At 70.7% G+C, this 56,030-nt stretch carries 49 protein-coding genes (2 of these 49 cut by a window edge); 22 read left to right on the top strand and 27 right to left on the bottom strand.

The genetic code is table 11. The annotated features are described in order from the left end of the window. Positions 1-288, bottom strand: the 5' portion of a protein-coding gene (locus DKG75_RS18185; RefSeq protein WP_109922588.1) for a RidA family protein. It extends 63 nt beyond the left edge of the window; only the first 288 of its 351 coding nucleotides appear in the window; the start codon lies at positions 286-288; its stop codon lies beyond the left edge, outside the window. A gap of 117 nt (positions 289-405) precedes the next feature. On the opposite strand from DKG75_RS18185, the gene DKG75_RS18180 reads away from it, so the two are divergent. Further along, entirely contained in the window at positions 406-3,843 is a 3,438-nt protein-coding gene (locus tag DKG75_RS18180; protein ID WP_109922587.1) for an indolepyruvate ferredoxin oxidoreductase family protein, read from the top strand. Positions 3,844-3,846: 3 nt separating this feature from the next. Here the strand turns inward: DKG75_RS18180 and DKG75_RS18175 are convergent, their stop codons facing one another. The 4 genes from DKG75_RS18175 to DKG75_RS18160 all read right to left on the bottom strand — a co-directional run bounded on the left by DKG75_RS18175 (position 3,847) and on the right by DKG75_RS18160 (position 8,467). Further along, complete coding sequence (locus tag DKG75_RS18175) at positions 3,847-5,763, bottom strand: PAS domain S-box protein (protein WP_166646264.1); 1,917 nt, start codon at positions 5,761-5,763, stop codon at positions 3,847-3,849. A 114-nt stretch (positions 5,764-5,877) separates the two neighbouring features. After that, a complete protein-coding gene (locus DKG75_RS18170) occupies positions 5,878-6,558 on the bottom strand; it encodes a GcrA family cell cycle regulator (protein WP_109922585.1) in 681 nt (226 codons plus the stop codon). Between the two features lie 83 nt (positions 6,559-6,641). Then, the gene (bioD, locus tag DKG75_RS18165; RefSeq protein WP_109922584.1) at positions 6,642-7,322 is read right to left on the bottom strand and encodes a dethiobiotin synthase; all 681 of its coding nucleotides are present in this window, start codon (positions 7,320-7,322) and stop codon (positions 6,642-6,644) included. After that, positions 7,319-8,467 (bottom strand): aminotransferase class I/II-fold pyridoxal phosphate-dependent enzyme, encoded by a 1,149-nt coding sequence (locus DKG75_RS18160; RefSeq protein ID WP_109922583.1) that lies wholly within the window; start codon positions 8,465-8,467, stop codon positions 7,319-7,321. Before DKG75_RS18160 ends, bioD begins: the two co-directional genes overlap by 4 nt. Positions 8,468-8,632: 165 nt before the next feature. On the opposite strand from DKG75_RS18160, the gene bioB reads away from it, so the two are divergent. The 3 genes from bioB to DKG75_RS18145 all read left to right on the top strand — a co-directional run bounded on the left by bioB (position 8,633) and on the right by DKG75_RS18145 (position 12,117). After that, positions 8,633-9,673, top strand: coding sequence for a biotin synthase BioB (bioB, locus tag DKG75_RS18155; RefSeq protein WP_109922582.1), 1,041 nt, complete (start codon positions 8,633-8,635; stop codon positions 9,671-9,673). A 3-nt stretch (positions 9,674-9,676) separates the two neighbouring features. Next, positions 9,677-10,957: an adenosylmethionine--8-amino-7-oxononanoate transaminase gene (locus tag DKG75_RS18150; RefSeq protein WP_425086462.1), complete on the top strand. Its 1,281-nt coding sequence runs from the start codon at positions 9,677-9,679 to the stop codon at positions 10,955-10,957. A 182-nt stretch (positions 10,958-11,139) separates the two neighbouring features. Further along, positions 11,140-12,117, top strand: coding sequence for an oxygenase MpaB family protein (locus DKG75_RS18145; protein WP_109922581.1), 978 nt, complete (start codon positions 11,140-11,142; stop codon positions 12,115-12,117). Here the strand turns inward: DKG75_RS18145 and DKG75_RS18140 are convergent. Then, a complete protein-coding gene (locus DKG75_RS18140) occupies positions 12,104-12,913 on the bottom strand; it encodes an SDR family oxidoreductase (protein WP_109922580.1) in 810 nt (269 codons plus the stop codon). The genes DKG75_RS18145 and DKG75_RS18140 overlap by 14 nt on opposite strands. 23 nt (positions 12,914-12,936) lie before the next feature. Next, positions 12,937-13,509: a TetR/AcrR family transcriptional regulator gene (locus tag DKG75_RS18135; RefSeq protein ID WP_109922579.1), complete on the bottom strand. Its 573-nt coding sequence runs from the start codon at positions 13,507-13,509 to the stop codon at positions 12,937-12,939. A gap of 103 nt (positions 13,510-13,612) precedes the next feature. On the opposite strand from DKG75_RS18135, the gene DKG75_RS18130 reads away from it, so the two are divergent. Genes DKG75_RS18130 through DKG75_RS18120 form a run of 3 tightly spaced genes read left to right on the top strand, consistent with a single transcriptional unit; the run spans position 13,613 to position 15,652 of the window. Next, a complete protein-coding gene (locus tag DKG75_RS18130) occupies positions 13,613-14,338 on the top strand; it encodes an SDR family oxidoreductase (protein ID WP_109922578.1) in 726 nt (241 codons plus the stop codon). A gap of 7 nt (positions 14,339-14,345) precedes the next feature. Further along, the gene (locus DKG75_RS18125; protein ID WP_109922577.1) at positions 14,346-14,930 is read left to right on the top strand and encodes a 2-hydroxychromene-2-carboxylate isomerase; all 585 of its coding nucleotides are present in this window, start codon (positions 14,346-14,348) and stop codon (positions 14,928-14,930) included. Further along, positions 14,927-15,652, top strand: coding sequence for an SDR family NAD(P)-dependent oxidoreductase (locus DKG75_RS18120; protein WP_109922576.1), 726 nt, complete (start codon positions 14,927-14,929; stop codon positions 15,650-15,652). The genes DKG75_RS18125 and DKG75_RS18120 overlap by 4 nt, the downstream gene beginning before the upstream one ends. 1 nt (position 15,653) lies before the next feature. Here the strand turns inward: DKG75_RS18120 and gcvA are convergent, their stop codons facing one another. Continuing rightward, positions 15,654-16,568 carry a transcriptional regulator GcvA gene (gene gcvA / locus DKG75_RS18115; RefSeq protein ID WP_109922575.1) on the bottom strand — a complete coding sequence of 305 codons (915 nt, stop codon included), beginning with the start codon at positions 16,566-16,568 and terminating at the stop codon, positions 15,654-15,656. Between the two features lie 111 nt (positions 16,569-16,679). On the opposite strand from gcvA, the gene DKG75_RS18110 reads away from it, so the two are divergent. Next, a complete protein-coding gene (locus tag DKG75_RS18110; RefSeq protein WP_109922574.1) occupies positions 16,680-16,922 on the top strand; it encodes a hypothetical protein in 243 nt (80 codons plus the stop codon). Here DKG75_RS18110 and DKG75_RS18105 read toward each other — a convergent pair. Continuing rightward, positions 16,891-18,285, bottom strand: coding sequence for an ATP-binding protein (locus DKG75_RS18105; RefSeq protein WP_109922573.1), 1,395 nt, complete (start codon positions 18,283-18,285; stop codon positions 16,891-16,893). The two genes, DKG75_RS18110 and DKG75_RS18105, sit on opposite strands and share 32 nt — an antisense overlap. Next, a complete protein-coding gene (locus DKG75_RS18100) occupies positions 18,282-18,947 on the bottom strand; it encodes a response regulator transcription factor (RefSeq protein WP_109922572.1) in 666 nt (221 codons plus the stop codon). The genes DKG75_RS18105 and DKG75_RS18100 overlap by 4 nt, the downstream gene beginning before the upstream one ends. Before the next feature lie 135 nt (positions 18,948-19,082). Between DKG75_RS18100 and DKG75_RS18095 the strand changes: the two genes are divergently transcribed. Then, positions 19,083-19,355: a PepSY domain-containing protein gene (locus DKG75_RS18095; RefSeq protein WP_109922571.1), complete on the top strand. Its 273-nt coding sequence runs from the start codon at positions 19,083-19,085 to the stop codon at positions 19,353-19,355. Positions 19,356-19,483: 128 nt separating this feature from the next. Further along, a complete protein-coding gene (locus DKG75_RS18090) occupies positions 19,484-20,026 on the top strand; it encodes a cytochrome b/b6 domain-containing protein (protein WP_109922570.1) in 543 nt (180 codons plus the stop codon). On the opposite strand, the gene DKG75_RS18085 is transcribed toward DKG75_RS18090, so the two are convergent. The 4 genes from DKG75_RS18085 to thyA form a co-directional block, all read right to left on the bottom strand. Beyond that, positions 20,011-20,631, bottom strand: coding sequence for an EF-hand domain-containing protein (locus tag DKG75_RS18085; protein WP_109922569.1), 621 nt, complete (start codon positions 20,629-20,631; stop codon positions 20,011-20,013). The two genes, DKG75_RS18090 and DKG75_RS18085, sit on opposite strands and share 16 nt — an antisense overlap. Positions 20,632-20,788: 157 nt before the next feature. Continuing rightward, positions 20,789-22,231: a porin family protein gene (locus DKG75_RS18080; protein WP_109922568.1), complete on the bottom strand. Its 1,443-nt coding sequence runs from the start codon at positions 22,229-22,231 to the stop codon at positions 20,789-20,791. 216 nt (positions 22,232-22,447) lie between these two features. Next, positions 22,448-22,957: a dihydrofolate reductase gene (locus DKG75_RS18075; protein ID WP_243746399.1), complete on the bottom strand. Its 510-nt coding sequence runs from the start codon at positions 22,955-22,957 to the stop codon at positions 22,448-22,450. Positions 22,958-22,962: 5 nt separating this feature from the next. Next, a complete protein-coding gene (gene thyA, locus DKG75_RS18070; protein ID WP_109922566.1) occupies positions 22,963-23,895 on the bottom strand; it encodes a thymidylate synthase in 933 nt (310 codons plus the stop codon). Positions 23,896-23,994: 99 nt separating this feature from the next. Here thyA and pepN point away from each other — a divergent pair, with 99 nt between their 5' ends. Continuing rightward, positions 23,995-26,613, top strand: coding sequence for an aminopeptidase N (gene pepN, locus DKG75_RS18065; protein ID WP_109922565.1), 2,619 nt, complete (start codon positions 23,995-23,997; stop codon positions 26,611-26,613). A 27-nt stretch (positions 26,614-26,640) separates the two neighbouring features. Here pepN and DKG75_RS18060 read toward each other — a convergent pair whose 3' ends face one another. From DKG75_RS18060 to DKG75_RS18040, 5 genes are all read right to left on the bottom strand, one after another. Continuing rightward, positions 26,641-27,045, bottom strand: a complete 405-nt coding sequence (locus tag DKG75_RS18060) for a DUF3597 domain-containing protein (RefSeq protein ID WP_109922564.1) — start codon at positions 27,043-27,045, stop codon at positions 26,641-26,643. A 78-nt stretch (positions 27,046-27,123) separates the two neighbouring features. Then, positions 27,124-27,888 (bottom strand): tyrosine-protein phosphatase, encoded by a 765-nt coding sequence (locus DKG75_RS18055; RefSeq protein ID WP_109922563.1) that lies wholly within the window; start codon positions 27,886-27,888, stop codon positions 27,124-27,126. After that, the gene (locus tag DKG75_RS18050) at positions 27,885-29,123 is read right to left on the bottom strand and encodes an acyl-CoA dehydrogenase family protein (RefSeq protein WP_109922562.1); all 1,239 of its coding nucleotides are present in this window, start codon (positions 29,121-29,123) and stop codon (positions 27,885-27,887) included. The genes DKG75_RS18055 and DKG75_RS18050 overlap by 4 nt, the downstream gene beginning before the upstream one ends. An 11-nt stretch (positions 29,124-29,134) precedes the next feature. Beyond that, entirely contained in the window at positions 29,135-29,872 is a 738-nt protein-coding gene (locus DKG75_RS18045) for an SDR family NAD(P)-dependent oxidoreductase (RefSeq protein ID WP_109922561.1), read from the bottom strand. 21 nt (positions 29,873-29,893) lie between these two features. After that, complete coding sequence (locus DKG75_RS18040) at positions 29,894-30,931, bottom strand: phosphotransferase family protein (RefSeq protein WP_109922560.1); 1,038 nt, start codon at positions 30,929-30,931, stop codon at positions 29,894-29,896. A gap of 93 nt (positions 30,932-31,024) precedes the next feature. Between DKG75_RS18040 and DKG75_RS18035 the strand changes: the two genes are divergently transcribed. After that, positions 31,025-31,717, top strand: coding sequence for a TetR/AcrR family transcriptional regulator (locus tag DKG75_RS18035; RefSeq protein WP_109922559.1), 693 nt, complete (start codon positions 31,025-31,027; stop codon positions 31,715-31,717). Between the two features lie 6 nt (positions 31,718-31,723). Here DKG75_RS18035 and tsaD read toward each other — a convergent pair whose 3' ends face one another. After that, complete coding sequence (gene tsaD, locus DKG75_RS18030) at positions 31,724-32,773, bottom strand: tRNA (adenosine(37)-N6)-threonylcarbamoyltransferase complex transferase subunit TsaD (RefSeq protein WP_109922558.1); 1,050 nt, start codon at positions 32,771-32,773, stop codon at positions 31,724-31,726. A gap of 78 nt (positions 32,774-32,851) precedes the next feature. Here tsaD and hemC point away from each other — a divergent pair, with 78 nt between their 5' ends. From hemC to DKG75_RS18005, 5 genes are read left to right on the top strand one after another with little or no spacing between them, the layout of a single operon-like run. Beyond that, complete coding sequence (hemC, locus tag DKG75_RS18025) at positions 32,852-33,757, top strand: hydroxymethylbilane synthase (RefSeq protein WP_341809828.1); 906 nt, start codon at positions 32,852-32,854, stop codon at positions 33,755-33,757. A gap of 6 nt (positions 33,758-33,763) precedes the next feature. Then, the gene (locus DKG75_RS18020; protein ID WP_109922556.1) at positions 33,764-35,809 is read left to right on the top strand and encodes a uroporphyrinogen-III synthase; all 2,046 of its coding nucleotides are present in this window, start codon (positions 33,764-33,766) and stop codon (positions 35,807-35,809) included. A gap of 3 nt (positions 35,810-35,812) precedes the next feature. After that, positions 35,813-37,189: a heme biosynthesis protein HemY gene (locus DKG75_RS18015; protein ID WP_109922555.1), complete on the top strand. Its 1,377-nt coding sequence runs from the start codon at positions 35,813-35,815 to the stop codon at positions 37,187-37,189. 31 nt (positions 37,190-37,220) lie between these two features. Beyond that, on the top strand, positions 37,221-39,794 hold the full coding sequence (locus DKG75_RS18010) for an ABC transporter ATP-binding protein (protein WP_166646263.1): 2,574 nt from the start codon (positions 37,221-37,223) through the stop codon (positions 39,792-39,794). A 1-nt stretch (position 39,795) separates the two neighbouring features. After that, positions 39,796-40,239: a Crp/Fnr family transcriptional regulator gene (locus tag DKG75_RS18005; protein ID WP_109922553.1), complete on the top strand. Its 444-nt coding sequence runs from the start codon at positions 39,796-39,798 to the stop codon at positions 40,237-40,239. Here the strand turns inward: DKG75_RS18005 and DKG75_RS18000 are convergent, their stop codons facing one another. The 3 genes from DKG75_RS18000 to DKG75_RS17990 all read right to left on the bottom strand — a co-directional run bounded on the left by DKG75_RS18000 (position 40,240) and on the right by DKG75_RS17990 (position 43,819). Continuing rightward, positions 40,240-42,636 carry a S8 family serine peptidase gene (locus DKG75_RS18000; protein WP_109922552.1) on the bottom strand — a complete coding sequence of 799 codons (2,397 nt, stop codon included), beginning with the start codon at positions 42,634-42,636 and terminating at the stop codon, positions 40,240-40,242. A gap of 81 nt (positions 42,637-42,717) precedes the next feature. Beyond that, positions 42,718-43,515 carry an exodeoxyribonuclease III gene (locus tag DKG75_RS17995; RefSeq protein ID WP_109922551.1) on the bottom strand — a complete coding sequence of 266 codons (798 nt, stop codon included), beginning with the start codon at positions 43,513-43,515 and terminating at the stop codon, positions 42,718-42,720. Positions 43,516-43,525: 10 nt separating this feature from the next. After that, positions 43,526-43,819, bottom strand: coding sequence for a 2Fe-2S iron-sulfur cluster-binding protein (locus tag DKG75_RS17990; protein ID WP_109922550.1), 294 nt, complete (start codon positions 43,817-43,819; stop codon positions 43,526-43,528). 140 nt (positions 43,820-43,959) lie between these two features. Here DKG75_RS17990 and DKG75_RS17985 point away from each other — a divergent pair, with 140 nt between their 5' ends. The 4 genes from DKG75_RS17985 to DKG75_RS17970 are packed head-to-tail and all read left to right on the top strand — an operon-like array spanning position 43,960 to position 47,535. Beyond that, positions 43,960-44,424 carry a MarR family winged helix-turn-helix transcriptional regulator gene (locus DKG75_RS17985; RefSeq protein ID WP_109922549.1) on the top strand — a complete coding sequence of 155 codons (465 nt, stop codon included), beginning with the start codon at positions 43,960-43,962 and terminating at the stop codon, positions 44,422-44,424. Continuing rightward, positions 44,421-46,445, top strand: coding sequence for an FUSC family protein (locus DKG75_RS17980; protein ID WP_133636676.1), 2,025 nt, complete (start codon positions 44,421-44,423; stop codon positions 46,443-46,445). The genes DKG75_RS17985 and DKG75_RS17980 overlap by 4 nt, the downstream gene beginning before the upstream one ends. Further along, complete coding sequence (locus DKG75_RS17975) at positions 46,442-46,648, top strand: DUF1656 domain-containing protein (protein ID WP_109922547.1); 207 nt, start codon at positions 46,442-46,444, stop codon at positions 46,646-46,648. The genes DKG75_RS17980 and DKG75_RS17975 overlap by 4 nt, the downstream gene beginning before the upstream one ends. A 14-nt stretch (positions 46,649-46,662) precedes the next feature. Then, positions 46,663-47,535, top strand: a complete 873-nt coding sequence (locus DKG75_RS17970; RefSeq protein ID WP_166646262.1) for an efflux RND transporter periplasmic adaptor subunit — start codon at positions 46,663-46,665, stop codon at positions 47,533-47,535. Between the two features lie 15 nt (positions 47,536-47,550). Here the strand turns inward: DKG75_RS17970 and DKG75_RS17965 are convergent, their stop codons facing one another. Together DKG75_RS17965 and putA are read right to left on the bottom strand one after the other, a co-directional pair. Then, positions 47,551-47,970, bottom strand: a complete 420-nt coding sequence (locus DKG75_RS17965; protein ID WP_208111881.1) for an SRPBCC family protein — start codon at positions 47,968-47,970, stop codon at positions 47,551-47,553. Between the two features lie 94 nt (positions 47,971-48,064). Beyond that, positions 48,065-51,889, bottom strand: coding sequence for a trifunctional transcriptional regulator/proline dehydrogenase/L-glutamate gamma-semialdehyde dehydrogenase (putA, locus tag DKG75_RS17960; RefSeq protein WP_109922546.1), 3,825 nt, complete (start codon positions 51,887-51,889; stop codon positions 48,065-48,067). Between the two features lie 170 nt (positions 51,890-52,059). Between putA and DKG75_RS17955 the strand changes: the two genes are divergently transcribed. Further along, entirely contained in the window at positions 52,060-53,445 is a 1,386-nt protein-coding gene (locus DKG75_RS17955; RefSeq protein ID WP_109922545.1) for a GGDEF domain-containing protein, read from the top strand. Positions 53,446-53,447: 2 nt separating this feature from the next. Here DKG75_RS17955 and DKG75_RS17950 read toward each other — a convergent pair whose 3' ends face one another. After that, positions 53,448-54,629: an NAD(P)/FAD-dependent oxidoreductase gene (locus DKG75_RS17950; protein WP_109922544.1), complete on the bottom strand. Its 1,182-nt coding sequence runs from the start codon at positions 54,627-54,629 to the stop codon at positions 53,448-53,450. Continuing rightward, on the bottom strand, positions 54,626-56,030 hold the 3' portion of the coding sequence (amaB, locus tag DKG75_RS17945) for an L-piperidine-6-carboxylate dehydrogenase (RefSeq protein WP_425086461.1). It continues 119 nt past the right edge of the window; the window shows 1,405 of its 1,524 coding nt (coding positions 120-1,524); the start codon falls outside the window, past its right edge — the gene reads right to left on this strand; its stop codon occupies positions 54,626-54,628. Before amaB ends, DKG75_RS17950 begins: the two co-directional genes overlap by 4 nt.

Raw genomic sequence — 56,030 nt, 5'->3', positions numbered from 1 at the left:
GGTGGCGCGGGCCGGGGTCTGGCCGGGCACGACCCAGCCTTCCCAGACCGCGTTCAGCTCGCCGAAGGTGGCGATATCGGCGAGATAGATGTTGGCGGACAGGATCTTCGTCTTGTCCGTGCCGGCGCGGGCCAGCAGGGCATCGATCTGGGCCAGGATCTCGCGGGTCTGCTCGGTCACCGACTGGCCGTGCCGGGTCTCGGCCACCTGGCCGGCAAGATAGACGAGGTTGCCATAGGCAACCGCCTGGGACATGCGCGGGCCGGCGTCGAAGCGTTCGATGGACATTTAAGCACCTCTTGTCTGGAAAGCGCCTTGTGCCCGAGGCGGGGCCTCCTTGTCCAGGGGGGCGCTTTGTGCCAATATGAAGGAGACGACAAGAATAAACGATCGGGAGGGACGACCATGCCCGACGGTGCCCAGGGCCCGCTTCCCGTCACGCTGGACGACAAATATCTCAGCCATGACGGCCATATCCTGCTGAACGGCATGCAGGCGCTGGTCCGCCTCGCCTTCGAGCAGCAGCGCCGCGACCGCGAGGCCGGCCTGAAGACCGGCGGCTTCATTTCCGGCTACCGGGGCTCGCCGCTCGGCGGCTTCGATCTCGAACTGAACCGGGTGAAGCCCCTGCTCGAGGCGGTGAACATCCGTTTCCAGCCGGGCGTGAACGAGGATCTGGCGGCGACCGCCCTCTGGGGCACGCAGCAGATCGCCCTGGGGCGCAAGGAAGCGACGGTCGACGGCGTCTTCGGCTTCTGGTACGGCAAGGGCCCGGGGGTCGACCGCACCGGCGACGTGTTCAAGCACGCCAATCTCGCCGGCACCCATCCCCGCGGCGGCGTGCTGGCCATCGCCGGCGACGACCATACCTGCAAATCCTCGACCACCGCGCATCAGACCGAATATGCCTTCGTCGATGCCATGATCCCGGTGCTGGCCCCGGCCAGCCTGGCCGAGATCATCGATTACGGCCTGGCCGGGATCGCGCTGTCGCGCCATGCCGGGGTCTGGGTGGCGCTGAAGCTGGTGGCGGAAATCGCCGATACCACCGGCACCATCCCGGCGAAATCGGGCTTTCCCGGCCCGGTTTCGCCGGTGCCGGCGGCGGATGTGCACATCCGCTGGCCCGACACCGCCCAGGCGCAGGAGGCGCGCCTGCACCTGCACAAGCTGCCCGCGGTCGCCGCCTTCGCCAGGGCCAACGGGCTGGACCGGGTGGTCGAGCGGCCGGCCGGCGCCCGCCTCGGCATCGTCACCGCGGGCAAGGCTTACGGCGACCTGCTGGAAGCCTTCGCCCTGCTCGGCCTCGATCCGGCGCGGCGGGCGGCGCTCGGCATCGCCGTCTACAAGGTGGCGCTGGTCTGGCCGCTGGAGCCCGAGGGTATCGCCGGCTTCGCGGAGGGGCTGGAGGAGCTTCTGGTGGTCGAGGAGAAGCGCCCCCTGATCGAGGACCAGATCAAGGCGATCCTCTACCCCCGTGCCGGCGCCCGCCCCGCCGTCGCCGGCAAGCGCGACACCGACGGCACGCCCCTGCTGAAAACCCACGACGAATTGTCCCCGGTGGAGGTGGCAGCCGCCCTCGCCCGCCGGCTGAACCTGGCGGCACCGTCCCCGCCGGCGCCGGCCCCGGCGCCGGCGAAGCGCACGCCCTATTTCTGTTCGGGTTGCCCCCACAATACTTCGACCGTGGTGCCCGAGGGCAGCATCGCCCATGCCGGCATCGGCTGCCACTACATGGCGACCTGGATGGACCGCGCGACCGAGACCTTCACCCATATGGGCGGCGAGGGCGCGAACTGGATCGGCCAGGCGCCTTTCGTGACGACGCGGCACATCTTCCAGAACCTCGGCGACGGCACCTATTTCCATTCGGGCCTGCTGGCGATCCGGGCCGCGGTCGCCGCCCGGGTGCCCGTCACCTACAAGATCCTCTACAACGATGCCGTCGCCATGACCGGGGGCCAGCATCATGACGGCCCCCTGACCCCGGCCATGATCGCGGCCCAGATCCGCGCCGAGGGGGTGGAGCGGATCGCCCTCGTCTCCGACGACATCAAGCGCCACGATCCCCCGGCCTATCCGCCCCGCGTCAGCCTGCACGACCGCGCCGACCTCGACGCCGTGCAGCGCGAATTGCGCGACATTCCCGGGGTAAGCGCGATCATCTACGACCAGACCTGCGCGGCGGAAAAGCGCCGCCGGCGCAAGCGCAACCTGATGGCCGACCCGCCCCGCCGGGTCGTCATCAACGAGGCGGTATGCGAGGGCTGCGGCGATTGCGGCAGCCAGTCCAACTGCCTGTCGATCGTGCCGGTCGAGACCGAATTCGGCCGCAAGCGCCAGATCGACCAATCGTCCTGCAACAAGGATTTCTCCTGCCTGAAGGGCTTCTGCCCCAGCATGGTAACGGTGGAGGGCGGCCGCCTGCGCATGCCCCACCCCAGGGGCGGCGACGCCCCCGCAGCCGAAGTCCTGCCTGAACCCGCCCTGGCCGCCCTGCCCTGGTCGGGCCTGGCGCTCGGCGTCGGCGGCACCGGGATCGTGACCCTGGGCGCCCTGCTCGCCATGGCCGCCCATGTCGAGGGGCTGGACGCCACCGTGCTGGACCAGACCGGCCTTGCCCAGAAGGGCGGCGCCGTCACCAGCCATATCCGCATCCGCGCCCAGGCGGACGGCAGCGCGGTGCGGGTGCCCGCGGGCGGCGCCGACCTGATCCTCGGCTGCGATGCAGTGGTCGCCGCCGGGGCCGAGGCGCGGGCGCGCATGGCGCCGGGCCGGACCAGCGCCGTGGTCAACAGCCATGCCGGCAGCATCGCCGAATTCACCCATGACGCCGACGCCCGCCTGCCCGTCGCCGACCTGCTGCGCCTGATCGGCAAGGCCTGCGGCCCCGAACGGGTGACCGCGCTGGAAGCGACGCGGCTGGCCACCGAACTCGTCGGCGATGCCATGGCGGCCAACCTGTTCCTGCTCGGCATCGCCAGCCAGCAGGGCCTGCTGCCGGTCGCGCCCGCCGCGATCGAGACCGCGATCGCCCTGAACGAGACCGCCGCCGCCGCCAACCGCGGGGCCTTCCGCTGGGGCCGGATGCAGGCCCATGATCCCGCCCGTGTCGCGGCGGCGGCGCAATCCGCCGAGGCGGGGGCGGAACCCGCCCATCACCGCCTCTCCGCCAGTCTGGACGACCATATCGCGCGCCGGACCCGGGCCCTCGGCGATTATCAGAACCGGGCCTATGGCGCCCGCTTCGCCCGGGCGGTGGAGGCCGTGCGCGCGGCCGAGGCGCGGGTTCGCCCGGGCGAGGACAGCCTGGCCCGGGCGACGGCCGAGGCTCTCTATCGCGTCATGGCGATCAAGGACGAATACGAGGTCGCCCGGCTCTATACCGACGGCGATTTCGCCCGCATGGTCGCGGCCCGCTTCGAGGGCGGCTATCGCCTGAATGTCCATCTCAGCCCGCCCCTGCTGGCGGGCGCGGACCCGGCGACCGGCCGGCCGGCCAAACGCGCCTTCGGCCCCCCGGTGTTCGCCCTGTTCCGCCTTCTGAAACGCTTGAAATTCCTGCGCGGCACCGCCTTCGATCCCTTCGGCTGGACGGCGGAACGCCGGGCCGAACGGGCGCTGCGCGAGACTTATCTGGCACTCGCCGAAGAAATCGCCCGCGACCTGACGCCGGCGCGCCACGATATCGCCGTCGCCCTGATGGCCCAGACGGCGCGGGTGCGGGGCTTCGGCCCGGTGAAGGCGGCCGCGATGGCGGCGGTGGCGCGCGACCGCGCCCCCCTGCTCGCCGCCTTCCGGCAGGACGATCCGCCCCGCCACCTGGCGCGGGCGGCGGAATAGGGCTCAGGCGAGGCCGAGAATGCGGTCCATGGCCGCGCGCAGGCGGGCCGCCTCGGCGGTGATCCGCTCCAGCGTGCGGCGGGCGAAGGGCCAGTCGCCGTTGCCGACCGCGATCCGGCAGGGCGCCAGCGCCGCGACCAGGGCCCGCGCCTCGACATCCTGCGCCTCCGCCGCCAGGGCGTGCAGCAGGTCCTGGGCGCGGTCGCTGTCCGCCTCGCCGATCGCGGCGACGAGACCGGCTTCCAGCCCGTCCAGGGTTTCGGCGAAGACCGCCAGCACCGCCGCCAGTTCCAGGTCGTCGGCAATGCCGAGGCGCTGCTTCAGGGCTTCGGCATCGAGCGGGGGCTGGTCGTCCGGGGCGGGCGGGCTGCCCCCGGCCAGAAGATCGGACAATTGGCCAAGGCCCACCGGCCGCTCCAGCGCCTGATCCATGCCCGCGCGGCGCAGCGCCTCGCCCTCGGCTGCGGTATCGGCAAGGCCGACCACCTGGGCCGGGGGCAGGCCGTGGGCCGCCTCATGGGTGCGCAGGCCGCGGATGAAATCGGCGCCGTCGACCACCGGCAGGCGGGCATCCGCCAGCACGAGGTCGTAAGGGGTTTCCGCCGTCGCCAGGATCAGGGCCTGGGCACCGTTGGCGACGATATCGATGCGGACGCCGAGCGATTGCAACTGCCGTGCCAGGGTGGCGCGTTCGGCGGCATCGGCACAGGCGACCAGGATGCGCTGCTGCAGCACCTCGGCCAGCGCGGGCGCCGGCGCGGGCGGAGTCCCGACCAGGGCGCCGGCCCGCAGCGCCGGCCACCAGTCCGACGGCGGACGGGGCGCCGCCGCCTCGGCCGCGAGCCCGCGGGCGGGCAGGTCGAACCAGCGGCTGGTGCCCTCGCCCGGGGCGCTGTCGGTGACGATGCCGGTGCCGAGGGTCGCCGCCAGCTTTTCCGCCACCGTCAGGCCGAGGCCCAGGGGATGGCCGGGCTCGCCGCTGGCATGGACCGAGAAGCGCAGCGCCCCCGCCAGGGCCTCGACGCTGAAGGCGACCCCGCCGCTTTCCGTCCGGTGCAGGGCGCAGCCGAGCAGCACGCCCGCCAATTGGCGCAGGTGCGTCAGGTCCGCCGTCATCTGGGCCGGCAGGCCGGGCCCGGCGGCGATCTCGAAATGCAGGCCGAGACCATTGGCGTCGCTGGCGAAGAGCAGGCGGATATCGGCCAGGAAATCGTCGAGCGCGAAACTGCCGAGCGGGGCCGGCAGGGTGGCGCCGGCATCGATCCGCCCGAGGTCGAGCAGGTCGTCGACCAGGCGCCCCGCCTCCGCCGCCGCGCGGCCGGCGGCGGCCAGCAGGGGTCCCTGGGCCGGCTTCGGCCCGCCCCGGTCGAGCAGTTCGAGATGGGCGGCGATACTGGCCAGCGGCGCCCGGATGTCGCGGGCGAAGGCGGTCAGGAAATCCTGGCGGCCCTGCATGGCGCGGTCGGCGCGGGCGCGGGCCTCGGCCCATTCGACTTCCAGGCGCTTGCGCCGCGTGATGTCGCGCTGAAACGCCACATGATACAGGCGGCCGCTGTCCGGATCGACCACGGCGACGATGTCGAGCGCGACCCAATAGGTCTCGCCGTCCTTGGTGTAGTTCACGATCTCGGCATGGACGCGGCGCCGGGCCTCCAGCGCGGCGCGGATCTCGGCCCGCGTCTCGGCGCTGGTTTCCGGGCCCTGCAGCAGGCGCGGGGTTTCGCCCAGCAGCACCTGGCGGTCATAGCCGGTCAGGCGCGTCAGCGCCTCGTTGATCAGCACGATGCGCGGATAGGGCGGGGCGAGGTCGCCCGCCTCGCATACCATCAGGGCATCGCCCTCGCGCGCGACGAGGGCTTCGATCTCGGCGAGGCGGTGCCGCAGGCGCGGCGAGAGGGCGGCAAGGGCTGTCTCGGACATGGCGGCAGCATGCCCGCCAATGCCGAACACATGGTTAAGAGAGGGCATAAAGTTAAGACGGGGCACAAAAAAGGGGCCCGCGGGGGCCCCTTCGATGCGTGATATGCGCCTTCCCTACGACAGGCTGCGCAGCAGGCGCTCGCGTTCCCGCTCGCGGTCGCGGTCGCGCTTCTCGCGCGCCTTCGGGGTCGCGGCCTGATAGGCGATGCGGGCATGGTCCTGGCAATAGGGCATGCCGGTCTGGGCGCGGCGGCCGCAGAAATGGAAACCGGCTTCGCCCGGGTCGCCCACCGGCCATTTGCACATGCGGTCGTTGATCGACAGCAGGGTGGCGCGGACCATGGGTTCCGGTTCGGGCGCGGGCGCCGCGGCCCGGGGCGCCGCCTCGCGCGGGGCAGGGGCCGGGCTGGCCGGCAGCACCCGGGGCTTCTGCGCCGCCTGGGCGGCGACATCGGCGGTGGTCGTGGTCACCAGGCGGACGGGGCGGGCGGCGGCGGGCGCCGGCGCCGGACCGGCGGGCAGGATGCGCGGCTGGCTTTCCGCCGGGCGGGCCGGGGCCTGGGCGGCGGGCGCCGCCGGGGCCGCGGCCACCGGCGCCGCGGGGGCGGCGGCAGGGGCCTGGGCGGCGCGTTCGGTGCGCACCGGGCTCGGCCGGCCGGACAGGCCCAGGCGGTGCACCTTGCCGATCACGGCATTGCGCGTGATGTTGCCGAGCTTGGCCGCAATCTGGCTGGCGCTCAGGCCCTGTTCCCACAGATCGCGCAGGGTCGCGATGCGCTCATCGGTCCAGGACATGATGTGTCCTCACTCCCCAAAAACGGTTTTGACCGCAACAGAAGAAACTATATCTCGCGCGGCGCATTTTGCGCCACACAAGATCATGACTTGTCCACAAGAAATTGTGTCAGCGCCGGCACCTGGGCCCAAGGGCGGGGGCCTTCCAGGCGGGGCACGACACAAACCGGCAAATCCGGCAGAAATGCGGCGATCGAGCGGGTGAGTTCCGGGATCGACTGCCGGTCGCGGGCGCTTTCGCTGATAACGATGCCGGCGACGGGCAGGCCCCGCGCCTTCAGGGTCTCGACCGCGGTGAACGTATGGCTGAGGGTGCCGAGATAGCTGCCGACCACCAGCAGCGCCGGCCAGCGCGTCAGCGCCAGGACATCGAGGAAAGTCTCGCCCGGCGCGATCGGCGCCATCAGGCCGCCCGCGCCCTCGACCACCAGCACCTCCGCCCCGGCACCGGCCTTCCGGCAGAAATCCGCCACCTCGGCCGCCGTCATCGCCCGGCCTTCGAGGCGGGCGGCAAGGTCCGGGGCGACCGGCGTCCGGAAACGCCAGGGGGCGATCTCGGCGATCGCCTGTTCCGTCACCGCCCGGCCGCCGGCGGCCAGGATCAGGCCAGGGTCGCTGTCGGCCGCCGTCGCCATCTCGAAGCCGCTGACCACGGGCTTCAGGATGCGGGCATCGCGCCCGCGCAACTGGTGGGCCAGGGCGCTGGTGACCAGGGTCTTGCCGATCTCGGTGCCGCTGGAGGTGACGAAGAGCGACAGGGTCACAGCACCCGCTCCCGCAGGAGGGCGGCGACGCGGTCGATATCCGCATCCTCGTGGCCCGCCGAGAAGGCGAAGCGCAGGCGCGAGGTGCCGGCGGGCACCGTCGGCGGCCGGATGGCGGCGACCAGGAAGCCCGCCTCGGCCAGGAGGCGCTGGGCCTCCAGCGCCCGAGTCTCGGGCCCCAGGATCACCGGCACCACCGGGCTTTCCGCCGGCGCGAGGTTCAGCGCCCGGGTGAAGCGCCGGGCCTTTTCTACCGGCAGGGCGCAATAGTCGGGTTCGCTCTCGATGATGTTCAGGGCCTCGAGCGCGGCGCCGATCGCGGCCGGCGGCAGGCCGGTCGAATAGACCAGGGTGCGCGCCCGGGTCTTCATCAGGTCGATCACCGGCTGCGAGGCGCAGAGATAGGCGCCGTAGGAGCCGATCGCCTTCGACAGGGTGCCCATCTGCAAGGGCACCCGCGCCATCTTCGCCCCGACATGGGCGGAGCCGCGCCCGCCGCCGAGCACGCCGATGCCATGGGCATCGTCCGCCATCAGCCAGGCGTCATGCTCGGCGCAGAGCGCGCCCATGGCCTCGAGCGGGGCGAGGTCGCCGTCCATCGAGAACACGCCGTCGGTGACGACGAGGACATGGGCATGGTGCCCCCGGTGCTCGCGCAGCAGGCGTTCGAGGTCGCCAAGGTCGTTGTGGGCGAAGCGCAGCACCGCGCCCTGCGCCATCTGCGCCCCGGCATTGATGCAATTGTGCGCCAGTTCGTCGACGAGGACGAGGCTGTCCCGGCCCGCCAGCGTCGGGATGATGCCGACATTGGCGAGATAGCCGGAACCGAAGACGCAGGCCGCCTCCGTCCCCTTCAGGCTGGCGAGGCGCCGTTCCAGTTCCTCGATCAGCGGGTGGTTGCCGGTGATCAGGCGGGAGCCGCCGGCGCCGGTGCCATGCTGCTCGACGGCGCGGATCGCCGCCGCCTTGACCCGGGGATCGGTGGAGAAATTCAGGTAGTCATTGCAGGAGAACGAGATGAATCGCTTCCCCTCCCGCTCCAGCCAGGGGCCGGAGAGGCGGGCGGTGGGCACCAGGGTCCGGCGCTGGTGCCGGGCATCCAGCGCCGCCAATTTGCCTGCCGCGAAGGCGTCGAGGGAAGACATGATCGACACGGTTCCTGAAAGGCGGCGCACATTGGTCCCATTGCGCGCCGGGGTCAATCCCTTCTGATTCGATCGCCGCTATTGACGTCCCGGCAAAGCCGCCTAGTCTGCGGCCAACAGCCGGGGGCCGTCGCCCTTGGTAAGATGTCGAGGATTGGGTCGTCCATGAGCGGAATCGCCAGCACCGAAATCGTCCGTAGCCCGTCTGCCGCCGTCGCCCTCGACGGCCTTCGCCACGACTGGGACCGGACCGAGATCGACGCCCTGTTCCGCCTGCCCTTCGCCGACCTGATCTTCCGCGCCCAAGGCGAGCACCGCCGCTTCTTCGACGCCAACGAAGTGCAGATGTCCACCCTCTTGTCGATCAAGACCGGCGGCTGTCCCGAGGATTGCGGCTATTGCCCGCAGTCGGCGAAATTCGACACCGGCCTCAAGGCATCCAAGCTGATGGCGGTCGGCGCCGTGCTGCGCGAAGCCCAGAAGGCCAAGGACGCGGGCGCCAGCCGCTATTGCATGGGCGCCGCCTGGCGCAGCCCCAAGGAACGCGACCTCGACACCGTGGTCGAGATGATCCGCGGCGTGAAGGCCATGGGGATGGAGACCTGCGTCACCCTCGGCATGCTGGACGGCGATCAGGCGCAGCGCCTGAAGGCCGCCGGCCTCGACTATTACAACCACAACCTCGATACCTCGCCCGAGTATTACGAGGAAATCATCACCACCCGCACCTATCAGGACCGGCTGGACACGCTGGCCCATGTGCGCGATGCCGGCATCAATGTCTGCTGCGGCGGCATCGTCGGCATGGGCGAGGACCTGGAGGACCGGGTCGGCCTGCTCCAGACCCTGGCCAACCTGCCGGCCCATCCGGAATCGGTGCCGATCAACCTGCTGGTCAAGGTCGAGGGCACCCAGCTCGACGCCGCCGCCCCGCTCGATCCGTTCGAATTCGTGCGCACCATCGCCGTCGCCAAGATCCTGATGCCGGCCTCGATGATCCGCCTCTCGGCCGGGCGCGAGCATATGTCGGACGAGATGCAGTCGTTGTGCTTCCTGGCCGGCGCCAATTCGATCTTCATCGGCGAGAAGCTGCTGACCACCGACAACCCGGAAAAGGCCAAGGACCAGCACCTGTTCGACCGCCTGGGCGTCCGCCCCATGCCGCTCGCCTGCGAAGCGGCCGCCCCGGCCCAGGCCGCCGAGTAAGCCGTGGCCGGCGACGCCCCCGGCTGGTACACGGCCGGGTTCGGCAATATCTGGCTGCCCTATACCCAGATGAAGACGGTGGCGCCGCCGCTGGCGGTGGCTTCCACCGCGGGCACGCGCATCCGTCTGGCCGACGGGCGCGAGCTGATCGACGGCATCGCCTCGTGGTGGACGGCCTGCCACGGCTATAACCACCCGCACATCCGGGCCGCCGCCGCGGCACAGCTTGAACGCCTGCCCCATGTCATGTTCGGCGGCCTGGTGCAGGAACCGGCGCTGACCCTGGCCCGGCGCCTGGCCGCCCTGCTGCCCGGCGACCTGGAGCGGGTGTTCTTTTCCGATTCAGGCTCCGTCTCGGTCGAGATCGCCATGAAGATGGCGATCCAGTTCTTCCTGAACCGGGGGACGAGCGGGCGGAACAAATTCGTCTCGTTCCGCCACGGCTATCACGGCGACACCATCGGCACCATGGCGGTCTGCGACCCGGACGAGGGCATGCATGCCCTGTTCACCGGCCTCCTGCCCCGGCACCATGTCGTGGACCTGCCCCTGGACGAGGAAAAGGCGGCGGCCTTCGATACCTTCCTCGACGCCCATGGCGACGAGATCGCCGCGATTCTGGTCGAACCCCTGGTGCAGGGCGCGGGCGGCATGAAGATGCACGACGCCCGGGTCCTGCGCCGCCTGCGTGCCGCCGCCGACCGGATCGGCGCGCTGCTCGTCTTCGACGAGATCTTCGTCGGCTTCGGCCGCACCGGCACCATGTTCGCCTGCGAGGCGGCGGGGGTGGTGCCCGATATCGTCACCCTGTCCAAGGCCCTGACCGGCGGCACCATGGCCCTGGCCGCGACCGTCGCCACCGCCCGCGTGTTCGACGGTTTCTGGGACGACCGCGCCGCGGCCGCGCTGATGCACGGGCCGACCTATATGGGCAATGCGCTCGCCTGCGCCGTCGCCAATGCCGCCCTCGACCTGTTCGAGACCGAGCCGCGCCTCGAACAGGTCGCCGCCATCGAGGCCCAGTTGCACGACCAACTCCCCGCCTGCCGCGACCTGCCCGGGGTCGTGGACGTCCGGGTGAAGGGGGCGATCGGCGTGGTCGAACTGGCGAAGATCGGCGACCTCAATGCCCTGAAGCGCGCCTTCGTCGAGGCGGGCGTCTGGGTCCGGCCCTTCGGCAATATCGTCTATCTGACGCCCGCCTTCATCGCCACGCCGGACGAGATCGCCACCCTGACCGGGGCGATCCGCACGGTGCTGGCCGCCCGCCCCCAAGGCGAGTGAGCCCCCGGGGCGGCGGCCGGCACGGGCCGCCCCTTGAGCCCGGCCGCAGGCAATTAAGCCAATAATTCCAATCCCTTGGCCCTTGCCCCCGGGCCTTGCCGGAATACGACCGGAAGCCGAGTTTTCGTCACATTCGGGCTTTGCCATGCTGGTCCCCGTTGAACAAGCCGAAGGGGCCGATCATGGGACTGGGGGACGCGACCGCACGGGCATTCGCCAAACTGCCGATCCACGGCGGCCTAAGGCGCTCGCTGGACCGGGTCTACCGGCCGGACGATCCGGCCTTCCGCGTCGATTACCTGGCGGGGCCGGGCGATCCCGGCGATTGCGGGCCGGACAGCGTCACCTGGCGGGTGATGGCCAATCCGATCGTCTTCGCCCTTGGCGCCATTCCGGCCGTCATCCTGCAGATGGCGGAGGAAGGCATCGGCAAGGGGGTGGACACTTATTCGACCTATAAGGCCGATACGCTGGGCCGCACCCAGCGCACCCTGTCGGCGGCGCTGGCCTCGACCTATGCCTCGACCTCGGCCAAGGCGGCCCTGATGCAGGAAGTGGCGCGGCGCCACGCCAAGGTGCGCGGGCCGCTGGACGACGGCAGCCGTTATTCCGCCTTCGATCCGGCGCGCATGACCTTCGTCCATCTGACCGCCGGCTTCGGCTTCGCCGAGGCCTATCATCGCCTGATCCGGCCCCTGAGCGCCGAGGAACGCGACCGGCTGGTCGCCGAATCCGCCGCTGTCGCCGGCGACTACGGCCGTTTTGCCGTGCCGAGAAGCCACCGGGAGGCCGAGGATTTCATCCGCCAATGGGCGCCACGCCTGAGCCGGCGGCCGGAACTGGACAATTTCCTCGCCATCGCCCGCCGGGGCAGCATCCCGGGCATGGCGGGCGGCAGTTCCAAGGGCCTGCTGGTCACCGCCGGCATCGCCCTGCTGCCTCGCTGGGCCCGCGACCAACTGGGCTTCCCGCGCCGGCCGGTGCAGGAAGCCCTGGCCTTCGCGGCGCTGCGCCCGCTGGCCCGTTTCGTGCCCCATATCATGACGGACACGCCGCCCCAGCTCGCCTGCCGGCGCCTGGGCCTGCCGGAGGATTTCCTGTTCCGGCAGGCGGAAGCGCCCGGCGCCCCGACGCTCACCGGCAGCCTCAGCCGCCGGTGAGCGCCTTCTTCATGGTGGCGGACATGGCGGCGACGCCGCCCAGGCTCCAGCCGCCGTCGACCGGCAGGACCACGCCCGAGATATAGGTGCCATAGGGGCTGGACAGGAACAGGCAGGCATGGGCGATGTCGGCCTTGGTGCCATAGCGCCCGAGCGGCACCGACTGGCGGGTGGCCTCCTGCGCTTCCGGCGTCGGCGCCAGGCGGGCCATGCCTTCCGTGTCCTCGATCGGGCCGGGCACGATCGAATTCACCCGCACGCCGAAGCCGCCCCATTCGAGCGCCCCGACCCGGGTGATCATATCGACGCCGGCCTTGGCCGCGCAGACATGCATCTGGAAATCCATCGGGATATAGGCCTGGGGCGCCGAGATATTGACGATGGAGCCGCCCGGCTTCTTCAAGTGCGGAAACGCCGCCTTGACGACATGGAAGGTGCCGAGCAGGTCGATATCCACCACCGACTTGAAGCCATTGGCGGAAATGCCCAGGGCCGGGGCCGGGAAATTGCCGGCGGCGCCCGAGATCAGCACATTCAAGTCGCCGAAGCCGGCCACCGCCTCGGCAAAGACCGCCTCGATGCGGGCGGGGTCGCGCACGTCGCCGGCAAAGCCCTGGGCCTCGGCGCCCAGGGCCTTCAGGCGGGCGACCGCGGCATCCACCTTGTCCTGCTTGCGCGACAGCACGGTCACCCTGGCGCCGGCAGCGGCATAGGCTTCGGCAACGCCGAGATTGATGCCGCTGGTGCCGCCGGCCACGAAGACATGCTGGCCGCTATGGTCGAAGGGATGGGTCATTCAGCTCTCCTCTTTGGTTTTTATCATTCGGGCTCGATGGCGGCGGCCAGGTGGCGCCGCGCCGCCGCCAGGATTTCATCCGACAACGCCTCGTCGTCAACCGCCCGCGCCATCAGCAGGGCGCCGATCATGGCGGAAAAGGCGAACAGCGCCTGTCCCTCGGCCGCCGCGCCCGGCACCATGGCCGCCACCTGGTCGCGATAGCGCCGCACCTGTTCGGTGAAGATATGCCGGAGCGCCGGATCCGCCCGGGTGAAATCGCCGGTCAGGGCGGCCACGGTGCAGCCCTTCACCGGATTGTCGCGGTGCCCGGGCGAGAGATAGGCCTCCAGCATGGCGCGGCGCTTCTCCCCGCCGCGCTGGGCCGCCGCCTTGTCCAGGCGGCGCTCGTCGCGGGCGAAGGCGGTGCACAGCGCTTCCGCGACCATGGCTTCGCGGCTGTCGAAATGGCTGTAGAAGCCGCCATGGGTCAGGCCGGCGGCGCGCATCACTTCCGCCACCCCCATGTGGTCCAGCCCCTTGTGGCGAAGGAGATCCATGGCCGCCTCGATGATGCGGTTATGGTTGGCCTCCTTCTGGGCCTTGGAGTGCCCCACAGCTTCCTCCCTTGACGATCTGCATGATGATGATCATGCTGATTTGGATGATGCCGATCATACAGAGTTGCAAAGACAATTGCATCCAGGCGGGAGGAGAGAGATGACGAAACCGGTCGCCCTGGTGGTCGGGGCCGGCGATGCCCTTGGCGGCGCCATCGCCAGGCGCTTCGCGCGCGAAGGCCTCACCGCCTGCCTCGTCCGCCGCAATGCCGACAAGCTGGCCCCCCTCGTCGCCGAGATCGAGGCGGCGGGCGGCACCGCCCTGCCCTTCGGCGTGGACGCGCGGCGCGAGGAACAGGTAACGGCCCTGGTCTCCGGGATCGAGGCCGGCGTCGGCCCGATCGAGGCGATGGTGTTCAACATCGGCGCCAACGTCCGCTTCACCATCACCGAGACCACCGCCAGGGTCTATTACAAAGTCTGGGAAATGGCCTGTTTCGCCGGCTTCCTGGCCGGGCGCGAGACCGCCCGCGCCATGCTGGCCCGGGGCCGGGGCACCATCATCTTCACCGGCGCCACCGCCTCGGTGCGCGGGCGCGCCGGCTTTTCCGCCTTTGCCGGGGCCAAGCACGGGCTGAGGGCGCTGGCCCAGAGCATGGCGCGGGAATTGGGACCGCAGGGGATCCATGTCGCCCATACGATCATCGACGGCGCGATCGACACCGCCTTCATCCGCGACAATTTCCCGACCGTTTACGCCACCAAGGAACACGACGGGATCCTGAACCCGGATCACATCGCCGATGCCTATTGGTCCCTGCACGCGCAGCAGCGCGATGCCTGGACCCATGAACTCGACCTCCGCCCCTGGTCGGAAAGCTGGTGAGGAAACCATGTCCAAGACGGTAGATTTCTATTTCGATTTCGGCAGCCCCACGGCCTATCTGGCCTGGCGGCGCATCGGCGCCATCGCGGAACGCACCGGTGCCACGGTGAAGCCGGTGCCGATCCTGCTGGGCGGGCTGTTCAAGGCGACGGGCAACAGCGCGCCCGCCACCGTGCCGGCCAAGGGCATCTACATGTTCCGCGACCTGTCGCGTTTCGCCCGGCGCTTCGGCGTTCCCCTCGCCTTCAACGACGCCTTCCCGATCAACACGATCACCTTGATGCGGGGCGCCGTCGGTTACCAGGGCAGCGACGATTTCTGTACCTATTGCGACGCGCTCTATGACGCCATGTGGCGCGACAACCGGAACCTCGGCGATCCCGCCGTGCTGGCCGCCGTGCTCGACGAGGCCGGCCTCGACCGCGCCCGCTTCGAGACCCTGGTGAACGATGCCGCGGTCAAGGACCGGCTGAAGGCGAATACCGAGGACGCGGTGGCGCGCGGCGCCTTCGGCGCCCCCACCTTCTTCGTCGGCGACGAGATGTTCTTCGGCCAGGACCGCCTGGACTTCGTCGAGGAGGCGCTGGCATGAGCGCGGCCGCCATCGTCTTCGGGGTCGGTCCGGTATCGGGGGTGGGCGGCGCCGTCGCCATCCGCGCCGCCGCCGGGGGCATGCCCGTCTATGTCGCCGGCCGCCATCCCGACAAGATGGCCGCCGTCACCGCCGAGATCGCACAGGCGGGCGGCAGCGCCACCGCGCTCGCCTGCGATGCCACGGTGCCGGCGGAGGTCGAGGCCGTCTTCGCCGCTGTCGCCGCCGCCGGCCATGTGCCGGGCCTCGTCGTCTTCAATGTCGGCGGCAACTGGCCCATGAACTTCCTGGACATCACGCCCGAATTCCTCGAAGGCATGTGGCGCCAGGGGCCGCTGGCCGGGCTTCTGGTCGGGCAGGCGGCGGTCCGGGCCCTGCTGCCGGCGGGCGGCACGCTGATCTTCACCGGCGCCTCGGCCTCGCTGCGCGGCAAGCCCATGTTCGCCGCCTTCGCCTCGGCCAAGGCGGGGCTGCGGGCGATTGCCCAGAGCATGGCGCGGGAATTCGGCCCCCAGGGCCTCCATGTCGCCCATGTGGTGATCGACGGCGTCGTCGCCGGGGACCGGGTGCGCGGCTTCCTGCCCGGCCTGATCGAGGGCAAGGGCGAGGATGCCACCCTCGATCCCGCCGCCATCGCCGAAACCTATTGGCAGCTTCACCTCCAGCCGCGCAGCGCCTGGACCCACGAGCTGGAGCTGCGCCCCTTCGTCGAAACCTGGTAAATCACGGCCGGAACGAGGCCGGTTTCACCGGCGGGCGCTGGCCGCCGGTGAAACGCTCGGCCTCGGCGTGCAGCCAGTCGCGGAACCGGCGGATCGCCGGTTCCTCCGCCCGCTCGGGCAGGGCGACGGTCCAATAGGCGAAGACATCCGCGACCTGGACGTCGAACAGGCGCACCAGCCGGCCGGCGGCGAGATCGGCCGCCGCCAGCACGCTGCGCGCCAGGGCGATGCCGCCGCCGCTGACCACGGCATCGAGCAGCACCGCGGAATCCTGGATCGCCGTGCCGAATTTCAGGGTCTTGATGTCGAGGTGGGCCGCGCGGCACCACATCGCCCAATCGTCGAAGGAATCGCGCAGCAGCGTGTAACGGCACAAGTCCTCGGGCGCCTTCGGCAGGCCGCCGGCCAGATGGGGCGCGGCGACGACATAAAGATCCTCCGCCATCAGGAAGCGGGTGTCGAGACCGGGGTAATCCCCCCGTCCCACCCGCACGCCGACATCGATGCCGTCGCGCCGCAGGTCCGCCAGTTCCCGGCTGGTGCTCAGGTTGAGGACGATATCGGGATGCGCCTCGGCGAAACGCTCTAGCCGGGGCACCAGCCAGCGGGCGGCGAAGGAAGTGAGCACGGTCACCGTCAGGGTGCCGCTGGCCTGGCGGCGGATGGCGTTCATCGCCTGGTTGATCCCGGCGAAATTCGCCGTCAGCACGCCCGCCAATTGCTGCCCCGGCTCGGTCAGGACCAGGCCCCGCCCCCGGCGGTGGAACAGCGCCGTGCCGAGCACGGCTTCGAGCGCCCGCACCTGATGGCTGATCGCGCCATGGGTCAGGTGCAATTCGCCCGCCGCCCGCGTCAGCGAGAGATGGCGGGCCGCCGCCTCGAAAGCGCGGAGGGCATTCAGCGGCAAGCGGTCCATGGCGCCCGAACCTGTGAATTCAGTTCACAGGTTAGCGCAATGCTTCTCCTTTGTCCAAAGCAGGGAACAGGTTCATCTCTGTCTCCAACAGCGAAAGCCCGGAGACCTGAAATGATCAACGAAACTCACAATACCGCCGCCCTCGCGCCGGCCCGGCCCGGGCTTCTGCCCCGGCTGCTGTCCTGGCTGCGGGAACTTCGCGCGCTGGCCGCCCACCGCCGGGCCATGGCCGATCTTCTGGGCCGGGATGCCCGCCTGCTCCAGGATATCGGCCTCGACCGGGGGACGGTGGCTGGGCATTACGACAATCCGCGCCTCGGCCTCAGCCCCGATCGCCAGCGCCGCCTGCGCTGAGCCGGCGGGGCAGGTGCAGGCGGAATTCGGCGCCGCCGCCGGCCCGGTTCGCCGCCTCGATCCGGCCCTGGTGGCGGCGGGCGACGGCGGCGACGATGGCAAGGCCGAGGCCGGCATGGCCGGAACCGCTGGCCTCGGAACTGACGAAGGGCGTGAACACACTGTCCGACAGGCCGTCGGGCAGGCCCGGGCCGCGGTCGGCCACGGTGACGGTCGCGCCCGCCGCCTCGGCGACCGTAACCTCGACCGCGGATCCCGCCGGCGTGAAGCGGAGGGCGTTATTGATCAGGTTGCGCAGCGCCTCCGCCAGGGCGGCCGCGTCGCCCTCGACGGCGACCGGGTGCGGCGGCGCCTCGAGGGCGATCTCGCGGCCGCCGGCCAGGGCGAGCGGCGCGCATTCCGCGACCACGTCGCGCGCCAGGGCGGCAAGATCGAGGGGGGCTGCCCGCAACGCCGCCTGTTCCAGGCGGGCGGACGTCAGCAGCCGGTCGACGATCCGGCCCAGGCGATCGATATCGGCGCCCAGCCGCTCCGCCGTCGCCCGGTCGGCAAGGCTGTCGATCCGGGCACGCAGCACGGCGATCGGCGTCTTCAATTCATGGGCGGCATCGGCCAGGAAGCGGCGCTCCTTGGCGAAACTGGCCGCCACCCGGTCGAAGGCGGCATTGACGGCGGCGACCAGGGGCGCGATCTCCCGGGGGACGCGATCCTCGTCCAGGCGATCGCCGGCTTGGGTCGGGTCCAGGGCGCCCAGCCGCGCGGTCGCCGCCTTGACCGGGCGCATGGCACGGCGGATGGCGATATAGGCGACGACCAGCGACAGCAGCAGGGCGGGCACCGCCGACGGCGCGATTTCCTCGGTCAATTCCTCCCCCGCCCAGGACAGGGTGTCGTCCCAGGTACTGTCGGCCCGGGCGATGGCGACGCGCAGCGGCCGGCCGTCGACCGAAACCGTCATGATCGCGCCGTGCAGCGGCGTGCCGTCCGGCAGGCTGAGGGCAAGGCGGCTCTGCCGCCAGTCGCGCAGCCAGGTATCCCCGATGGCGGCGCGCAGCACCGCGCTGGAACCGGCCAGCCAGGAGCCGCTGGCCGGATCGAAAGCCAGGAACTGCAGGCTTCGGTCCTTTTCGAGGCGCTCGTGCCAATCGTCGGCGTCATGGTCGAGAACGAGCCGCCCCGCGCCGTCGAAACCGAGCGCATCGCCGAGGTCGGACGCCATATGTTCCAGGATCTCGTCGCGCCGGTCCTTCCGGTCCGAGAGGCCGGAGAGGATGAAACCGGCCGAAATCACCCCGAGCGCCAGGAGATTGGCGACGATCAGGGCGCGCAGGGTCTGCCCCGCCAGGCTGAACCGCCGCCTCATGACAGCGCCCGCAGCAGATAGCCGACACCGCGCAGGGTGACGATCTCGACCCCCGCCCCCGCCTCCGCCAGGCTGCGACGCAGGCGCGAGACCGCGGCCTCCAGCGCATTGGGCTCCACCGCCTCGTCCATGCCGTAGAGCGCCTCCAGGGCCGTGTCGCGCTGCACCGCCCGGCCGGCCCGGCGCAGCAGCAGGTCGAGCAAGGCGCGCTCGCGCCGGCCGAGCGGGACCGGCCGCCCCGCCACCCGCGCCTCGCCGTCGAATTCGACATCGGCAAGGCGGAGCACGGGGGCAAGGCTCGCCGGCGGCCGGCGCAGCAGGGCCCGCAGCCGGGCGACCAGTTCCGCCTGGGCGAAGGGCTTGCCCATGTAATCGTCGGCGCCCGCGTTCAAGCCTTCCACCCGGTCGTCGGTGGCGTCCCTGGCAGTCAGCGCCAGGATCGGCAGGCCGGGTTGCAGGCGGCGCAGGCCGGCGACGATGCCCAGCCCCTCGCCGTCCGGCAGGCGGCGGTCGAGCACGGCGGCAGCGAAAGGCCCGGCCGCGGCCAGCGCCAGGGCATCGGCCAGCGTCGGGGCAAGATCGACGGCGAAACCGTCGCGCCGCAGGTTGTCCGCGACCACGGGGCCGAGATCGCGATCGTCCTCGACCAGAAGAATGCGCATGGCGACGAAAACTCCATGTCCGTCAGGCAGCCGTCAGCTTTGCCCGCGATGATCCCCTCGTCGCCCAACCCTGTCGTCGCCGGCCAAGGTTTCCGCCCATGACACCGGCCCGAGCAGAATACCAAGGAGTTCATCATGCGTCATCTGTCCAGCCTCGCCCTCGGCCTTGCCACCCTGCTCGCCGCCGGCAGCGCCTTCGCTTCCGACGATCTTTGCACCGGCACCGGCCCGACCAAGACCGAAGCCGAGGTGCGGGCCCTCTATGAAGGCCAGGGTTACAAGATCCGCAAGTTCGAGACCGACGACGGCTGCTACGAGATCAAGGGCACCGATGCCGCCGGCAAGAAGGTCGAGGTCTATATCAACCCCTGGACCGGGGAAGCGGTGAAGACCAAGACCTACAACTGATCGTCCCGTCCCCTGATCGTCCCGTCTCCGGTGCCGGCCCCTCCCGGCATCGCCGGCGGCCCCGTATCCGCCCCCCTGCCCCTGGCGCGGCGGATACGGGGTTCGCCCCTTTTCTTCGAGGTTGCGTCATGACCGATACCGACGAACGCATGGTCGCCGTCTGGGACCCTTTCGTGCGGCTATTCCACTGGTCGCTGGTCGCCGCGATCGCCACCGCCTGGCTGGCGGAGGAAGGCGAGACCGTGCACCGCTATGCCGGCTATACTGCCGGCGGCCTGGTCGCCGCCCGGATCGCCTGGGGTTTCATCGGCACCCGCCACGCCCGCTTCGGCGATTTCCTGGCCTCGCCCCCGGCGGCACTGCGCTACCTGCGCGACGAGGCCCTGGGCCGGGGCAAGCGCTATCTCGGCCATAATCCGGCCGGCGCCGTGATGATCGCCGCCTTGATCGCGCTGGTCGCCGGAACCGGCTTCACCGGCTGGCTGTCGACCACCGACGCCTATTTCGGCGTCGACTGGGTGGGCGGCCTGCACGCGGTGCTGGCCAATACCATGCTGGCCTGCATCGGCCTTCATGTCGCCGGCGTCGTCTTCGCCAGCCTGCGCCACCGCGAGAACCTGGTGCGTGCCATGATCACGGGGCGGAAGCGCACCGATCAGGTCCCGCAATAGGCCTTCACTTCAGCGGGCGACAGCTTGCCGTCGCCGTCCGCATCGAGGCGGGCACCGCGTTCGGTCACCTTGGCCAGCATCTCGTCGACCGTCAGGCGGAAGTCGAGATCCTGGTCGGCGGACATGACGAGATCGGTGGTGATCGGCGTCATCAGGTAGCGGCGCATTTCCGGGTCCTGGATCTCGGTGCCGCCCGGCGTCTTCTGCGGCGCATTGGCGGGCGGCATCGGCACCGACAGCGCGGCGCGATATTCCGGCGGATAGGCCTTGGTCCGGTAGTCGGTCAGTTCGGTCGGGGTGATGAAACCATTGCCGTCCTTGTCGACCGCGGCGAAGAAGCGGCGGGCGTCGGCCTTGGCTTCGCCGAGATCGACGAAACCGTCCTTGTTGCCGTCGGCGCGGGCGAACCAGCGGCCCTGCGCCTCGGAACAACTGTCCTTCACGTCGAACAGCAGGGGTTCGCCCGACAGCGCCACCGGCGGCCCGACCTGATAGGTCGGCGTCGCCGAGCGGCGGCACGCGGCCAGCGACAGGGCTATCATCAGCACGACCACGGAACCGCGGACGAGACGCGCCCGCCGCCCTACGCTTGCAACCGTCACCATGTCCTCCCATTTTCGGCGATCCTATGGCCGGAACCGGGCGGGGGCAAGCCCGCCCGGCCGCCGGCCGTGCCCAGGGTCGCGAGGCAGGATCGAGGACAGGCCGGCCGGCCCCGGCGGCGGCGGGAGGTCGCCGCCGCCGGGGCCCGACCATCACCTCCTAGAAGAAGATGATGGTGCCGAGCGCGAAGAGATCCTCGGTGGCATCGCTGCCGTCGTGGGCCGTTGCCTCGGTGTGGATGTATTCGCCGACCACGGTCGCCCATTTGCGCAGGGCATAGCGGGCCTGGAACGCGGTCGATTCGTTCTTCTCGACCAGGATCGAGCGGGCTTCGCCCGCCGCGAGGTCGAGATAGGAGGCGCCGTAGCTGGCGCCCAGGGTGAAGCGGTCGAAGGTATAGCTGGCCTGGACCAGGAAGCCCTCCGAATCGCGGGCATTGCCGTTGGCCGCGATCGAGCCGTAGAACAGGCCGGTCGTGCCGATCGCCTGACCGTTGTAGTAATAGCCGAGCACGCTGGCGCCGCCATAGCTCAGCTTGCCGCCGATCTCGAAGGCATAGGCGGTGGTTTCCGCGTTGGTCGGCTCGCCCGCGTCGATATTGGCCGAGAGTTCCTGCACGATGCCGCCGGCGAACAGGCGCCCGCCGAAATCCCCCGACTTGAAGTCGTAGGTCAGCTTGCCCTGGAAGCCCGGTGTCTCATGGCCCGACAGTTTCGGCCCGAGCACGGCGACGGTGTCGAGCGGCTGGAAGATGCCGACGCTGGCCTTGAAACCGTTCAGGTCCGGCGTCGTATAGGTGAGCTGCGGCTGGAAGTCGGTATAGATGTAACCGGTGCCGATATGGCCGAGCGAGGTGTTCGACGGCGCCCCGTTGCTGCCCCCGGCGCCGACGCCGAGCAGCAGCATGTCGTTCAGGATCGCTTCCGAGCCGAACAGGCCGATGTCGCGGCCCGCCTTGAACTCGCCGAAGCGGTCGGAGGCGATGGTCATATAGACCTGGCGGAAGTCGATGCCCGAGGTGGCAAGGCCCTGGGGCGCGCCGCCCGAATTGGCGCCATTGGTATATTCGACGCTGTTGATGCCGGGATAGAGGCCGAAATGGCCGCCATAGGTGATGCCGTCGTCGGTGGTCGAGACGTCGATCTTCAGGAAGCCGGGCAGCAGACCGTTCCGCACCGACGACGTATCCTGCCGCCCGCCCACGGCGCCGAGCGCCACCGGCTGGTTGTTGCGGTCCTTGTCGCTGCCGACATAGAAGGCATTGACCGAGCCCGAGAGCGAGACGTCGACCGGCCCGATCTGCAGCCCGATGCCCTTGGCCGGGTCCTTGAAGCGGACGTAGAGATTGTCGCCCGAGGTGACCTCGGCCTTGGCGGCGGCGACGGCTGCGGCGGTCGCGGCTTCGGTCGCCTGGGCCTTCTCCGCATCCTCGGTCTGCTTGCGGCCCAGCAGGGTCCGATATTCGCTTTCGTTCAGGATCCCCTTGGCGCGCAGCTGGCGCAGCAGGTCCTCGGTCGCGTCCGCCCGCGCGCCCGGCATCATCGCCAGCGTCGCGATCGCCGTCGCGCCCAGCAATGTCCAAATCCCCTTCGTCCCCGACATGACGTCCCTCCCAATATTTTCCATGCTGGACGTAAAGGGCCGCCATCTCCGGCCCCGACGTCCAGTCGGAAGCAGCATTGGTGGGGAGGAATTTATTTTAAATGGTACTTTTAAATTAATACGATCGATGTAATACGACCTTATCCCATCCGATGATGAACTTTCGTCGGGGATAATAGACTTAAGTACCAGCCATCATACTTTCGGATGACGGGATCAGCGCCGCGCCATCACCACGATGTCGTAGGACGCATCGTCGCCCTCGCCGCGGGGGCGGGGCTCGCGGGAGACCTCGACCCAATCCGCCGGATCGGGGGTGGGGAACCAGGTGTCCCCCACAGGCGCAAGATCAAGCTCGGTCAGGACCAGGCGGTCGGCGAGGGGCATCGCCTGCGCGTAAAGCGTGGCGCCGCCGGCGACGATCACCGCATCGGCCCCCATGTCGGCGGCGAGCGCCTGGGCGAGGGCGAGGGCGGCGGGCAGGTCGCGCGCCACCTCGACCCCCGCCGCCGCAAAACCGGGATCGCGGGTGACGACGATGGTACGCCGCCCGGGCAGCGGCCGGCCGATCGATTCGTAGGTCTTCCGCCCCATGACCAGGGGCTTGCCCAGGGTCGCGGCCTTGAAATGGGCAAGGTCGCTGCGCATGCGCCAGGGCATGGCATTGCCGGCGCCGATGACGCCGTTCCGCCCGCGGGCGGCGACCATGACGACGGGAACGGCCAAGGCGGTCAGACCGCGATCGGGGCGGCGATGGCGGGATAGGCCTCGTAGCCCGCGATCACGAAATCCTCCAGCCGGTAGTCGAGGATCGAATCGGGGCGCCGGGCGAAATCGAGCCGGGGCCAGGGCTTAGGCACCCGGGCGGTCTGGGTTTCGACCAGTTCGCCATGGTTTTCATAGACATGGACGTCGCCGCCGAACCAATGCAATTCCCCCGGCAGCAGGTCGCATTGCTGGGCCAGCATGCGGATGAGCAGGCTCGCGGTCATCAGGTTGTAGGGCAGGCCCAGGCCGACATCGCAGCTGCGCTGGTGCAGCAGGCCGGACAGCCGCCCCTCGGCGACGAAATACTGATAGGTGGTATGGCAGGGCGGCAGGGCCATCCGGTCCACTTCCGCCACGTTCCAGCCGGCCAGCATCAGCCGGCGCGAGGTCGGGTTGGCGCGAATGTCGCGGACCAGCCGGGCGATCTGGTCGATCCCCTCCGGGTCGCGGCGATAGAGCCCGTCGCCCGCCGGCTCGTAGCGCGGCCAATGGCGCCATTGGGCGCCATAGACCGGGCCGAGGTCGCCCCAGGCGGCGGCGAAATCGGCATCGGCGACGATCCGCGCCTCGAAATCCCTCTGGGTGATGGCCTCGCCCGTCGCCTTGCGATAGCGCTCCAGCGGCCAATCGGTCCAGATGGTGACGCCTTCCTGCACCAGGGGGCGGATATTGGTCTCGCCGCGCAGGAACCACAGCAATTCGCGGACGATGGTCTTCCACGACACCCGCTTGGTGGTCAGCAGCGGCACCGTGCCGTCCGTGAGATCAAAGCGGAGACTCTGGCCGAACAGGGCGCGGGTGCCGGTGCCGGTACGGTCCTGGCGGCGCACGCCGTCCCGCCACAGACGGTCGAGCAGGTCGAGATAGCTGTATTCCGGATGGGTGCGGTCGAGCATGGGGCTCCTTCCCTCTGCTGCGAAGGGACCAAAATCCGCCCCGCCCGTCAAGCGCCGCCCCTTCCCTCGGCCCGGGGCAAGGCTTAAGTAAGAAGCACCATGAACGCCGAAGCTCCCCGTCAGGTCCGCCTCGCGGACTATCGCGCGCCCGCCTTCCTGGTGGACGCCATCGCCCTCGATTTCACCCTGAGCCCGCAGGCGACCCGAGTCGCGGCCCGCCTGTCGCTTCGCCGCACCGGCGAGCCGGGCGCGGCGCTGGTTTTGAACGGCGCCCGGCTGAAGACGCTGGGGCTTGCCATCGACGGCCGGCCGCTCGCGGCGGACGCCTATCAACTGACCGACGAGTTGCTGACCATTCCCGCCGTGCCCGATACCTTCACCCTGGAGACCGAGGTCGAGATAGACCCCGCCGGGAATACGGCGCTCGAAGGTCTCTATATGTCCGGCGGGCGCTTCTATACCCAGTGCGAGGCGGAGGGCTTTCGCCGCATCACCTGGTTCCCGGACCGGCCGGACGTGCTGGCCCGCTATCGCGTGCGGATCGAGGCGCCGGAGACCTATGGCCACCTGCTGTCGAACGGCAATCTGGTGGAACAGGGTGCCGCCGGCCCGGGCCGGCATTTCGCGGTCTGGGAAGATCCCTTTCCCAAGCCCTGCTACCTCTTCGCCCTGGTCGCCGGCGATCTCGACATGGTCGCCGACCGTTTCACCACCGCCTCCGGGCGCGGCATCGACCTGCGCCTCTATGTCGATCCGGGCCAGGGCCAGCGCGTGGCCTATGCCATGGACAGCCTGAAGCGCAGCATGCGCTGGGACGAGGACGCCTATGGCCGGGAATATGATCTCGACCTGTTCATGATCGTCGCCGTGCGCGACTTCAACATGGGGGCGATGGAGAACAAGGGGCTGAATATCTTCAACTCCTCCCTGCTCCTGGCCGATCCGGCGACGGCGACCGATTTCGATTACGAACGGATCGAAAGCGTGGTCGCCCACGAGTATTTCCACAATTGGACCGGCAACCGCATCACCTGCCGCGACTGGTTCCAGCTCTGCGTGAAGGAGGGGCTGACCGTCTTCCGCGACCAATCCTTCAGCGCCGACCAGCGCGGCGAGCCGGTGCAGCGGATCAAGGATGTCCGCGCGCTGCGCGCCCGCCAGTTCCCCGAGGATGCGGGGCCGCTGGCCCATCCGGCCCGGCCCGAGGTCTACCAGAAGATCGACAATTTCTACACCGCGACCGTCTATGAAAAGGGCGCGGAAATCTGCCGCCTGCTGAAGACCCTGGTCGGCCCCGCCGATTTCCGCCGCGCCATGGACCTCTATTTCGAGCGTTTCGACGGCCAGGCGGTGACGGTCGAGGATTTCCTGTCCTGCTTTGCCGAGGTCACGGGCCGCGACATGGCCGGCGTCCTCGCCTGGTATCGCCAGGCCGGCACGCCCAAGGTGACGGCCTCGCCAACCTGGAACGCCGCCGAGCGCACCCTCAGCCTGACGCTGCGCCAGGCGATCGGGCCGACCCCGGGCCAAGCGGAGAAACAGCCCCTGCCCATCCCGGTCCGCCTCGGCCTGCTGGACGAGGACGGCCGGGTGCAATCCTTCGCCGCCGCCGGCGCCACGGTCGAGGAAACCACCCTGGTCCTCGACACGGCCGAGGCGACGGTGCGGCTGGAAGGGGTCGCGCAGCCCCCCGTGCTGTCGGTGCTGCGCGGCTTTTCGGCGCCGGTCGTGCTCACCCTCGACGAGCCGGGGGAACATCGCTTCACCCGCCTCGCCCATGATCCGGACCTGTTCAACCGCTTCGAGGCCGGCCAGGGCCTTGCCCGCGACCTGATCCTGGCGGGTGCGGCCGGCAACGGCGATGCGGCGGGCGAGGCGCGCTATGCCGCGGCGCTCGGCCGGGCGCTGGCGGACCAGGGGGCGGAGCCGGGCTTCAAGGCCCTGCTGCTGTCCCTGCCGGGGGAACAGGAATTGGCGCTGGCGCGCACCCCGGCCGACCCGGAGGCGATCCATAGCGCCCGCGAACACTTGCGGCGCGTCATCGCCGATAAGCTGCGCCCGCAGTTGGAAGCCCTGCACGATGCTCTGGCGCCGGCCGGCCCCTTCTCGCCCGATGCGGACAGCGCGGGGCGGCGGGCGCTGCGGAACGGCGTGCTCGACCTGCTGGCCGCCGCCGCCGGCCCGGCCGACCTTGCCCGCGCCGCATCCCATGCCGCCGATGCTGCCGACATGACCCAGGCGCTGGGCGGCCTGTCCGCCCTGATGCTGATCGGCGGGCCGGCATTCGAGACGGCCCTGGCCGAATTCTACCACCGCTGGCAGGACGAGCCCCTGGTGGTCGACAAATGGTTCGCGCTTCAGGCGCGCGACCCTTCGGCCCAGGCGCTGGAGCGGGTGACCCGCCTGCTCGACCATCCGGCCTTCGACCGGCGCACGCCCAACCGCTTCCGCGCCCTGGTCGCGAGTTTCGCCCAGGGCAATCCCCGGCGCTTCCATGCGCCGGACGGCAGCGGCTATCGCTTCCTGGCGAACGAGATCCTGAAGGTCGACCTGATCAACCCGCAGGTGGCGGCGCGCCAGTTGGAACCCCTGGGCGGCTGGCGCCGCTACCGGCCCGACCTGGGCGCCCTGATGAAAGCGGAATTGGAGCGTATCGCCGGCTTCCCCGGCCTGTCGCGCAATGTCGCCGAACTGGCGGGCAAGGCGCTGGCGGACTGACCGCCGGCGCCCCCCGGGCTTTAAGCCTCAGTCCAGGAGATCGGCGGGAACCTTGCCGCCGTTCTCCGCCAGCTTGCGGATCACCACCTTGTGCAGCCAGATGTTCATGGCGGCGGAATCGTCGGTGCTGCCGGTATAGCCCAGTTCCTTGGCCAATTCCTTCCGCGACGACAGGCTGCTGTCCAGCTTCAGCGCCTTCAGCAGGTCGACGATGGAATGCTTCCAGTCGAGCTTCTGGCCGCTGGCGGCCACCGCCTGGTCGAGGATCGCCGCGACATCGACCACCGCCGCGGGCGCGGCCGGGGCAGCCGGGGCCGGTGCCGCCGCCGCTTCAGCGACGGGGGCGGGAGCGGCTTCCGCGGCCGCTTCCGGCGCGGGCGCGGCTTCCGCCTTGCCGAAGATCAGGCTTTTGATCGAATCGAAAACACCCATGTTCTCCTCCTTGGTCGGGCTTTGGACCGGTGAAACCATCGAAGAAGAAGGTTTCCAAACCGTGACGATGGCCCGCCCTCAATCATACAGCCGGGCGGCGAGCCTGTCCCGGACCGCGGGCCCGAGGCCGAGAAGGTCGCGGCAATAGGCATCGACCGTGCCGCAGGCCGCCTCGATCGCATCCAATCCGGCCTCGATATAGGCGGGATCGACGCCGGCGAAGGCGCGCATCACCCCGGGCCCCAGGTCGCCCGGCAGGTTCTGGGCGATCAGCCATCGGCTGCTCGCCGCCTCCAGTTCGGCCAGGGCATCGAGCGAGCGCATGTATTCGGCAATGATATCGGCCCGCGCCACCCCGAGAAGATGCTGGATCAGGGCGACCAGCAGGCCGGTGCGGTCCTTGCCCGCGGTGCAATGGATCAGCGCCGCGCCCTCGGTCTCGGCCAGGGCGGTGATGGCGCGGGCGAAAAGGTCGCGCCGGTCTTCGGAAAAGGGCGCGTGGCGGTAATAGTCGAGCATCATCCGCCGCCCCTCGCCGCCGTCGGCGAGGCCGCTGATCAGCCCGGCCAGATGGGCGGCATCGCCGCCCGCCGCACCTTCGGTCGCCAAGACGCGCCCGGCGAAGGCCGCCGGCAGGCGCGACGGTTCGCGCAGCCGCTCGTGCGGATGGCGGAGGTCGACCAGCAGGCCGAGGTTCAGCCGCCCCAAGTCGTCCACCCCCCGGTCGCTCAAGGCCGACAGGCCGGCGGAGCGGAACAGCCGCCCGCGCGCCAGCCGGCGCCCGCCCGCGGCCGCATAGCCGCCGAAATCCCGGAAATTGGTAAGCCCAGCCACCACCGTCATGATCCCCGTTCCCGTTGCGCCGCCGCAGCATAATCCTCGATCTTCATCTTGCCGAGTTGGGACATATGGACCTCGTCCGGCCCGTCGGCAATGCGCAGGAAGCGGTTCAGGGCGAAGAAGGAAGCGATCGGCGTGTCGTCGCTCACCCCCATGCCGCCATGGGCCTGGATGGCGCGGTCGGCAACCTCCTGCGCCATCCGGGGGGCGACGATCTTGATCGCGGCGATCAGGTCCCGCGCGCCCCTGGCGCCGTAGCGGTCCATCTGGTCCGCCGCCTTCAGGGTCAGAAGCCGGGCCTGTTCGATCTCGCAATAGGAGCGCGCGACATCCTGGCGGATGCTGCTCTGGTCCGCCAGCCGGCGGCCGAAGGCGATGCGCCCGTCGACCCGGCGGGCCATGATCTCCAGCGCCCGCTGGGCCTGGCCGATCGAGCGCATGCAATGATGGATGCGCCCGGGCCCGAGGCGGCCTTGCGCGATCTCGAAGCCCCGCCCCTCGCCGAGGATCAGGTTTTCCGCCGGCACCCGCACGTTTTCGAGCAGCACCTCGGCCTCGCCGCCCGGCGAATTATGGCTGCCGAAGACCGTGAGGTTGCGGGTGATCGTGATCCCCGGCGTGTCGCGCGGCACGATGATGGTGGAATGCTGGCGGTGCCTCGGGGCGGCCGGATCGGTCTTGCCCATGACGACCAGCAGGGTGCAGCGCGGGTCCATGATCCCCGAGATCCACCACTTCAAACCGTTGATGACGTAATCGCCGCCATCCCGCACGATCGAGGTTTCCAGATTGGTCGCATCCGACGAGGCGACCCGCGGCTCCGTCATCAGATAGGCGGAGCGGATCTCGCCGGCGAGCAGGGGCGCCAGCCAGCGCTCCTGCTGTTCGGGCGTGCCGTATTTGGCCAGCACCTCCATGTTGCCGGTATCCGGGGCGGAACAGTTGAAGATTTCCGAGGACCAGGGCACCCGGCCCATGATCTCCGCCAGCGGCGCATAGTCGAGATTGCCGAGGCCGGGGCTGAAGCGCCCGTATTCATGGGGCAGGAACAGGTTCCAGAGGCCCGCCGCCTGCGCCCGCGCCTTCAGGTCCTCCAGCACCGGCCAGGGCCGCCACAGGTTGGCCGGATCATGGGTGAAGGCGTGGCGCTCGGCTTCCACCGGGTAGACGTGCTCGTCCATGAAGGCGGTCAGGCGGGCGATCAGGGCCAGGGTCTTGTCGCTGTGCTCGAAATTCATGGTTGCCTCCGTCAGGACAGGATCAGGCCGCCGTCGACGATCAGGGTCTGGCCGACGACATAGGCGGCGAGCGGCGAGGCCAGGAAAGCCGCCGCCCCCGCCATGTCGGCGGGCGTGCCCATGCGCCCGAGGGGGATGGCAGCCAGCGCCATCTCGCGGCGCTTGGGGTGTTCCGTCGTCACCTTGGTCAGCTTGGTATCGACGAGGCCGGGGGCGATGCCGTTCACCCGGATCCCTTCGGGCGCCAGCGCCTCGCCCAGCGTCCGCGTCAGGGCGACGGCGCCCGCCTTCGAGGCGGCATAGGCCGGATTGCCCCGATTGGCGATGAAACCCGAGACGGACGAGATGATGACCACGCAGCCTTGCGCCTCGCGCAGGTACGGGCGGAATTTCGTGATGCAATGCATCACGCTGTTGAGATTGACCGCGATCACCCGGTCCCAGCCCGCGCGCGCGAATTCGCCCTGCTTGTAGAGAACGGTGCCCTGGCTGAGGACCAGCACATCCAGGCGGGGAAACGGAACGGGGGCCATCTCGAGCGCCGCCGGATCGCCGACATCGACGGCATCATAGCCAAGGCCCGACAGGTCCGAACCCTCGCTGCCGGCGTAATCCGCGGCGGACGGCCTTGTGCCCCAGACATGGACGACAGCGCCCCGGCGGCGGAAATCCCGCGCGATGCCGTTGCCGATGCCGCTGGAACCGCCCACGACCAGGACGTTGCGGCCGGTGAAATCGAGTTCGTTCATCTGTCTCCCTCCCCACGCTGTTCAGGAAATCCAGCCGGCGGCGCGCTCGAACAGCGCGACCGCGGCCGCATGCAGCAGGTCCCCCGTCGCCTTGGGCGCCTTGCCGGCGCCGGCCCTGGCGTTCGTCCCTTCGAGAATGATGCCGAGCTTGTAACAGGCGAGGACCGCATACCAATCGACATGCGACAGGTCGCGGGCACTGAGGGACCGGTAATGTGTCACGAGATCTGTCGCCGCCGGGAACCCGGTCCAGGGCGTGACGCCGAGGCCGGCGACCGCAGTGCCCGCCTCGTCCGGCCAGGTGGCGATCAGCCAGCCGAGGTCGATCAGCGGATCGCCGATCGTGGTCAATTCCCAATCGACGATGGCGGCGAGTTCCGGCCCGCCGTGCTCGAACATGACGTTGGCCAGGTGATAGTCGCCGTGGATGATGCCCGGCGTGAATAGCGGCGGCCGGTGGCGGTCCAGCCAGTCGGCGATGCGCGCCACCCCGGGCAGGGCGGCGGGGCCGGCCCAGCCGGGATATTCGCCATAGGAATCCAGCTGGCCGCGCCAGCGCGCCACCTGGCGTTCCAGATATCCCTCCGGCCGGCCGAAATCGCCGAGGCCGGCGGCATGGTGATCGACCGCGCCCAGGCGGGCGATGCCCTCGACCAGGGACAGGCCCATGCGCCGGCGCAGGGCCGGATCGCCGGCATGCAGGGCGGGCAGGCCGGTGGTGGCGTTGAAGCCCGCGACCGGGGTCATCAGGTAGAAGGCGGCGCCAAGGACGGTTTCGTCCGGGCAGGCGGCGATCAGGCGCGGGTGGGGCACGTCGGTGCCGGCCAGCGCCGCCAGCATGCGCATCTCGCGGCGCATGGTTTCGTTCGAATGGGCACGCAGATGCAGCGGCGGCCGGCGCAGGACATAGAAGGTCCCATCGCGCTCGAAGCGCAGCAGGATATTCTGCGTGCCGCCCGCCAACAGTTGCGCCCCGCCGATCGGCCCCCGGCCCAGGCCCCGGGCGGTCATCCAGGCCGCCAGCGCCGCCAGATCGACCGGTATCTCCCGCTCGGGCATCTCCCCTCCCCTTATTTAAGTCAATTGGATAATTTATTTGAAAGCAGTGAGCCGTTCGGAATAGCCTGTCAAGACGAAGCTGGAGGCACGGCCATGGCGGGATTGACGCCGCGCGATCAGGTGAAAAGGGCGGCGCTGCGCCTGTTCGCGCGCCACGGCGTCGACGGCGTCACCGTGCGCCGGATCGCGGAGGCCTGCGGCCAGAAGAACCATGCCGCCGTCGGCTATTACTTCGGCTCGAAGGATGCGCTGGTGCGCGAACTGGTCACCGACGGCGCCAGGGTGATCGACGAGCGGCGCAACGCGATGCTGGACCGGCTGGAGGCGGGCGGGCGGCGGCCGCGCATCGCCGATATCGCGGCGGCCCTGGTCGAACCCTCCATCGGCCTTGCGGCGGCGGGAGAGGAGGAAGCCTATATCCGCTTCATCCAGATGCTGATGCTGAACCGGCGCGACCTGTTCATGGATGCGCTGGAGGGGCGGTGGAATTCGGGCTATCTCCGCTGCCTGGACCATTTGCGCCGGCTGCTGCCGAAACTGAGCCCCGCGATGCAGAACCAGCGCTTCGTCTTCATCGGCGCCTATCTGGCCGGGGTCCTGGCGCTGCGCGAGGCCGCACTCGGCGACCGCAGCCGGCCGCATCGCCTGTGGGACGCGCCGGAGACCCTGGCCGACATCATCCGCACCCTGACCGCGATCCTGGACGCCCCCGCGGGCGACGGTCCCGGCGCCGAGGCGGAGGCGACGGCCGCCGTCGTCGGCTCGGTCGGCGTGATTCTGTCCTGAAAGCGATCAGGCCTTGGCGCCCGGCGCCGCGGCGGCCGCATCCAGGGGCCAGCGGGCGCGCGGCTTCAGGTCCAGGGGATCGCGCCGGCCGGCGCGGAAATGCTCGATCCCGGCCCAGGCGATCATGGCCGCATTATCGGTGCAGAGACGGATGGGCGGGGCGACGAAGGGCACGCCCGTTGCCGCCGCCAGCGCTTCCAGCCGGGCGCGCAGGTGCTTGTTGGCGGCGACCCCGCCGGCGACCACCAGGGGGCTGCCCGGCGGCATCAGGGCGATGGCGCGGCGCGTCCGGTCCACCATGACGGCGCCGACCACGGCCTGGAAACTGGCGGCGAGATCGGCCTTGTCCTGCTCAGCCAGCGGCTGGGGCAGGGCCGCCGCCGTCTCGCGCACCGCCGTCTTCAGGCCGGAGAAGGAAAAGTCGCAGCCCGGCCGCCCGATCATGGGCCGGGGCAGGGCAAAGCGGGCCGGATCGCCGGCCGCCGCCGCCCGTTCCACCGCCGGCCCGCCGGGATAGCCGAGGCCGAGCAGTTTCGCCGTCTTGTCGAAGGCTTCGCCCACCGCATCGTCGATCGTCGTGCCGAGACGGCGATAGCGCCCCACCCCCTCGACCGCCAGCAACTGGCAATGCCCGCCCGAGACCAGCAGCAGCAGATAGGGAAAGGGCACCTCGGCCACGAGGCGCGGGGTCAGGGCATGGCCTTCCAGGTGATTGACGCCGATCAGCGGCTTGCCCGCGCCGAGGGCCAGGGCCTTGGCCGTGGTCAGGCCGACGATGACGCCGCCTATCAGCCCCGGCCCCGCCGTCGCCGCGATGGCGTCGATCTCGGCCAGGGTCACCCCCGCCTCGTCCAGGGCGCGGCGGATCAGCCCGTCGAGATGGCTGACATGGGCCCGGGCCGCGATCTCGGGCACGACGCCGCCATAGGGGCGGTGATCGTCGAGCTGCGACAGCACGACATTGGACAGGATCCGCCGGTCGCCGGCCACCACGGCAGCCGCCGTCTCGTCGCAGGACGATTCGATTCCGAGCACCAGGGCGGGCGTCTCGGCCATGCCGGGGGGTTTCCTTGTGGGCGAGGTGAATGTTAGATGCGTGCCGTAACATTGGAAGCACGGACCTTGCAAGCAACCTTGAAGATCGGGACCCGGGGCAGCCCCCTTGCCCTTGCCCAGGCGCATATGGTGCGCGACCTGCTGGTCGCGGCCCACCCGGGCCTGCCGGTGCCGGAGATCGCCGTCATCAAGACGACGGGCGACCGCGTCCAGGACCGCACCCTGTCCGAGATCGGCGGCAAGGGCCTGTTCACCAAGGAAATCGAGGACGGCCTGCTGGCGGGCAGCATCGATCTCGCCGTCCATTCCATGAAGGATGTGGCGACGGCGCCGCCGGACGGCCTGACCATCGACTGCTACCTGGAGCGGGAAGACCCGCGCGATGCCCTGATCGGCGCCGCCGGCCTCGACGCCCTGGCCCCGGGGGCCCGGATCGGCACCGCCTCGCTGCGCCGGGGCGCCCAGGTGAAGGCGCGCCGCCCGGATCTCGTGGTCGAGCCCTTGCGCGGCAATGTCGGTACCAGGCTGGCCCGGATCGCCGAGGGCGCCTTCGATGCCACCTTCCTGGCCCTTGCCGGCCTCCGCCGGCTCGGGATGGCGGAGCGGGCCGACGGCATTCTCGAACCCGAGGTGATGCTGCCCGCGATCGCCCAGGGCATCGTCGGCGTCCAGCGCCGCAGTAGCGACGAGACGGCGGCCCGCCTGCTGGCGCCCCTGAACCATGCCGAAAGCGCCCTGGCCGCCGCCTGCGAGCGCAGCTTCCTGGCCGGGCTGGACGGCTCGTGCCGGACGCCGATCGCCGGCCTCGCCCGGCTGGACGGCGCCGGCAGCCTGCATTTCCTGGGCGAGACCCTGGCCCCCGACGGCAGCGCCCGCCTGACCGTCGAACGCCGCGGCGCCGCCGGGGATGCGGCGGCGATCGGCGCCGAGGCCGCCCGCGACCTGCTGGCGCGCGGCGCCCGCGACCTCCTGCGCGGAGCCTGACCGCCCATGCGCCTGCTGATCACCCGAATCGAGGAAGAGGCACGGCGCCTCGCCTGGGCCCTGGAACGCCACGGCCACGACAGCGTGCTGGCGCCCCTGCTGGAAATCCGCTTCCGTGCCGATGCCGCGATCGACACCGTGGGCGCCCAGGCCCTGCTGGTGACCAGCGGCAACGGCATCGCCGGCCTCGCCCGGGCGGTGGAGCGGCGCGACATTCCGCTCTATGCGGTCGGCGATTCGACCGCGCGCCGGGCCCGCGAGGCGGGTTTCGAAACCGTGGTCAGCGCCGAGGGCGATGTCGTCGCCCTGACCGCCCTCGTCGCCCGCGCCCTCGAACCGGCGGCGGGACGGCTGATCCACGCCGGCGGCGCCACCGTGGCGGGCGATCTTGCCGGCGATCTCCGCGCCCGCGGCTTCACGGTCGAGCGGGTCGCGCTTTACGACGCGGTGCCGGTCGACCGCCTGCCGCCGGACGCAGTGGAGGGGCTGCATGCCGGGGCTTTCGACGGCATCCTGTTTTTCTCTCCCCGCACTGCGGCGACCTTTGTTACCCTCGCCTCGGTCCTGTCGCCGAAGATCGATTTCGGCGGCATGACGGCCTACTGCCTGTCGGCGGCGGTGGCATCGGCGCTGGCACCGCTCGGCTTCGGCCGGGTCCGGGTCGCGGCCGAGCCGACCGAAGCCGCCCTGGTAGCCCTGATCGGCGAGGCCGGTGCGGAAGCACCGGCGCAAGCAACGGAGCATGAGATGACCGAGCGTCCCGACCAGCCGGGTTCAGCCCCGGACCAGCGCGACGACCTCGACCAGCGCGACGGGACCGGCCCCGTTGCCGCTCCCGAACCGCCTGCTGCCGAAACCGAGATCCCGGTGCTCGACAAGCCGCTGGAAGACCCGCCGCCCCGGCTCGATTCGCCGGCCTATGCGGTGCCGCCGCCCGCCCGCGGCTCGCGCCGGAGCCTTTGGTACGGCGTTGCCGCCATCGCCCTGATCGGCGCCGGCGCCTTCGTCTGGCACCGCTATGGCGACCGTATCGCCACCACCCTGGCCCCGGCCCCGGCGGCGACCGCCCCTGTTGCCGCCGCCGGCGATGCCCGGCTGGGCGCCCTCGAGGCCGCCGTCGCCGGCCTCGACCGCAAGATCCAGGCCCTGGAAGCCCGGGTCGCCGAACTTCCCGCCACGGCGGACAAGGATGCGCTCGAAGAATTGCGCGGCGAGATCGCCGCTTTGCGCGAACGCCAAGGCGTGCTGGAGGAAAGCCTGGGCGCGGCCGAGGACGCCGCCGCCGAGGAGGAGGCGACCCCGGCCGCCCCCGCACCGGCCCCCGCGCCCGGCCTGATGGCCGATGCCGCCCTCTCGGCCCGCCTGGCCGCGATCGAGGCGAAACTGGCCGCCCCCGCCGCCGACGCCGGCCAGATCGCCGCCCTCGAGCGCGAGATCGCCGCCCTGAAGGCGGCGGCCGGTGCCAATGACGCGCGCATCGCCGCCGAGACCGAGAAATTACGCGCGGTCGGCCGCGGCGTCGCCCTCGTCTACGGCATCGGCCGGCTGCGCGGCGCCCTGGCGGCGGAAGCGCCCTATGCGGCAGCACTCGCCACCGTGCACAGCCATTTCGAAGCCCTGAAGCTCCTGGCCGAGCCGGCGATCGGCAAGGCGCTGGAAACCCTGGCCGCCCGGGCCGACAAGGGCCTGCCGACGCGGGCGGCCCTGGCCACCGCCTTCTCGCCCCTGGCCCGTGCCGCGGTGCAGGCGGCGAATATTCCGGCGGATGCCGATGTCGTCGACCGCCTGCTGGCCGAGGCCGGCAATCTGGTCACCATCCGCCCGGTGGGCGAGGTGGCGGGGGAAGACGCTGCCGCCGTCATCGCCCGGGCCGAGGTCCGGCTGGCCCGCAACGACCTGGCGGGTGCCGTCGCCGAGATCGCCAGGCTCCAGGGCGGGGCGGCCGCGGCGCTTGCCCCCTGGCGCGCCGAAGCGGAGGCGCGGCTGGCCGCCGAAGCGGCGGTCGACCTGCTGGACGGCGAAGTTTCCGCCCGCTTTGCCGAGGCGAACTGAGCCATGCGCGCCGTCCTCAAGATCGCCGCGATTTTCGCCGTCCTTCTCGGCATCGCCGCCGTCGCCGCCTGGCTGGCGGACCGGCCGGGCGCGATCGCCGTCGAATGGCTGGGCTACCGGATCGAAACCTCGGTCGGGGTGCTGCTCGTCGCCCTGGTGCTGCTGGTCGCCGTGCTGGCCGCCCTTGGCCGGCTGATCCTGCTGGTCTCGCGCGGGCCCCGTATCCTTGCCCGCCGGCGCGAACTGAAACGGCGGCGCCAGGGTGAACTGGCGCTGGTGCGCGGCCTCGTCGCGGTCGCCGCCGGCGATGCCCGGGACGCGAAGAAACAGGCCGTCGCGGCCGAAGGCGCGACCGAGGGGTCCCCCCTCGCCCTGCTGCTGGCGGCCCAGGCGGCGCAATTGAACGGCGACATGGCCGCCGCCGAGCGCGCCTATCACCTGATGCTGGAAAACGACGAGACGAAATTCCTGGGCTTGCGCGGGCTGATCGTCATGGCGCGGCGCCGGGGCGACAACGACACGGCGCTGGCCCGCGCCCGGGAAGCCCAGGCGCTGCGCCCCGGCGCGCCCTGGGTGGCGAGCGAGATCTTCGGCCTGCAAGCCGCCCTCGGCGAATGGCGCGCGGCGGAGGAGACCCTGGTCGGCGCCCTTCGCCACAAGCTGATCGACAATGCGGAGGGCAAGCGCCACCGCGCGGTCGTGCTCGTCGGCCAGGCCGATGCCGCGCTGGCCCGGGGCGACACGCGGGAAGCCCTGTCCCTGGCCGAGACCGCCCATACGCTCGCCCCCGGCCTGATCGCGGCGACCACCCGGCTGGCCCGCCTGCTCGCCACCTCCGGCAAATTGCGGAAGGCGGAGCGGCTGATCGAAAACGCCTGGGGCGAGAGCCCGCACCCCGATCTCGCCGACGCCTATGCCGCCATCGCCCCCGAGGCGAGCGAGGAGGAAAAGGCGAAGCGCCTGCAAACCCTGGCCGCCATCAATCCCGGGGCGCGGGAAAGCCGGCTCCTGGCCGCGGAACAATCGCTCAACCTCCGCCAATGGGCGGTGGCGCGGGAAGCGCTGATGGTCCTCGTCACCAACAACGAGGCGACGCGGCGGACCTTCGACCTGCTGGCCGAACTGGAACGGCGCGAGAAGGGCGACGAGCGCCGCGCCGCCGAATGGCACGAAAAGGCGAATTCGGGCGAGGGCGAGCCGCGCTGGTTCTGCGATGCCTGCGGCCATACCCCCGCCGCCTGGGCGCCCCATTGCCCGGCCTGCCATTCCTTCGACAGCCTGCATTGGCGCGCCCCCGGCGCCATCACCGAAATCCTGCCGCCGCCGACCGCGCCGGCCGACGGCACCCTGCCCGCCGCGCCGGTGGTCCGGGCCGGCTGATCCCCCTCTCCCCGGTCAAGGGCGTTCAGGCGTGCAGCCGACCTTCGCGCGTTTCCTGTGGCGGCATACGGCGCGCAGCCAGTTCGCCCTGCTCGGCATCGCCTTCGCCTCCTTTCCCTTCCTCTGGCTCTATTACGAGATGCCGAAGGAAATCGTCGCCCTGATCGGCGGCGGCATGACCGGGGGCTTCCGCGTGTTCGGCCTTGCCCTGCCCGCCGGCCTGTCCCTGACGACCGAGGGCATGCTGGCCGGACAATGCGCGCTCCTCCTCCTGCTCGTGCTGATCAACCAGCGCTTCCGGCTTGCCATCAACCGGCTGCGCTGCCTGACGGCGGAGCGGGCGCTGCGCCGCATCCGCTTCGAGATCCTGTCCCTGGTGCTGCGCTTCCCGCTGCATGCCTTCCGCCAGCGGACCGCGGGCGAGACGATGGCGACCATGGGCGGCGAATTGGACGCCCTCAGCATGCATGTCGGCGATGCGGTGGCGGTGCCGGCCTATCAGGGTGGCACGCTGGTCGTGATCCTGACCTTCCTGTTCCTGCAGGATCCCCTGATGGCGCTGGGCGCGATGCTGCTCTATCCCGCCTCGATGCTGATCGTGCCGCGCCTGCAGCGGCGGGTGAATGCGCTGTCGCGCCGGCGCGGCATCCTGATGCGCGGCTTCGGCGAGCGGATCGACGAGACTTTCCGCCTGATCACCGATATTCACGCCAACGGCCAGGTGCGCTGGACCCGGGCCTGGATCGGCGCCCGCCTGGGCGAGATCTTCGCCATCCGCCTGTCGATCCACGGCGAGAAATTCGCCATCAAGACGGTGAACACCCTGGTCCAGCAGGCCGGGCCGATCCTGTTCTACGCCCTTGGCGGCATCCTGGTGCTGGAGGGCCGGCTCGGCATCGGCACCCTGGTCGCGGTGCTGGCCGCGCATAAGGACATGGCGGCGCCCTGGCGCGAATTGCTCGACTGGTATCAGGCGCGGGAAGACGCGGAGGTCAAATACGACACCACCCTGCGCCTGTTCAACCGCCCGGACCTGCGCCCGGCCCCGGGCGCCGAGACCGAGATCCCGTCCCTGCGCGGCTCCTCGATCACGGTCGAGGACCTGACCGTCCGCGACGAGGGCGAGGCCATCCTCCTCGACCGGGTGTTCCTGACCGTCGCCGCCGGGCGGCTGACCGCCATCGCCGGGCCGACCGGCAGCGGGCGGGAAGTCCTGGCCCAGGCGCTCGCCGGCCTGATCGAGCCGGCGGGCGGCCATATCGCCGTCGGCGGCCACCGGGTCGCCGACCTGTCGATGCAGGCGGCGGGCCGGCATCTCGCCTATGTCGGGCCGGGCTCGGGGCTTCATGCCGGCTCGATCCGCTCCAACCTCGTGTTCGGGCTGCGCCGGGCACCGCCCGCCGGCGCCCCGACCCCGGCGCAGGACGAGGCGGCCCGGGCCGGCAACCCGGCCGATGCGGCGGATGCGGACTGGATCGATTACGCCGCCGCCGGGGTCGCCGACCGGGCCGGCCTCGATACCCGCATGATCGCCCTACTGGCCCGCCTCGGCTTCGACGATTCCCTGCTCCGCCTCGGCCTGCAATCAAGCCTGACCGCGAGCCAGGAGCCGGCCCTGGCCGCCGGCCTGATCGCCGCCCGGGCGGCGCTGGCCGAACGGCTGGCGGCCGGCGGCGACGAGGCCCTGATCGCCCGCTTCGATCCCGAGCGCTACAACGACCATGCGACCTTGGCGGAAAACCTGCTGTTCGGCCTGCCGCGCGACGGTACCCTGGTGCCGGAGCGGTTGGCCGACCATCCCTTCATCCAGGATTTCCTGGCCCGGGCCGGGCTTCTGGACCGGCTGCTGGAGGCCGGGCGGCGCATCGCCGGCGTGATGGTCGAACTTTTCGCCGATCTCGATCCCGGGCATGAGATGGTGCGGCGCTTCGCCCTGGTCAGTGCCCAGGAACTGCGCCGCCTGAAGGTGATCGCCGGCCTCGGCCCGGTGCCGCCGGCCAAGGGCGACCGGCAATTGCTGCTGAACCTGCCGTTCCGGGTGGTGGCCGCCCGCCACCGGCTGAATGCCATCGACGACGGCCTGAAGGCGGCGGTGGTCGCCGCCCGCCAGCCGCTGGCCGCCGCCCTGCCCCCGGCCCTGGCCGCCGGCATCTCCCGTTTCGAGCCGGCGGCGATCAACCCCGCCGCCTCGATCCTGGACAATGTGCTCTATGGCCGGATCGCCCTCGACCGGGCGGGGGCATCGACGCGGGTGCCGCAATTGGCCGCCCAGGTGCTGGAGGACCTGGACCTCGGGCCGGCGATCCGCCGCCTCGGCCTTGCCTTCGATGTCGGCATCGGCGGGGCGCGCCTTGCCCCCGGCGAGCGCCAGCGCCTGATCCTGGCCCGCACCCTGCTGCGCGGGCCGGATGTGATCGTGCTGGACGACGTGCTCGGCACGTTGGACAGTGCGTGCCGGTCCAGCGTGATGGATATCCTGCGCGAGGAAGCCGCCGCCGGTGCCTGTGTCGTCGCCACCGTCGGTGATGCAGGCCACGCGCAGGGCTTCGATCGTGTGGTAACTATGGAGCGCGGCCGGGTGATGCGGCCGGAAGAGGAATTGTGACATGAGCCTGAGTGAAGACGCCGCGACCCTTGCCGGCGTGCCCTTGTTCCAGGGCGTCGATCCGGCGCGTCTCAAGCTGATCGCCTTCGCCGCCGAGCGGCAGACCGTGCCCGCCGGCACCCTCCTGGTGCGCCAGGGCGAGGCGGGCGACGCGGTCTATGTCGTGCTGTCGGGCGAGGCTTCGGCCCTGGTCGATGCCGCCGACGGCTCGACCATCCGTGTGGGCGGGGTGCCCGCCGGCACCCTGTTCGGCGAGGTCGCCCTGCTGGCCGACGTGCCGCGCACCGCGACCGTGAAGGCCGATACGGAAGTGGCCGTGCTGCGCCTCGACGCCGACCTGTTCTTCGACCTGGTGCAGGAATTCCCCGGCGTCGGCATCGCGGTCATGCGCGAATTGGCCCGCCGCCTGGACCGTTCCACCGCCCTGCTGCGCGACCGCCGCTGATCACCACAGCCGCTGGCGATAGCGCAGCATGCCCAGGACTTCGTCCGGGGCAGCGGCGCTGTTGCCCGGCTGGCTGACATAGAGCAGGTTGACGCCGAACAGGCCGCGCTCGCCCACCGGCAGGGCGTAGAAGGCTTCGAGGTCGACCTCCCGCCCGCCGCCGTCGAGGCCGACGGCGACCGTATCGCCGTAGACCCTGCCGTCCGCATCGCGCCCGAGGGGCCGGTCCAGGACGAGGTCGCCGCCCCGCCCGCTCAGGGGCTGATGGGCGCCGAACCCCCAGAAATCGCCGGCCATGGCGGCATTGCGCCCGACCACGCCAAGGCTCCAGGCATCGCTGGCGATCTCGGCCCCGCCGATGAAGGCGCCCGAATCGAGGGAGCGGGTGGTCGCCCGGTCGTAGCGGGCATAGAGCATCGTATCGGCCGACAGGGCGAGGCGCGCCCCGACCGAGACCTGGACGGTTTCCGCCCGCTCGACGGCGAGCAGCCCGGTGCCCGACGCCCCCAGCATCCCGCCCTCCTCGCGGAGATAGGCGATGCCGCCTTCGAGGGTCAGGCCGCCGCCGGCGTCGAAGCGCAGCCGCGCCTCGGCGGCACTGGCGCCACCGGCGCCGATATCGTCGCCCGGCGCCTTGTTCATGAGGGTGACGGTCAGGGCGACCTGGCCGTCGAGCGCGCTGTCGATGCCGAGCATGGCCCCGCCGTCCGCCAGCGCCAGGACGCCGGGGACGAAGGCGCCGTCGCTGAGGGCAAGCCCCGCCTGATAGGGCAGGTCGGCATAGGCCGGGGCCACCTCGGCGAAGCCGGCGTTGAGGCCGGCGAACAGCACCGTCCCCTTGTCGAGGGCGAGGCGGGCCGCGACCACGGTTTCCGTGCCCGCGCGCGACAGCCCCTGAAGGGCGGCATAGGCGCCGATATCCTGGCGCCGTTCCGACAGCGAGAGCGAGAGGCCGGGCCCGCCCGAACGCGCGGCGAAGAAGCCGGTGCCGAAATCGCCGAAGGCGAGATCGCCGACATCGAGGCCCCGCCCGGCCGACACCAGATCGCCCAGGTCGCCAGCGAAGGTGGCACCGTCGTAACTGTCGAACAGGGCGACCGGCACGGCGGCAAGGGCATGCACCAGCGCATCGCCCAGGACCGCATTGCCGGTCAGGCTGCTGCCCGCGGCGGAGGCCGTCAGGCTACCGGTCGAAACCGTGCTGCCGACCGCATTGGCGACCAGGGTGCCGATCGGCCGGGTCGCGGCGCCGAGGTCGAGCAGGCCCCGGCCATAGGTCGCGCTGTCGGCATAGCGGCCGGTCGCATCGGCGGTGGCCAGCAGGCGGCTCACCACCTGGGCCGAGGTCAGTTCCGGAAAGCGCGAGGTGACGACGGCCAGCGCGCCCGAAACCACCGCCGCCGCCATCGAGGTTCCGCTCATGCTGACATAGCCGCCGCCCGCATCGCTCGAGGTGATGCGCGAGCCGGGCGCCGCCAGGCACCAGGAGGCCGCAGCCCCGCAGGCATTGGCATAGGTGGCGAGCACGCCGTTGCTGCCGACCGCGGTCACGGCGACGAACAGGGACTGGGTGTCCGGCGCCGTCTGCGGCACCAGGGCGGTGGTGCCGGGCTGGGCCTTGCCCTCGTTCCCGGTCGAGAAGACGGTGATGGCGCCGAGCCGGGCGGCATGGCGCACCGCCGCGACCAGGGCCGCCGATTGCGGATCGCCGACCGCGGAGCCCCAGCTGTTGTTGATGATGTCGGCCCCGGCATCGGCGGCATAGGCGATGCCGTCATAAGGGGCGCTGCCGGCACCGCGGTTGCCGTCGCCGTCGTCGACGAAGCTCGCGACCGGCAGGATGGTGGCGGACCAGGCCACCCCTTCCATGCCGCTGCTATTGCGGTTGGCGGCGATGATCCCGGCGAGATGGGTGGCGTGGGTGTTCACGGTGGTGTCGTCGGTCAGGTTGCGGCCGCCGCCGGCTATCCGCCCCGCCAGTTCGGCGACACCGGTATCGACCAGCCCGTCGTTGACCGCGACCACCACGCCCTGGCCCGACGCCCCGGTGGCATAGGCGGCGGAAGCGTTGATCATGTCGAGGCTGTAGTTCCGCCAATATTCCGCCGTCTCGAAGGAGGCGGCGGGCGCCGGCACCAATTGGGCGGTGAGCGCGGCGACCGGCGCCGTCACCAGGCTGGCGACCGTATCGACCGCCTGGACGGCCGCGGGGGTCTGGGTGGCGGGCGCGGTCAGGGCGGCTTCCGGCGCGGCGCTGGAGCCGCCGGAGGCCGCGGTGGCATCGCCGCCCCCGCCCCCACCCCCGCCGCCACCGCAGGCGGCCAGCAAGGCAAGCAAAGACACCGAAACACAACGGCCGGCACGGGGGCCAAAGGCGAAGCGCTTGTTCCTGGTCATTCCGGTGATCCGCCCAAGAAAGGTTTATCACCGAAATGGGGACATATGCCGGGTTAATGCTTCCTAAATGGGAGCAATTTTTCAGACCTCCAGGGTCAGCAGGACCGGGACATGGTCCGACGGCTTGTCCCAGCCCCGGGCCGCGCGCAGGATTTCCGTCGACACCAGGCCGTCCTTCAGGTCCGGCGTCACCCAGATATGGTCGAGACGGCGGCCCTTGTCGGCGGCAGCCCAATCGGCGGCGCGATAGGACCACCAGGAATAGAGCTTCTCGGTCGCCGGCACGAAATGGCGCACGGCGTCGACCCAATCGTGTGCCGCCTGGACCTCGGCCAGGAGATCGGTCTCGATCGGGGTATGGCTGACCACGTCGAGGAGTTTCTTGTGGCTCCAGACGTCATGTTCGAGCGGCGCCACATTGAAATCGCCGACGACGACGGCCCGCTTGGTCTGCGCGCGGCGGGCCTCGCCCCATTGGACCATTTCGCGCAGGAATTTCAGCTTGTGGTCGAATTTCGGATTCACCGCCGGGTCCGGCTCGTCGCCGCCGGCGGGGATATAGAAATTATCGAGGAGAACGTCGTTCTCCAGCCGGACGCGCAGGTGCCGGGCGTCGCCCATCGCGCACCAATCGTCCTTCTCGACCGTCTTGAACGGGATTTTCGAAGCGATGGCGACGCCGTGATAGCCCTTCTGCCCGGCGATGGCCAGATGGGGATAGCCGGCCTCGATCAGGGCATTGCGCGGGAAAGCGTCCTCGATCGTCTTGATTTCCTGAAGGCACAGGATGTCCGGCGCGTGGCCGGCCAGAAACTGTTCGACGATGCCGATGCGCAGGCGCACCGAATTGATGTTCCAGGTGGCGATGGTGATGGCCATGGCGGGTCCTTCAGCCGGGGGTGGCCGGCGCGTCCAGAAAAGTGACTTCGCAATCGGCCTGCGGCAGGGCCCGGCAGGCCAGGATCAGGCCGGCCGCCGCCTCGCGCTCGGTCAGGGCGAAGCCGGCATAGGGCTTCAGGTCGACCGCGCCCGAGACCAGCACCGACTTGCAGCGCCCGCAGGTGCCGCCCCGACAGAAGAAGGGATAGTCCAGGTCCTCGTCGAGGGCGGCATCCAGGATCGTCATGCCGCGCGGCACCTCGATCTCCACCTCGAATTGCGGCAGTTTCACCCTGAACGCCATGGTCCCCTCGCGATGCGAGCGGGCAACCTAGCGCGGTTTCCGGCAAAGTGGAAACCGGCGATGGGGCCCTGCGCCGGATGCAGGGCTGCCTTCCCCGGATAACAATTCAAAATATAATTAGTAGGAAGCTAATTAATAGCATGAAAATGGATATCGACACTTTCGGCTTTCAGCTCATCACCACGATGCGCGCCTGGCGCCGCGCCCTGGACGAGGCTTTCGCCGTCCACGGCCTGAGCGAGGCGACCTGGCGCCCGCTGATCCACATCCATATCCTGGGCGAGGGGCTGCACCAGAACCGGCTGGCCGCCAGCCTCGGGATCGAGGGGCCGTCGCTCGTCCGCCTGCTGGACAATCTCCAGGCCGCCGGCCTGATCGAACGGCGCGAGGACCCGCACGACCGCCGCGCCAAGACCCTGCACCTGACCGCCGCCGGCCGGACGCTGGCCGCCGGCATCCGCCTCGACGCCCTCGGCCTGCACGAACGGCTGCTGGACGGCCTGGACCCGGCGGCGATCGAGACCTGCCTCAAGGTCTTCGCCCGGGTGCAGGACAATTGCGCCCGTATGGCGGTGCCGGCGAAACGCCGGGCCGGGGCGCCATGACCGCCCTCGCCCGCGATCTCGCCTTCTCGCTGAAGACGTTCGGCGCCGGCATGCTGGCGGCCTGGATCGCGCTGCGCCTGGACCTGCCGCAGCCGACCTGGGCGCTGCTCACCGCCTATATCGTGTCCCAGCCGCTGGCCGGCGCCGTACTGGCGAAATCCGCCGCCCGCATCGCCGGCACCTTCGCCGGCGCGGCCATGGCGGTGACCCTGATCGCCTGTTTCGCCGATGCGCGGGAATTCTTCGTCGCCGGCCTCGCACTCTGGGTCGGGGCGTGTCTCTACGTCTCGATCCTGCTGCGCGACGCGCCCGGTTCCTACGGCGCCATGCTGGCCGGCTATACCGCCGCCATCGTCGGCTTCGCCGCGGTCGAGACGCCGCTCGCGGTCTTCGATACCGCCGTCGCCCGGGTGACCGAGATCTGCCTCGGCATCGGCTGCGCCACCCTGGTCAGCCGGGTGGTGCTGCCGCTGACCGCCGGCCGCGTGCTGGTACGCACCGTGCGCGACAGCGTGCAGGCCGCTCGCCTGTGGGCGGCGGACGTCCTGCGCGGCACCGGCGACGACCGCGCGGCGCTGGCCGACCGGCGCAAGCTGCTGGCCGATCTGATGACCGTCGACCTGCTGCGCGCCCAGGCCCGGCTGGACACGCCGCGCATCCGCGCCCAGGACGAGACCCTGCGCCATCTTCAGGCCCGGCTGCTGTCGCTGGCCTCGATCCTGGTCTCGATCCAGGACCGGCACCGCCTGCTGCTTCGCGACCGGCCGGACCGCGCCCTGGCCCTCGCCCCCCTGCTCGACGATGCCGCCGCCGCGATCGAGGCCGGCCGGCCGGTGCCGGGCCTGCGCCGCCGCCTGGCCGCCGCCCTGCCGGATCTCGCCGCGCTCCGCGCCGATCCCGCCCGGCGCCTCGAATATATCGTGCTCGCCCGGCTTCGCGACGTGCTGACCACCATGGGCGAATTGCGCGGGCTTGCCCGCGCCTTCCTGCGCGGCGAGGCCAAGCCGGGCAAGGGCCCCGCCCCCGGCCTCGCGCGCTATCGCGACCATACCCAGGCCCTGGTCGGCGCCCTGGTCGCGGCGCTTGCCCTTGCCGCCGTCTCGGCCTTCTGGATCGGTACCGGCTGGAGCTATGGCGGCACCGCCGCGACCCTGGTCGTGGTCGTCTGTTCGCTGATGGCGACGCTGGACGATCCGGCCGCCGGCGCCCTCGGCTTCCTGAAGCTCAGCGCCGTCGCCATCCCGGTCGCCGCCCTTTACGACTATGCGGTGTTTCCGGCCATCGACGGCTTCACCCAGCTTGCGGTCAGCCTCGGCCTCGTCCTGGTGCCGCTCGGCCTGTTGATCCCCAATCGCCGCTTCGCCCCTATGGTGATGCCCCTGATCATGAGCCTGATCGCCATCATCGGCCTGCAGAACCGGCCGGTGCTCGCCTTCGAGGCGTTTCTGAACGCGGCCTTCGCCCTGATCCTCGGCATCGGCGCTTCGGTGGTGCTGTTCCGCCTGCTGCGGCCGCTCGGCGTCGACTGGACCGTGCAGCGTCACGTCGAGGGCATCCGGCGCGACCTTGCCGCCCTCTGCGCGGCACCGGCGGGCCGCGACCACGGCCGTTTCGCCAGCCATACCTTCGATCGCATCAATGCCCTGATCACCCGCCTCGGGCCCGACGACCTGGACCACCGGGCGATCCTCCAGGGCAGTCTCGCCGCGCTCCGCATCGGCCACAACATCCTCTTCGTGCAGCAGGCGCTCGGCGAATTCGATCCCGCCCTGCGCGCCGCCGCCGGGGCCGGCATCGCCGCCCTGGGGCGCCATTTCGCCGGGGCCGGGGCCGGCCCGGACCTGCTCGCCGCCCTCGACGCCGCGACGGCACGGGCGCTGGCGGCCGACGCGCCGGAGGCCCATGTCACCACCCTGGTCGTCGCCCTCTCCGGCATCCGCACCAGCCTTGGCGAGCATGCCGGCTTCTTCCGCCTGCCGCCCGAATCCGCCCCCGCCCCGCCCGAGGAGGTCGCCGCATGATGCTGCTGAAGGAATTGAGCCTGGCGGGCGTCTATCTCTCGCCCCTGCTGCTCTATGCGGCGATCGCCGCCGGCCTGTGGTGGCTGTTGCGCGCCGGGCTTGCCGCCGCCGGCGCCTATCGCCTGATCTGGCACCCGCCGCTGTTCAATACCGCCCTCTATCTCATGGTGCTGGCCGGCGTCGCCGCCCTGCTGCACCGCTGACGGAGTTCCCGCCCATGACCATCCCGCCGCGCCTCGTCCGCGTCTCCCTCACCCTTGCCGCGGTCGCCGTCGCCATCGCCGCCGGCCTCTATCTCTGGGCGCTCTACATGGACAGCCCCTGGACCCGGGACGGCCGCGTCCGGGCCGATGTCCTGCAGATCGCGCCCGACGTCTCGGGCTTCGTCACCGCGATCGAGGTCGTCGACAACCAGAAGGTCGCCCGCGGCGACCTGCTCTTCACCATCGATGCCGAGCGCTATCGGATCGCCGTCTCGCGGGCGGAGGCGACGGTCGCCGCCTTGCAGGAACAGGCCGCCCAGCGCCAGCGCGAAAGCACCCGCCGCAACCAGCTGGGATCGAACGCGATCACCGCCGAATCCCGCGAACAGGCGGCCAGCGCCGCCGCCCAGGCCCAGGCGTCGCTGCGCCAGGCCGAGGCGGACCTCGACGCCGCCCGCCTGAACCTGGCGCGGACCGAGGTGCGGGCCCCGGTCAACGGCTATGTCACCAACCTGCAACTGCACCTGGGCGATTACGCCAGCGGGGGCAGGCCCGTCTTCGCCATCGTCGACAGCGACAGTTTCTATGTCGTCGGCTATTTCGAGGAAACCAAGCTCGCCGCGATCCGCGAGGGGGCGGACGCCTCGATCCGCCTGATGGGCTTCGACACGGCGATCCCGGGCAAGGTCGCCGGCATCGCCCGCGCCATCGTCGACCGCGAGGCGGCCCAGGGCAGCGATCTTCTGGCCAATGTCAACCCGACCTTTTCCTGGGTCCGGCTGGCGCAGCGCATCCCGGTGCGCATCGCCCTCGGGCCGGTGCCGGCGGAGGTCCGCCTGTCCGCCGGCATGACCGCGACCATCGTCATCGACCAGGGGACAAATTAGGGACCGGGCATCGGATTAGGCGAAGGCGCCCAGCCCCCGGCGGATGCCCCGGTCGAGAAGAAGGCGCACGAGCCCGCCGATGAACGGCACCCTGCCCTCGAAGACGATGGTGTAGTCGAGATGCGAACCGCCGCCCGGCCGCGCCGAAAAGCGCATGGTCCCCAGGTGGTTCTTCAAGGGGCTGCCGCTGGTGATGCGGTATTCGATCAGCTCGTTCTCGACCGCTTGGGTCACCGTTTCCTCGAAGGGGGCGCCGACCGGCATCTTCAGGCGCCGCACGGAACCGACGCCGTTCCGCACCGTATCGCCGTCGCGCAGCCGCGTCACCACCGCCGGGGCGAAGACCTTGGACAGGTTCTCATGCTCCGACAGCAAGGCGTAGAGTTCCGCCACCGGCATGCGGAAATCCTGCTGGATGGAAATGCGCTGCTGCACCCGACCCTCCCCTGATTATTTGTCAGGGGAGGGTAGCAGGCATGGCGCCCCGGGCAAGTGCCGAAATCGGGCACTGCCCCGGCCCGGCAGCGGGTCAGCCGATGGTCATCAAGCTGGCATTGCCGCCGGCCGCCGCCGTATTGGTCGAAACCACCACTTCCTCGAGCAGGAGGTCGAGGTGGTAATCCTCGTCCCCCGCAATGCCCTGAAGGGTGACGATCGGCCCCGGCCGGGCGGCCAGGCGCCGCGAGACGGCGGCCAGCGCATCGCCGTCGCCGGCAAAGAGCACGGCGGCGACGGGTGCCGCCGCCACCCCGTCGGCGACGACCTCGACCGCGGCGGCAAGCCCGGGCGGCAGCGCGGCCAGAAGCCCGTCCGCCGCCGGCCCGGCCTCCACCGCCAGCCGGTTGCCGGTCGCCAGCGCCGCCCCGAGGTGCAGCAGCAACCCGTCGACGCCGGCGGCAAGCCCGAGCACCAGCCCGCGCGGGCGCAGGCTGTAGATATTCCGCTCCCCCACCGGCCCCGGCAATTCCAGCCGGACGCCCAACGGCGAGCGTTCCGCCAGCCGCAGCAGGCGCGGCGCGAGGTCGCCCCGCTCGCCCGCCGCCAGATGATCGGCCAGGGGTGCCACCGCCGCCACCCCCTGGCCGTCGCCCTTCAGCACCCCGTCCGGCCGGCGCGACAGCAGGCGGGACAGGTAGAGCGGCCCGCCCGCCTTGGGCCCGGTGCCCGACAGCCCGTGGCCGCCGAAGGGCTGGACCCCGACCACGGCACCGATGACGTTGCGGTTGACGTAGATATTCCCGGCATGGACCCGGCCGGCCACCCGGGCGATGGTCTCGTCGATCCTTGTGTGCAGCCCGAAGGTCAGGCCATAGCCGGTGGCGTTGATCCGGTCGACGAGGGTATCCAGGTCCTTCCGCCGGAAGCGGAGGACATGGAGCACGGGACCGAAGACTTCCCGCCCCAGGTCGTCGAGACTCTCGATCTCGATCACGGTCGGGGCGACGAAGGTGCCGTGGCGCGCCGCCTCGCCGAGGGGCAGGCGGTGCACGGCCCGGCCCCGGCCGCCCAGGCGTTCGACATGGGCTTCGATCGTCGCCCGAGCCTCTTCCCCGATCACCGGCCCGACATCGGTGGCGAGACGGTCCGGGTTGCCGACCGACAGTTCGGCCAGCGCCCCCTTCAGCATGGCCAGGGTGCGTTCCGCCACCTCCTCCTGGATACACAGCAGGCGAAGCGCCGAACAGCGCTGCCCGGCGCTGTCGAAGGCGGAGGCGAGGACGTCGCCCACCACCTGCTCCGCCAGGGCCGAGGAATCGACGATCATGGCGTTCTGGCCGCCGGTTTCGGCGATCAGGGGAATGGCCTGGCCCTCCGGCGTCAGGCGGCCGGCCAATTGCCCCTGGATCAGCCGGGCGACCTCGGTCGAGCCGGTGAACATCACGCCGCGCACCCGGGCATCGGCGACCAGCGCCGCGCCCACCGCGCCGTCGCCCGGCAGCAGGTGCACGGCCCCCGCCGGCACCCCGGCCTCGACCAGCAGATTGACCGCCTCCGCCGCGATCAGGGGCGTTTCCTCCGCCGGCTTGGCCAGCACCGCATTGCCGGCGGCGAGTGCCGCCGCGACCTGGCCGGTGAAGATGGCCAGCGGGAAGTTCCACGGGCTGATGCAGACGACCGCGCCGAGCGGCCGGTCGCCATGGCCGTCGAAGGCCCGCGCATGGGCCGCGTAGTAACGCAGGAAATCCACCGCCTCGCGCAGTTCGCCGACCGCGTTGGCCAAGGTCTTGCCGGCCTCCCGGACGATGAGGCCGATCAGCGCGGTCATCCGCGCTTCCATCAGGTCGGCGGCGCGGCACAGGCAGGCGGCCCGCGCCGCCGGCGGCGTCGCCGCCCAGATCGGGGCCGCCGCCAGCGCGGTCTCGACGGCGGCCGCCGCCTGTTCCGGTGTCGCGAAGGCGACATGGCCGACGATGTCGCGGTGATCCGCCGGGTTGCGCACCGGGACCCGGGGGGCCAGGGGATCGCCCGCCGTCCACCTCGTGTCGAGGCCGGCCAGCAGCGCTGCCGAGACCGAGGCGAGGCGCTGCTCGTTGACGAGATCGATGCCGGCCGAATTGGCCCGTTCCGCCCCGAACAGGTCGCGCGGCAGGCGGATCGCCGGATGGGGCGCGCCCAGGGGTTCGATCGCGCGGGCGGCCTCGACCGGATCGGCGATCAGGTCCTCGACGGGCACCGCCTCGTCCTGGATGCGGTTGACGAAGGAGGTATTGGCGCCGTTTTCCAGCAGCCGGCGCACGAGATAGGCAAGCAGCGTCTCATGGGTGCCGACCGGGGCATAGATCCGGCAGGGGCGGTTCAGCCGCTCGCGGCCGACCACTTCCTCGTACAAGGGTTCGCCCATGCCGTGCAGGCATTGGAATTCATATTGGCCGGCATAGTAATTGTCGCCCGCCATGGCCATGACGGCGGCCAGCGTCTGGGCATTATGGGTCGCGAACTGGGGATAGATCGCATCCGGCGCCGCCAGCAGTTTCCGCGCGCAGGCGAGGTAGGAAACGTCGGTATGGACCTTCCGGGTGTAGACCGGAAAGCCCTCCAGCCCGTCGGCCTGGGCGCGCTTGATCTCGCTGTCCCAATAGGCGCCCTTGACCAGGCGGACCATCAGGCGCCGGCCCGAGCGCCGGGCGAGATCGACCAGATAATCGACGACGAAGGGACAGCGCTTGGCATAGGCCTGGACGACGAAACCGATGCCGTTCCATCCGGCCAGATCGGCATCGAAGCAGAGCGCTTCGAGCAGGTCGAGCGACAGTTCCAGCCGTTCCGATTCCTCGGCATCGATGTTGAGACCGATGTCGTAACGCCGGGCCAGCACGGCGAGGCCCTTGAGGCGGGGCAGAAGCTCCGCCGTCACCCGCTCGATCTGGGCCCGGGCATAGCGCGGGTGCAGGGCCGAGAGCTTGATCGAAATCCCCGGCCCCTCGTAGATGCCGCGCCCGCCGGAGGCCTTGCCGATGGCGTGGATCGCGGTTTCGTAATCGGCGAGGTAGCGGTCGGCATCGGCCGCCGTCGTCGCCGCCTCGCCCAGCATGTCGTAGGAATAGCGGAAGCCCCGCTCTTCCAGCTTCCGGGCGTTGGCCAGCGCCTCGGCGATGGTCTGGCCGGTGACGAATTGCTCGCCCATCATGCGCATGGCGAGGTCGACGCCCTTGCGGATCAGCGGTTCGCCGGAACGGCCGATCAGCCGGGTCAGGGCGGCGGACAGCCCCGTCTCGCTGGTGGTCGCGGTCAGCCGGCCGGTGACCACCAGACCCCAGGTCGCCGCATTGACGAACATCGACGGGCTGTGGCCGATATGGGCCTGCCAGTCGCCCGCGGCGATCTTGTCCCGGATCAGGGCATCGCGGGTCGCCTTGTCCGGGATGCGCAGCAGCGCCTCCGCCAGGCACATGAGCGCGACCCCTTCCGGCGCCGACAGGGAATATTCGTGGATCAGCCCCTCGACCCCGCCGTGGCGCGCCTTGCCCCGCAGGGCGACGACGAGGTCCCGGGCCGTCGCCGCTGCCCGGGCCCGCTGCGCAGGAGGCAGGGCCGCCTGCGCCAGGAGATAGGGCAGGCATTCCGGCTCGGGCCGGCGGTAGGCGGCGGTGATCTTCGCCCTGAGCACCCCTTGCGGCTGCACTCCCTGGGCAAATTCGAGGAACGGGACCGCGCCTTCGGGGTCACCGTCGTCGCTGCCGGGTGCAACCCCGTCCGCGGCGGCCAGCCCGCCGCCCCGCTCGACCTGATCGAGTGCATTCAGCAGGGCTTGCTTCACCACCCAATGCGGCGTCCGCCCCAGTTTGTCCGCCGCCTGCTTCAGCCGCGCCCGAACCTCGTCGCTGACCTTGATGCCGATGGTGCCGAGCGCCATGGTAAAACCCTTTCGGATAAAGGTTATACCTTTTACACCATCGGTATAACCCGAACAAGGCCGGGACCGATGCCGCGATCCGCCGGTGGCGAATTTCCCGCAACCGTGAAGAAAGTTGGTAAGGTTTTCCTGCTATCCGAAGTCGTTCGACGACTTTCCCGAGGGGCGGCATGCCCGGCTTGACGATCATCCCCGGCCCGATGCACGCGCAATGGCGCGCCGGTGCCCTTGTCGGCCTGCTGGTGTTCGGCGCCTGCATGCTCGGCATCGTGACCCGGCCGGTCGGCTTCCTGGCCGCCTTCTGGCCGGCCAATGCGCTGGCCCTCGGCCTGATGACCCGCTTTCCCCGGCTGTCGGTGGCCGGCGGCTGGGTCGGCGCCGCCCTCGGCTATATGGCCGCGGACCTGCTGACCGGCGGCCAATGGCTGGCCGTTCTGTGGCTGACCGCGGCCAATATGTCGACCGTCGCGACCGGCGCCCTGCTCTTCCGCCGGCTGCGGCGCTCGGACCTCGCCCTGCGGCACCCGATGTCGGTGCTGCGCCTGTTCTTCGTCTGCGTCGCGGCGGCAGGGGTCGCGACGCTGCTCGGGGCCTGGGCCAATCCCCTGTTCTTCGGCAGGCCGCTGGTCGACGGCATCGCCTATTGGTTCTCGGCCGAACTGGTGAATTGCATCATCGTCCTGCCGGTGATCCTGACCCTGCCCGATCGGCCGCCGGCGTGGCCTGGGCTTGCGGCCCTCCGGCCCCGCCGGCTTCTCCCGGCGCTCGGCGTCGGCTGTTCGGTGGGCGCGGCCTTTCTGATCGGCGGGCCGGGGGCGATCGCCTTTCCGGTGCCCGCCCTGATCTGGTGCGCGCTGAGCTACGGCATTTTCGGCACGGCCATCCTGACCATGGGCACCACCGGGCTGATGCTGGTCGCGGTCTCGGCCGGCTGGCTGCCCGATCTCCAGACCATTTCCTTCCTGCATGAAACCCTGTCCATGCGCACCGGGGTCACCCTGCTGGCCCTGGCGCCGCTGACCGTCGCCAGCATCAACACCGCCCAGAACGACCTGCTGCGGCAGTTGGACCACGCCGCCTCGCATGATGCCCTGACCGGCTGCCTCAACCGCGCTGCCACGCTGGCGGCCGGGGCAGCCCTGATCTCCAGGGCCCCGCCCCTGGCCGTCCTGCTGATCGATATCGACCACTTCAAGCAGGTGAACGACGGCCACGGCCATGCCGCCGGCGATGCGGTACTGGCCTGCTTCGGCCGGGAAATCACGGCGCAGCTGCGCCAGGGCGACCTGCTCGGCCGCCTGGGCGGAGAGGAATTCGCCGTTCTCCTGCCGGCGACCGGGGCGAGCGACGCCCTCGCCATCGCCGAGCGGCTGCGCCGCCATGTCGAAGGGCTGGCGATCGCCGTCGCCCATGGAACCTTGCAAATCACCATCAGCGCTGGCGTCGCCACGGCCGGGCCCGAGAATGCGGCCGCCCTCGCCGACCTGCTGCGCGACGCCGACAAGGCCCTGTACCGGGCGAAAGGCGACGGCCGCAACCGGGTGGCCGCGGCCTGAGGTCAGACCACGTTGGCCTCGCGCAAAGGCGCGCCGGCGGCGATCCGCGCAAACGACAGGGGCGACAGATCGAGGCTGCGATAGCCGCCGTCGACGATCAGTTCTGCCAGTCCCCGGCCGATCGCCGGCGACTGCTGCAAGCCGTGGCCGGAAAAGCCGTTGGCCAGGTAGAAACCGGCAAGGCCGGGCACCGGGCCGACGATCGCATTGTGATCGAACAGATTCATGTCGTAGTGGCCGGCCCAGGCCCGGCCGGGGCGGATGCGCTCGAAGGCGGGCACGCGCCCGGCCAGGATCGGCCAGATGCGGCTGTCGAAGAAATCATGCTCGACCTCGAAATCGCCGTCCGCGTCCGGATCCCGGTCCGCCGGCGGTTGCAGGCCGCAGAGGAAACCCCTGCCCTCGGGCCGGAAATAGAGGCCGGTCGGGTCGATCAGCAGGGGCGCGCGTTCGACCGGATCGGCGCAGGTGAAGGTGAAGATCATGCGCTTGCGGTTGCGGACCGGGATCTCGATCCCCGCCGCCCGGGCCAGCGCCGCGCCGCCGCCGCCCGCCGCATTGACCAGGGCGCCGCAGGCGATGCGGCTGCCGTCGGCCAAAACCACGCCGGTCACCCGGCCGCCCTCGCGCCGCACCTCGGCCACGCTGCCGGCGCGGTAATCGACACCCAGCGCCCTCGCCTTGCGGCGGAAAGCCTGCATCAGGCCGTAGCCGTCGAACCAGCCCTCGCCGCTGACGCCGAGGCTGCCGAGCGCCAGCCCCTCGGTATTCAGCCAGGGAAAGCGCGCCCTTAGCCCCTCGGGCCCGAGCAGGGCGATATCGGCGCCGAGCCCGGCCTGGAGGCGGTGATTGGCCTCCAGCACCGGCCGGCCGGCGGCGCTGGCGAGGAAGAGGTAACCGCCCTCGTGCAGGCCGATTTCCGGCGCCTCGCCGTCGACCGCCAGGATCTCGCCGACGGCGCGCAGGAAGCGGATGCCGTAGAGCGAGATCCGGACATTGATCTCGGTCGAATATTGCTGGCGGATCGAGGCCGCCGACAGGGCCGAGGCGCAGAATTGATAGGACGGGTCCTTTTCGACCACCAGCACCCGGCCGCCGAAGCCGGGATGGGCCGCGAGATGATAGGCGGCGGAGGACCCGGTGACCGCGCCGCCGGCGATCACCACGTCATAGGCGGCGCTCATTCGACGTCGAACCGCACCCCTTGGGCCAGCGGCAGGCTGCGCCCGTAGTTGATGGCCGAGGTCATGCGCCGCATATAGCCCTTCCAGGCGTCGGAACCGGATTCGCGCCCGCCGCCGGTCTCCTTCTCGCCGCCGAAGGCGCCGCCGATCTCGGCGCCCGAGGTCCCCATGTTGACATTGGCGATGCCGCAGTCGGAACCGGCGGCGGAGAGGAACCCCTCGGCTTCCCGGAAGTCGGTGGTGAAGATCGAGGACGACAGGCCCTGCACCACCGCATTCTGCAATTCGATCGCCTCGGCAAAATCGCCATAGCGCAGGACATAGAGAATGGGGGCGAAGGTTTCCTCCAGCATGGGGCCCTGCTGGGCCGGCATTTCGACCAGGGCCGGCCGGCGATAGCAGCCGCCCGCCGCCCCCGGCGCGGCCACCGCCTCGCCGCCCGTGACCGCGGCGCCGAGGGCGCGGGCCGCCGCCAGCGCCCCATCCATCGCCGCCCCCGCCGCGGCATCGACCAGCGGCCCGACCAGGACCGGGCCGGCCAGCGGATTGCCCACCGAAACGGTGCGATAGACGGCGGCAAGGCGCGGCACCAGCGCGTCATAGATCGTGTCATGGACGAAGAGGCGGCGCAGCGTGGTGCAGCGCTGGCCGGCGGTGCCCATGGCGCCGAAGGCGATCGCCCGCACGGCCAGATCGAGATCGGCCGAGGGCGTGACGATCGAGGCATTGTTGCCGCCAAGCTCTAGGATGGCGCGGCCGAAGCGGCGGGCCACCCGCTCGCCCACCACCCGGCCCATGCGGGTCGAACCGGTGGCGGAAACGACGGCGATGCGCGGATCGTCAACCAGCGCGGCCCCGACCTCGCGCCCGCCGGTGACGACCTGGACGAGGCCGTCCGGCACGCCGCCGAAACGGGCCGCCGCCCGCGCCACCAGGGCCTCGACGGCCAGCGCGGTCAGCGGGGTCTTTTCCGAGGGTTTCCACAACACCGGATCGCCGCAGACCAAGGCCAGGGCGGCATTCCACGACCAGACCGCGACCGGGAAATTGAACGCGGTGATGACGCCGACCACGCCCGCCGGATGCCATTGCTCCATCAGCCGGTGATCCGGCCGTTCCGAGGGAATGGCCAGCCCCTGCAACTGGCGCGACAGGCCGACGGCGAAATCGCAGATGTCGATCATTTCCTGCACCTCGCCCTCGCCCTCGGACGGCACCTTGCCGACCTCGAGGGTGACGACGCGGCCGAGATCGGCCTTGGCGGCGCGCAATTCCTCGCCGATCAGGCGGACGAATTCGCCGCGCCGGGGCGCCGGCACCAGGCGCCAGGCGCGGAAGGCGTCGGCCGCGCGGGCGATCGCCGCCTCGACCGCGGCCGGGGTGCTGTCCGCGACCGTGCCC

Origin of the sequence: Zavarzinia compransoris (assembly GCF_003173055.1) — a bacterium.
GTDB lineage: Bacteria > Pseudomonadota > Alphaproteobacteria > Zavarziniales > Zavarziniaceae > Zavarzinia > Zavarzinia compransoris.
Note: the sequence above shows the minus strand (reverse complement) of the source record. Positions and strands in the feature narration are given on the sequence as shown.

What these genes read in the sequence shown, in the direction of transcription:
- DKG75_RS18180 (WP_109922587.1), top strand. Translation starts at nt 406, where the DNA reads ATGCCCGACGGTGCCCAGGGCCCGCTTCCCGTCACGCTGGACGACAAA.
- DKG75_RS18175 (WP_166646264.1), bottom strand. Translation starts at nt 5,763, where the DNA reads ATGTCCGAGACAGCCCTTGCCGCCCTCTCGCCGCGCCTGCGGCACCGC.
- DKG75_RS18170 (WP_109922585.1), bottom strand. Translation starts at nt 6,558, where the DNA reads ATGTCCTGGACCGATGAGCGCATCGCGACCCTGCGCGATCTGTGGGAA.
- DKG75_RS18160 (WP_109922583.1), bottom strand. Translation starts at nt 8,467, where the DNA reads ATGTCTTCCCTCGACGCCTTCGCGGCAGGCAAATTGGCGGCGCTGGAT.
- bioB (WP_109922582.1), top strand. Translation starts at nt 8,633, where the DNA reads ATGAGCGGAATCGCCAGCACCGAAATCGTCCGTAGCCCGTCTGCCGCC.
- DKG75_RS18145 (WP_109922581.1), top strand. Translation starts at nt 11,140, where the DNA reads ATGGGACTGGGGGACGCGACCGCACGGGCATTCGCCAAACTGCCGATC.
- DKG75_RS18140 (WP_109922580.1), bottom strand. Translation starts at nt 12,913, where the DNA reads ATGACCCATCCCTTCGACCATAGCGGCCAGCATGTCTTCGTGGCCGGC.
- DKG75_RS18130 (WP_109922578.1), top strand. Translation starts at nt 13,613, where the DNA reads ATGACGAAACCGGTCGCCCTGGTGGTCGGGGCCGGCGATGCCCTTGGC.
- DKG75_RS18125 (WP_109922577.1), top strand. Translation starts at nt 14,346, where the DNA reads ATGTCCAAGACGGTAGATTTCTATTTCGATTTCGGCAGCCCCACGGCC.
- DKG75_RS18120 (WP_109922576.1), top strand. Translation starts at nt 14,927, where the DNA reads ATGAGCGCGGCCGCCATCGTCTTCGGGGTCGGTCCGGTATCGGGGGTG.
- gcvA (WP_109922575.1), bottom strand. Translation starts at nt 16,568, where the DNA reads ATGGACCGCTTGCCGCTGAATGCCCTCCGCGCTTTCGAGGCGGCGGCC.
- DKG75_RS18110 (WP_109922574.1), top strand. Translation starts at nt 16,680, where the DNA reads ATGATCAACGAAACTCACAATACCGCCGCCCTCGCGCCGGCCCGGCCC.
- DKG75_RS18105 (WP_109922573.1), bottom strand. Translation starts at nt 18,285, where the DNA reads ATGAGGCGGCGGTTCAGCCTGGCGGGGCAGACCCTGCGCGCCCTGATC.
- DKG75_RS18100 (WP_109922572.1), bottom strand. Translation starts at nt 18,947, where the DNA reads ATGCGCATTCTTCTGGTCGAGGACGATCGCGATCTCGGCCCCGTGGTC.
- DKG75_RS18095 (WP_109922571.1), top strand. Translation starts at nt 19,083, where the DNA reads ATGCGTCATCTGTCCAGCCTCGCCCTCGGCCTTGCCACCCTGCTCGCC.
- DKG75_RS18090 (WP_109922570.1), top strand. Translation starts at nt 19,484, where the DNA reads ATGACCGATACCGACGAACGCATGGTCGCCGTCTGGGACCCTTTCGTG.
- DKG75_RS18085 (WP_109922569.1), bottom strand. Translation starts at nt 20,631, where the DNA reads ATGGTGACGGTTGCAAGCGTAGGGCGGCGGGCGCGTCTCGTCCGCGGT.
- DKG75_RS18080 (WP_109922568.1), bottom strand. Translation starts at nt 22,231, where the DNA reads ATGTCGGGGACGAAGGGGATTTGGACATTGCTGGGCGCGACGGCGATC.
- thyA (WP_109922566.1), bottom strand. Translation starts at nt 23,895, where the DNA reads ATGCTCGACCGCACCCATCCGGAATACAGCTATCTCGACCTGCTCGAC.
- pepN (WP_109922565.1), top strand. Translation starts at nt 23,995, where the DNA reads ATGAACGCCGAAGCTCCCCGTCAGGTCCGCCTCGCGGACTATCGCGCG.
- DKG75_RS18060 (WP_109922564.1), bottom strand. Translation starts at nt 27,045, where the DNA reads ATGGGTGTTTTCGATTCGATCAAAAGCCTGATCTTCGGCAAGGCGGAA.
- DKG75_RS18055 (WP_109922563.1), bottom strand. Translation starts at nt 27,888, where the DNA reads ATGACGGTGGTGGCTGGGCTTACCAATTTCCGGGATTTCGGCGGCTAT.
- DKG75_RS18050 (WP_109922562.1), bottom strand. Translation starts at nt 29,123, where the DNA reads ATGAATTTCGAGCACAGCGACAAGACCCTGGCCCTGATCGCCCGCCTG.
- DKG75_RS18045 (WP_109922561.1), bottom strand. Translation starts at nt 29,872, where the DNA reads ATGAACGAACTCGATTTCACCGGCCGCAACGTCCTGGTCGTGGGCGGT.
- DKG75_RS18040 (WP_109922560.1), bottom strand. Translation starts at nt 30,931, where the DNA reads ATGCCCGAGCGGGAGATACCGGTCGATCTGGCGGCGCTGGCGGCCTGG.
- DKG75_RS18035 (WP_109922559.1), top strand. Translation starts at nt 31,025, where the DNA reads ATGGCGGGATTGACGCCGCGCGATCAGGTGAAAAGGGCGGCGCTGCGC.
- tsaD (WP_109922558.1), bottom strand. Translation starts at nt 32,773, where the DNA reads ATGGCCGAGACGCCCGCCCTGGTGCTCGGAATCGAATCGTCCTGCGAC.
- DKG75_RS18020 (WP_109922556.1), top strand. Translation starts at nt 33,764, where the DNA reads ATGCGCCTGCTGATCACCCGAATCGAGGAAGAGGCACGGCGCCTCGCC.
- DKG75_RS18015 (WP_109922555.1), top strand. Translation starts at nt 35,813, where the DNA reads ATGCGCGCCGTCCTCAAGATCGCCGCGATTTTCGCCGTCCTTCTCGGC.
- DKG75_RS18005 (WP_109922553.1), top strand. Translation starts at nt 39,796, where the DNA reads ATGAGCCTGAGTGAAGACGCCGCGACCCTTGCCGGCGTGCCCTTGTTC.
- DKG75_RS18000 (WP_109922552.1), bottom strand. Translation starts at nt 42,636, where the DNA reads ATGACCAGGAACAAGCGCTTCGCCTTTGGCCCCCGTGCCGGCCGTTGT.
- DKG75_RS17995 (WP_109922551.1), bottom strand. Translation starts at nt 43,515, where the DNA reads ATGGCCATCACCATCGCCACCTGGAACATCAATTCGGTGCGCCTGCGC.
- DKG75_RS17990 (WP_109922550.1), bottom strand. Translation starts at nt 43,819, where the DNA reads ATGGCGTTCAGGGTGAAACTGCCGCAATTCGAGGTGGAGATCGAGGTG.
- DKG75_RS17985 (WP_109922549.1), top strand. Translation starts at nt 43,960, where the DNA reads ATGAAAATGGATATCGACACTTTCGGCTTTCAGCTCATCACCACGATG.
- DKG75_RS17980 (WP_133636676.1), top strand. Translation starts at nt 44,421, where the DNA reads ATGACCGCCCTCGCCCGCGATCTCGCCTTCTCGCTGAAGACGTTCGGC.
- DKG75_RS17975 (WP_109922547.1), top strand. Translation starts at nt 46,442, where the DNA reads ATGATGCTGCTGAAGGAATTGAGCCTGGCGGGCGTCTATCTCTCGCCC.
- DKG75_RS17970 (WP_166646262.1), top strand. Translation starts at nt 46,663, where the DNA reads ATGACCATCCCGCCGCGCCTCGTCCGCGTCTCCCTCACCCTTGCCGCG.
- putA (WP_109922546.1), bottom strand. Translation starts at nt 51,889, where the DNA reads ATGGCGCTCGGCACCATCGGCATCAAGGTCAGCGACGAGGTTCGGGCG.
- DKG75_RS17955 (WP_109922545.1), top strand. Translation starts at nt 52,060, where the DNA reads ATGCCCGGCTTGACGATCATCCCCGGCCCGATGCACGCGCAATGGCGC.
- DKG75_RS17950 (WP_109922544.1), bottom strand. Translation starts at nt 54,629, where the DNA reads ATGAGCGCCGCCTATGACGTGGTGATCGCCGGCGGCGCGGTCACCGGG.